Source organism: Arthrobacter sp. RAF14 (assembly GCF_052114185.1).
In the GTDB taxonomy this organism is placed as follows: domain Bacteria; phylum Actinomycetota; class Actinomycetes; order Actinomycetales; family Micrococcaceae; genus Arthrobacter_E.
On the sequence record NZ_JBFREG010000001.1, the window covers coordinates 447,001 to 504,671 of the forward strand.

The window sequence follows — 57,671 nt, forward strand, 5'->3', positions numbered from 1 at the left end:
ATCACCATCAAGGAGACCGCGGTGGGCGACCGCTACGTCCTGGAGGGCATGCGCGAGGGTGACTTCAACCTCGGAGGCGAGCAGTCCGGGCACGTGATCTTCGCGGATTACGCCACCACCGGTGACGGCCTCCTCACCGGGCTCCAGCTGGCTGCACAGGTGGCCCGCACCGGTAAGAGCCTCAAGGAGCTGGCAGGGGCCATGAAGAAGCTCCCGCAGCTCATGATCAACGTCAAGGGCGTGGACAAGGCCCGGGCGACGCAGGATCCCCAGGTGGCTGCAGCTGTGGCGCGCGCCGAGCAGGAACTGGGGGAGACCGGCCGCGTGCTCCTGCGCCCTTCCGGCACCGAGCCCGTGGTCCGGGTCATGGTGGAGGCCGCCGACATGGAGACCGCCACCCGCGTCTGCGAGGAACTCGCCGCCATCGTCAAGGACAACCTGGCGCTCGAGCCGACGTCCTGAGTCCCCGCTCGACGACGACGAAGGCCGCCACCCGTTCGGGTGGCGGCCTTCGTCGTTCCGGGGAGAAGTGTCAGGGGGAGAAGCTCAGACGGTCAGCGATTCTTGAGGGAGTCGCGGATCTCGGTGAGGAGGGCGATCTGCGGATCGACCGCTTCTTCCTCCTCCTTGATGCCGAGCTTGGCGTTGCGCCGGGCGATCATGTGGTTCATCGGCAGGACGACGACGAAGTAGATGGCGGCGGCGATGAGTAGGAAGTTGATGAGTGCCGTGAGGAACACGCCGATCTTCACTTGGCCGAAGACGAGGAAACTGTCAAAGTTGGGAGAGCCGACCAACTGGGAGATGAGCGGCATGAGGATGTTCTCGACGAGGGCGGTGATGACCGCACCGAAGGCGGCGCCCATAACGACGGCAACGGCCAGATCGACGACGTTGCCCTTCATGATGAATTCTTTGAAACCCTTGAGCATAAGCCCCAAACTAGCGCATCCAGCGCCCGATCAGGTGGCTTAAAGCTTACTTTTCTCCGAACGGCGTGTCCGCGAGTGACAAAATTGCACACTCCTCGCAACCGTCGCGGCTGGCGTTTGACAGTTTTTCGCGGGCTACCGGTAGCCCGGCGCGGAGGGCAGACCGAAGTACTGCTCCAGCGTCTTGATGCCCCGGGAATGCATGTCCTGAGCGGCCTCGACGCCGATGTACCGGAGGTGCCATGACTCCGCCAGGTACCCCGTCACCGCCTCCATGTCCATCTGATATCTGACGATGAACCCGAATTCGTGCGCCCTCCTGGCCGCCCAGACGGCGGCGGGCTGTGATGCGAAACACGGGACGAAGGCGCACGCTCCGCCGCTGTCCCCGATGTCGAACGCCCATCCCGTCTGGTGCTCCGAGTACCCCGGACGGGCCGAAGCGGTGTCTGCACTGGCGGTGCCGCGGGCGTCGGCATACGACTGATACAGCCCCACCTGAGTGGTGTAGGAACGGTATCCGCTGGCCAGGACCAGCCCCACGCCGTCCTGAGACGCCGCAGCGAACATCTTCTCCGCGGCCGTCGCCGTGGTCGCGTTGACCAGGGCCAGCTCGCCCTGGGCCGTGGAGGCGACCGCGGGGGCACGGAGATCCGGCGGGATGAAATCCACCGGGCGCAGCGGCCGGTGTTTGTTGACGACCACCCACGGACTCCGTGGGTCATCGAAGGAGTGCCGGGCGCCGGGCGACGAGAGGTAGGGGGCTTTCGGGACGGGCTTCACGGAAGGCGACGGCGAGACGGATGGCGACGGCGGACGGGAACCGGAGGCGGAGACGCCGCCCGCAGCGGTGCCTGAGGCCGTCGCGGACCCCTGGGGCGGCGTCGTCGGCGAACAGGCGGCGAGGCCGAGCGCCCCGGCTCCCAGCAGACCGGCCCGCAGAAGATCTCTCCGTCGTGGTTCCATCAGACCTTCCTGAGCAGCATCCGCCGGATCGAGTGATCCGGGTCCTTGGTCAGCACGAGCTGGGCCCGGCCGCGGGTGGGAAGCACATTGTGGACGAGGTTCGGTTCGTTGATGCGCTTCCAGATGTCCCGGGCGGTCTCCTCGGCTTCCGCGTCGCTGAGCGAGGCGTAGCGGTGGAAATACGACTCCGGCTGGGAGAACGCCGTGGTGCGGAGCTTGCGGAAGCGGTCCACGTACCACTCTTCGATGTACTGGGTCTTCGCATCCACGTAGATGGAGAAGTCGAAGAAGTCGGACAGGGCGAGGCCGAGCCGCCCGTCCTGACGGATCTGCGCGGGGGCGAGGACGTTCAGACCCTCCACGATCAGCACGTCCGGCCGGCGGACCACCACTTCGCGTCCCGGCACGATGTCGTACGTGACGTGGGAGTACCAGGGGGCCCGCACTTCCTCGGCGCCGCCCTTGATGGCGGCGACGAACCGCAGGAGGGCGCGCCGGTCGTAGGACTCGGGGAAACCCTTGCGGTCCAGGAGCTGACGACGGCGCAGCTCGGCCAGGGGGTACAGGAAACCGTCGGTGGTGATCAACTCGACATTGGGGGTGCCGGGCCAGCGCCGCAGCATCTCGCGGAGCACGCGGGCGATGGTGGATTTGCCCACGGCCACCGAACCTGCCACGCCGATCACGAACGGCGTGCGCTGGGTTCGCTCGCCCAGGAACGTGGTGGTGGCGGAGTGCAGCTGTCCGGCGGCCTCGACGTACAGGTGAAGCAGGCGTGACAAGGGAAGATACACATCCCGGACCTCGGCCATGTCCAAGGGGTCGCCGAGTCCGCGCAGGCGGTCCAGGTCCTCCTGGTTCAGCGGCTGCTCCATCTGAGCGGCCAACCGCGACCAGGTCTGGCGGTCGAGCTCCACGAAGGGGGACACGCCGTCGCCCTGGTTGTCCATGCGGTGCAAACTCACCTAAGAGATTCTGCCCGCAGGCGAGGCCAGAATGAAATGCACACGCCCGGGCCGGTAGGCTTGTGCGCATGTGTGGAATTGTGGGATACACCGGTCGGTCCACCACCGCCGAGGAAGCGGGGCGCTCCGCCCTCGGCGTGGTGCTGGAAGGCCTTCGTCGTCTTGAATACCGTGGATACGACTCCGCGGGTGTCGCCGTGCTCGAAGAAGGCGGTGTCGCCGCCCGGAAGAAGTCCGGCAAGCTGGCGAACCTGCTGAGCGAGCTCGAAGCGCACCCCCTGCCTGAGTCCCTGACCGGGATCGGGCACACCCGCTGGGCCACCCATGGTGGCCCCACCGATCTCAACGCGCATCCGCATCTGGCGGACGGCGGCCGGCTGGCCCTCATCCACAACGGCATCATCGAGAACTACTCGGAGATCAAGCAGGAGCTGCTCGCCCAGGGCATCGAGTTCCTCTCCCAGACGGACACCGAGGTGGCCGCCGCCCTCCTCGGCCGGCTGTACCGCAAGCTCGCGGACGGCGCCATGTCCGGCGACTCCGGCACCGCGATCCTCACCGAGGCGATGCGCCAGGCCTGCCAGCGTTTCGAAGGCGCCTTCACCCTGCTCGCCATTCACGCCGATGCGCCGGAGGCCGTGGTGGCCGCCCGCCGCAACTCTCCGCTGGTGGTGGGCCTCGGCGACGGCGAGAACTTCCTCGGCTCGGACGTCTCCGGCTTCATCGACTACACCCGTCGCGCCGTCGAGCTGGGCCAGGACCAGATCGTGACGATCACCCCGGACACCGTGGAGATCACCGACTTCCAGGGGAACCCGGCCGAGGGCCGCGAGTACCACGTGGACTGGGATCCGGCATCCGCCGAGAAGGACGGCTACCCGTCCTTCATGGAGAAGGAGATCCACGATCAGCCCGAGGCCGTGGCCAACACCCTCCTGGGCCGTTCCGACTCCCACGGCAATCTGACGCTCGACGAGGTCCGCATCGACCCCGAGCTGCTGAAGTCCGTCAACAAGATCATCGTGCTGGCCTGTGGCACGTCCGCATACGCCGGCCAGGTGGCCAAGTACGCGATCGAGCACTGGTGCCGCATCCCCACCGAGGTGGAGCTGAGCCACGAGTTCCGGTACCGCGACCCGATCGTGGACGAGAACACCCTGATCGTCTCCATCTCCCAGTCCGGCGAGACCATGGACACCCTCATGGCCGTGCGCTACGCCCGTGAGCAGGGCGCCAAGACCGTGGCGATCTGCAACACCAACGGCTCCACGATCCCGCGTGAATCCGATGCCGTGCTCTACACGCACGCCGGACCCGAGATCGCCGTGGCGTCCACCAAGGCGTTCCTGGCCCAGATCACCGCCGCCTACCTGCTGGGGCTTTATCTGGCACAGCTGCGCGGTAACAAGTTCAAGGGCGAGATCAAGGACATCCTGTCCGACCTCGGCAAGATCCCGGCCAAGATCTCCGCCATCCTGGAGCGTGAAGAGGACATCAAGTCCCTGGGCCGCGACATGGCCGAGGCCAAGTCGGTGCTGTTCCTGGGCCGTCACGTGGGCTTCCCGGTCGCCATGGAAGGCGCGCTCAAGCTCAAGGAGCTCGCGTACATCCATGCCGAGGGCTTCGCCGCCGGCGAGCTCAAGCACGGCCCGATCGCGCTGATCGAGGAAGGCCAGCCGGTCTTCGTGGTGGTGCCGTCCCCGCGCGGCCGCGACTCGCTCCACTCCAAGGTGGTGTCCAACATCCAGGAAGTCCGCGCCCGTGGCGCCCGGACGATCGTGATCGCCGAGGAAGGCGACACGGACGTGGTGGACTACGCCGAGCACGTCTTCTACGTCCCGGAGACCCCGCCGCTGCTGGCTCCGCTCCTGACCACGGTGCCGCTGCAGCTCTTCGCCGCGGCTCTCGCCGAGGCCAAGGGTTACGACGTGGATCAGCCGCGTAACCTCGCCAAGAGCGTGACCGTAGAATAAGCGCCATGATCGTTGGAATCGGCGTTGACGTGGTGGACATCGAGCGTTTCAAGCGGCAGCTGGAGGGTACTCCGGCGTTGCGGGAGCGGCTCTTCGTCCCGGCCGAGCGCGACTTGAATGACCGCTCCCTGGCGGCCCGGTTCGCCGCCAAGGAGGCCGTGGCCAAGGTTCTCGGCGCCCCGGCCGGCATGAACTGGCAGGACTGCTGGATCGGGCTCTCCGCGGAAGGCCCCAGCATTCAGGTCAAGGGCACCGTCAAGGCCGTGGCCGATTCCAAGGGCATCAAGCACTGGCATCTGTCGATGAGCCATGACGGCGGCATCGCCACCGCCATGGTCGTGGCGGAACGCTAGACGAAGAGCAGGACATGATCGGCGCCTATTCCGCGGATCAGGTGCGGGCCGCCGAGCGGCCCGCCCTGGACGCCGGGATGGGCGCCGAACTCATGCGCCGGGCCGCATTCGGTCTGGCCATGACGATCCTCCGTGAAGCGCGGACCCACTGTGGCCGGGTCTCCGGCGCGCGGGTGGCGGCTCTGGTGGGCAAGGGCAACAACGGGGGAGACGGCCTCTGGGCCCTCGCTTTCCTGGCCCACCGCGGAGTCGCGGTCACGGCCGTGCTGGTGGACTCCTCGGCACATGGCGAGGGTCTCGCCGCGCTGCTGAGCGCGGGAGGCCGAGGGCTGCAGCTGGTGTCCGGAGCCGTCTCCGGCGATACGGCCCAGGACGATGAGCCGCGGGACGGCACAGCGGACGACGGCACAGCGCAGGGCGACAGAGTGCACGACGGCACAGCCGAGGGCGACACAGCGCACGACGGCGCCGCCCGGGTGGCCCTGATCAGCCCGGCCGAGGCGCGGGATGAGTGCGTCCGTGCGGACGTCCTGATCGACGCGATCCTGGGCACGGGCGCACGCGGCGGATTGCGAGGAACTGCGGCGGAGCTCGTGGGTTTGCTGGAGCGTGAGCGGACCGTGGCCCCCGATTTCCCGTTCGTCGTGGCCTGCGACGTCCCGAGCGGAGTCGACCCGGACACCGGCGAAGTGGCCGGGCCCGTGCTGCGTGCCGGAGCCACGGTCACGTTCGCGGCCGCCAAAGCAGGATTGCTGCTGCCTCCGGGAGCCGGAGCCGCCGGCCGGGTGAATGTGGTCCGCATCGGCGTGGAGGACCGCCTCGGGGAGCCCGTGGTGCGGCGGCTCGGCGCCGAGGACGTGTCGCGCGCCCTGCCCCGGCCCGCAGCCGAGGGACACAAGTACACCCGCGGAGTGCTCGGCGTCGTGGCCGGCTCGGAGGAGTATCCGGGAGCGGCCGTTCTGGCCTGCTCGGGCGCACTGTCCGCCGGGGCCGGCATGATCCGGTACTTCGGCCCTCCGTCCGTGGCGGCGGTGGTCACTGCGGCGCTGCCGGAAGTGGTGTGTCACAGCGGACCCGAGCTGCGCGGCAGGGTTCAGGCGTGGGTCCTCGGATCCGGGGTGTCCGGTGAGGGACAGCTGGACCGGTGCCGGCAGGCCCTGAGCCTGGGGCAGCCTGCCGTGGTGGATGCCGGGGCGCTGGATCTCGTGAGTGAAGGCGACGAAGACCGGCCGGAGGTCATCCTGACCCCGCACGCGGGGGAACTCGCGCGCCTGCTGAGCCGTCTGGGCGTCGATCGTGAACGTTCCGCGGTCGAGGCCACCGCGCTGGACTCGCTGCGGGAGGCCGTCCGTCTGACCCGCGCCACCATCCTCCTGAAAGGCCCGCACACCGTGTGCTGCGAGCCCGGCGGGATCCTCTACTCCCAGGCCGACGGCACACCGTGGCTCGCGACGGCGGGCAGCGGGGACGTCCTGGCGGGCATCCTCGGCGCCCTGCTCGCGCAAGGGGGCGCTGCGCCGTCGTCGTCGGGGGGAGAGGCCGGACAGGGGCACTGGGCCGCCACCGCCGCCCTGGCCGCCGCAGTGCACGGCCGCGCCGGGCGCATCGCCTCCGGCGAGGCCGGCGGAGGACGGGGCCACCCGATCACCGCGCGCGACGTCGCGCGGGCCGCGCGCCTGGTCTGGGACGGGCCCTGACGACCGTGTAGCGGAATCGACATCTGAGTGCACTAAGGTGAGCCCGCAGGGGCACCGGGACTACCGCCTGAGGAGGCACACCGCGTGGAGAATGTGAATCAGCAAGTCTGGCCGGGCAAGGCGTACCCGCTCGGGGCGACGTACGACGGGGCGGGCACCAATTTCGCGCTCTTCAGCGAACGGGCCGAGGCCGTGGAGCTGTGCCTGGTGGACGACGACGGGAATGAGCAGCGCATCCCCCTCACCGAGGTGGACGGATATGTGTGGCATTGTTACCTGCCCGCCGTGCGCCCCGGGCAGAAGTACGGCTACCGCGTGTCCGGGCCGTACGAACCCGAGCACGGCAACCGGTTCAACCCCAACAAGCTCCTCCTGGACCCCTACGCCAAGGCCGTGGCGGGGCAGGTGGACTGGGATCCGGCCGTGTTCAGCTACGACCATGAGGACCCCACGCAGCGCAACGATGAGGACTCGGCGCCGCACGTGATGCTCGGCGTCGTCATCAACCCGTTCTTCGACTGGGCCGGCGACCAGCAGCCCGGCATCCCGTACCACCAGAGTGTCATCTACGAAGCGCACGTCAAGGGCCTCACCAAGCTCCATCCGGACGTGCCCGAGGACCAGCGGGGGAGCTACGCGGGCCTGGCGCACCCCTCGGTGATCAAGCACCTGCAGGACCTCGGCATCACGGCCATCGAACTCATGCCCGTGCACCAGTTCGTCAACGACTCGGTGCTGCAGGACAAGGGCCTCTCCAACTACTGGGGCTACAACACCATCGGCTTCTTCGCCCCGCACAACGGCTACTCCTCCACGGGGGAGCAGGGTGAGCAGGTCCAGGAGTTCAAGACCATGGTGCGGGACCTGCACCGTGCCGGCATCGAGGTCATCCTGGACGTGGTGTACAACCACACCGCGGAAGGCAATCACCTGGGCCCCACCCTGTCCTTCCGGGGCATCGACAACGCGGCCTACTACCGATTGATGGATGACGACCCGCAGTACTACATGGACCACACGGGCACGGGCAACTCCCTCAATGCCCGGAACCCGCATTCGCTGCAGTTGCTCATGGATTCGCTGCGGTACTGGGTCACGGAGATGCACGTGGACGGGTTCCGCTTCGACCTGGCCGCCACCCTGGCCCGTGAGTTCTACGAGGTGGACAAGCTGTCCTCCTTCTTCGAACTCGTGCAGCAGGACCCGGTGGTGTCCCAGGTGAAGCTCATCGCGGAGCCGTGGGATGTGGGACCGGGTGGTTACCAGGTGGGCAACTTCCCGCCGCAATGGACCGAATGGAACGGCAAGTACCGCGACACGGTCCGGGACTTCTGGCGCGGGGAACCGGCGGCGCTGGGCGAATTCGCGTCCCGGCTGACGGGATCGGCCGACCTGTACGAGCACTCCGGCCGCCGGCCGGTGGCCTCCATCAACTTCGTCACCGCCCACGATGGCTTCACGCTGCGGGACCTGGTGTCCTACAACGAGAAACACAATGACGCCAACGGCGAGGACAACCGGGACGGCGAGTCCCACAACCGGTCCTGGAACTGCGGGGTCGAAGGCCCCACGGACGACCCCGAGGTTCAGGCGCTGCGCTCGCGGCAGCAGCGGAACCTGCTGGCCTCGCTGCTGCTCTCCCAGGGCGTCCCGATGATCCTGCACGGCGATGAACTCGGCCGGACTCAGGATGGCAACAACAACGCGTACTGCCAGGACACCCCGCTCACGTGGGTGCACTGGGACGCGGTGGACGAGGATCTGGTGGACTTCACCGGTCGGCTGAGCAAACTGCGGCACGAGCACCCGGTGTTCCGCCGCCGTCGCTTCTTCGACGGGCGCCCGGCCGAGACGTCCGAGGGCGAATGGCTGCCGGATGTCGTGTGGCTGGATTCGGACGGCTCCCCCATGACGGATGAGGACTGGAACAACGGCTTCGCCCGGACCCTGGCGATGTTCCTCAACGGCGGGGCGATCCAGGCGCCGGGGGAGCGCGGCGAGGAGATCCTGGACGACGACTTCATCCTCTGCTTCAACGCGCACGACGACGAGGTGGAGTTCACCCTTCCCGCCGAGAACTTCTCCGCCGGATGGACGCCCGTGCTGGACACGTCGGGCCGGGAATGCAAGGGCGCGCTCGCGGCTCGCTCGAAGGTCGCGGTGCCTGCCAAGTCCATGCTGGTCCTGCAGGGGTGGCGGGGGTAAGACACTCCCTCCCTGCCGCGAGACGCCAGTTGAGCACAGTGTTCCTCACCGGGACTGTGCTCACCTGGCGTCTCGCGAGCTGTGAGAGCTCCCTGTGCACCCGGTTTCACTCTGTGAGCAGGTCCTCGCCCGCCGGTTACTCGAGTGGCAGGATGGGCCTGTGACTTATCTAGCTTCCCCTCAGCGCTACGACACCATGCCCTACCGCCGCGTCGGACGCAGCGGTCTGAAGCTGCCGGCCATCTCCCTCGGTCTGTGGCACAACTTCGGTGACGACAAGCCGTTCGAAACCCAGCGGGCCATCCTCCGCCGCGCCTTCGATCTGGGCGTCACCCACTTCGACCTCGCCAACAACTACGGCCCGCCCGCAGGCAGCGCGGAGACGAACTTCGGCCGCCACCTGGCCGAGGACTTCCGCCCGTACCGGGACGAGCTCGTCATCTCCACCAAGGCCGGCTATCACATGTGGGACGGCCCGTACGGGGAGTGGGGGTCCCGCAAATACCTCCTCTCCAGCCTGGACGCCTCCCTCCAGCGCATGGGGCTCGACTACGTCGACATCTTCTACAGCCACCGCCCGGACCCGTCCACTCCGCTGGAGGAGACCATGGGCGCCCTGGACACCGCGGTCCGTTCCGGCCGCGCGCTGTACGCAGGCATCTCCTCCTACACCCCGGAGCAGACGCTGGAGGCGGCTCGCATCCTGAAGGAACTCGGGACCCCGCTCCTCATCCACCAGCCCAGCTACTCGATGCTGAACCGCTGGACCGAGGACGGCACCCCCAACTTGTACGAAGCGCTGGAGCAGGTGGGCGCCGGATCCATCGCGTTCTCGCCACTGGCCCAGGGCATGCTCACCGACCGTTACCTGAACGGCATCCCCGCCGATTCCCGGGCCGCTCAGGAGCGCTTCCTCCGGGCGGACTCCCTCACGGAGGAGAAGATGAACCGGGTCCGCGGCCTCCACGAGATCGCCGCAGGCCGGGGCCAGAGCCTCGCTCAGATGGCGATCGCCTGGATCCTGCGTGACCAGCCGAAGGGGACGCCCGTGACGTCGGCCCTGGTGGGCGCGTCGAGCGTGGGTCAGCTGGAGGACACCCTGGGGGCGCTGGACCGCCTCGACTTCAGCGACGATGAGCTGACCGCGATCGATGAGTTCGCGGTCGAATCCGACATCAACCGCTGGGCCCCCGCGACGCACCGCAACGGCTGAACCACCCGCGGAGTGGAGCGACGACGGCGGCCCGTCGGCCGCCGTCGTCGCGCTCCCTCACCGCGCCGGGACTAAAAACGGAGCGTCGTGCGTTGGATCTGTTGCCGAGGGTTTTCGGGCCACTTCGGCGTGTTCGATAGACTGCTTGAGCGCCTGAGGCATCGCCGCCGGGCGCTCGCTGCCGCTCCCCGGTTCCGGGTGGAGCCCGCAGTTCACGTTTTTGACTAAGGAGTTCCGTGCCGTCACACCCCATTCGCGTTGCCATTGTTGGCGTAGGCAACTGTGCCGCTTCCCTGGTGCAGGGCGTCGAGTACTACAAGGATGCTGATCCGAACAGCACGATTCCCGGCCTCATGCACGTGGAATTCGGTCCGTACCATGTGCGGGACGTGCAGTTCGTGGCCGCCTTCGACGTCGATTCGAAGAAGGTGGGCCTGGATTTGGCCGACGCCATCGGCGCCAGCGAGAACAACACGATCAAGATCGCCGATGTGCCGAGCACCGGCGTGACGGTTCAGCGCGGTCACACCCTGGACGGCCTGGGCCGCTACTACCGCGAGACCATCGTGGAAGCGCCGGAGGAGCCGGTGGACGTGGTCGCTGCCCTGAAGGCCGCCGAGGTGGACGTCATGGTCTGCTACCTGCCCGTGGGCAGTGAGGAAGCGGCCAAGTTCTACGCGCAGTGCGCCATCGACGCCGGCGTGGCCTTCGTCAACGCCCTGCCCGTCTTCATCGCCGGCACCCCGGAGTGGGCCGCGAAGTTCGAAGCGGCCAAGCTGCCGATCGTGGGTGACGACATCAAGAGCCAGATCGGCGCCACCATCACGCACCGCGTCATGGCCAAGCTGTTCGAGGACCGCGGCGTCACCCTGGACCGCACGTACCAGTTGAACGTCGGCGGCAACATGGACTTCAAGAACATGCTGGAGCGCGATCGCCTGGAGTCCAAGAAGATCTCCAAGACCCAGGCCGTGACCTCCAACGTCGAGGCCGAGCTGCATGCCGACGACGTGCACATCGGTCCGTCCGACTACGTGGCGTGGCTGGATGACCGCAAGTGGGCCTTCGTCCGCCTGGAAGGCCGCAACTTCGGCGACGCCCCGGTGTCCCTGGAGTACAAGCTGGAGGTGTGGGACTCCCCGAACTCGGCCGGTGTGATCATCGACGCGATCCGCGCCGCCAAGATCGGCCTGGACCGTGGCATCGGCGGCCCGCTGCTGTCCGCCTCCAGCTACTTCATGAAGTCCCCGCCGGAGCAGGTCAACGACTCCACGGCTCGGGACAACGTCGAGGCGTTCATCCGGGGCGATCTGGAGCGCTGAGCCTCCCAGCTCAGCTGAGGTCGGCACAGGTCAGAAGGGCATCCGTCGCAGGACGGGTGCCCTTCCGGCGTTTAAGGGCGGGTTTAAGGGCGGGGACAGTCACATTGACTTTTGGGATCCCAACTATTGACTGTGACACGCATCATATCTACTGTGGTTTTTGGGATCCCAACGCGGGATCCCAAAATTGACCTCCGGCAGGCCGACGGCGCACCGGCAGCCCTCCCGAAGAAGCGAAGGAGGACCTCGTGTCCCTTCCCCAGAAAGCCACCGCGATCCCAGCGGTGGAGACGGACTCTCCCCAGAGCCGGCAGACCAAGCCCACCAAGGTCCGCTGGAAGCTTTTCCTGCTGTTGCTGGTGCTGGTCGCCGTCAACTACATCGACCGTGGCTCGATCTCGGTGGCCCTTCCCATCATCCAGAAGGAATTCAACATGGGACCGGAACTGGTGGGGCTGCTCCTCTCCGCCTTCTTCTGGACCTACGCTCTCATGCAGGTGCCTGTCGGCTGGCTGATCGACCGCTTCGGTCCCCGCAAGGTGGTCACGGCATCCTGCCTCGGCTGGGGCGCGGCGACCGCCGCCTCCGGTCTGGCCGGCGGATTCCTCAGCATGTTCATCGCCCGCATGGGCATCGGCGTCACCGAGGCGGGCGTCATGCCGGCCGGCGGCAAGCTGAACGCCCTCTGGATGCACTCCAAGGAGCGCGGCCGTGGCGCCACGATCCTGGACGCGGGAGCGCCCCTGGGCGCCGGCGTCGGCGGCATCCTCATCACCTGGCTGATCTCGACCGCCGGCGGCTGGCGTCCGGCCTTCATCATCGCGGGCATCCTGACCGTCGTTCTGGGCCTGGTCATCTGGTGGTATGTCCGGGACAACCCCCGCGAGCACCGCGCGGTCAACGACGCCGAGGCCGAGTACATCGAGGCGTCCCACCGGGCGGAGGACGAGGCGGCGCAGGCGGCCGGCGCGAACACCGGCCGTCGCGGACTCCTGCCCTACCTCAAGCACCGGTCCTTCTGGGCCATGTGCTTCGGCTGGTTCGGTTTCAACGGCGTCTTCTACGGGCTGCTGACCTGGGGTCCGCTGTTCCTGTCCCAGGCCAAGCACTTCGACCTCAAGACCATCGGATGGTCCACGTTCGTCATCTTCGGCGCGGGTTTCATCGGTGAGATCATCGGCGGATCACTCGCGGACACGCTCCGTGAGCGCGGCTTCGACACCAACAAGGTGATGCGTTCGCTGCTCGGGCTCTCCGCCCTGGTGGTCACGCTCGGCCTGGTGGGCGTCACGGTGGTGGGCGATCCGGTCACCGCGGTGGTCCTGCTCTCCGTGGTGCTGTTCTTCCTGCGCTGGGTCGGTCTGTTCTGGGCCGTTCCCGCCACGCTCGGTGGCCGGGCCAACGCCGGTGTGCTGGGCGGGGCCATGAACCTCAGTGGCAACATCGCCGGCATGATCACCCCCATCGTGGTCGGGTTCATCGTCGGCGCGACCGGTGGCTACACCTGGGCGCTGCTCTACTTCGTGGCATCCGCCGTCATCATGGGGATCTCCGTGCTGACGCTGGACTACAGCAAGCGGCTGGTGGTCTGATCGGCTCGTCCGCCGGCCCGGGCGAGGCCGGCGGACGGTCGCACCGGACGCGTCACAGAGCGGCGGCCAGGGCTCATCGGCCCACTCCGCTCGGCAGCGGACCTCACGCGTACTAGGCTGGGATCCCATAATCGTTGAGCGGAGGGGACCACATGGCACGGGCTGCTGAGGAGACCCAGCGGGAACTCCCGCTGCGTGAGGTGATCCGGGACGCGATCAGGAACCGCATCTTCGAGGGCCACTACGCCCCGGGCGCCCGGATGGTGGAGCGGGACCTCGCGGCGGAGTTCAAGGTGTCACGGCTTCCCGTCCGGGAAGCGCTGAGGATGCTCCAGCAGGAGGGTCTGGTCACGGAGCGCGCCACCCGTGGATCCGTGGTGACCGCCCTGGAAGAGAAGGACGTGGACGACCTCTTCGACGTCAGGATCTCGCTGGAGGTCCTGGCCTGCCGGCTCGCTGCGGAACGGGCCACCCCGGACGACCTCGCCACGCTGGGACGACTGGTGGATCAGGCGGACGACGCCCTCGCCCGGGGCAGCCTGGTGGACGCACACCGGCTCAACAGCGAGTTCCACGACGAACTGACCCGGATCGCGGACAACACCTTCCTCAAGTCGGCTCTGGAACCCCTTCAGAGTCGGATGCACTGGCTCTTCCGGCACGTCCGCGATCTGCCCGAGCTGATCAAGGAACACCGCGAACTGCTGGAGGCGATCTCCAGTGGGGACCCCGAACGGGCCGCCGAACAGTCCGCCCACCACATCCAGAAATACCGCGAACAATACCCAGACACCGTGTGATGCCGTCCGGCAGCGGGGGTCTGCCGACGAAAGACCGAGATGAAACTTCTTGTGATCAACCCCAACATCAGTGAGGACGTCACCGCCCTCATCCGGGCCGAGGCGGAACGCTCCGCCGGGCCTGCCACGGAACTCATCGTGGAGACCGCGCCACACGGCGTGGAATACATCGAGACCCGGCTCGAGTCGCTGATCGCCGCCGGCGCCGTCGCCGAGGTCATGGCGGATCACGCCGGAACCGTCGACGGCGCCGTGGTCGCCGCGTTCGGCGACCCGGGGATGCCCGCGCTCAAGGAACTCCTGGATGTCCCGGTCATCGGGATCACGGAGGCCGCACTCTGCGCCGCCGCGCTGCAGGGCCATCGCTTCTCCATCATCGCCATCTCGGACCGCATCACCGCCTGGTACCGCGAATGCGTCGAGGGGTTCGGCCTGGCCGGTCGTCTGGCGTCCATCCGGTCCATCAAGGAGGCCCTGGGTGGCATCGGCTCCGTCCAGGAAGACTTCGGCCCCACCCTCGTCGCCCTGGCCAAGCAGGCCGTGGACGAGGACAGGGCGGATGTCATCATCCTGGCCGGCGCCCCGCTGGCAGGCCTGGCACGCGAGGTGAGCCACCAGATCCCCGTCCCCGTGGTGGACGGCATCGGCGCGGGCATCCGGCTGGCGGAGGCCGTCGTCGGCCTCGCTTCCGGGAGCCACCGCGCCGGCGCTTTCGCGGCGCCGCCGGTCAAGCGCCGTGCCGGTCTCTCGCCCGCCCTCGACCGTGCACTCACCCTCACTCAGAATCCCGACTCAGCAACCCCGGAAGGGGGCAAGTGACATGACCGAGCTCATCATCGCCAACGCCCGCATCGTCAACGCCGACGGCACGGAAACCGGCCACATCCTCATCAGCGGCGGCCGCGTCGAAGCCATTATGGACGCCACGGAGGCCGTCCCGGCCGCGGACCGCGTCATCGACGCCCAGGGCCGCGCCGTGATCCCCGGTGGAATCGACGGACACTGTCACGTCGCGCAGATCACCGGCCGGTTCCGGACCCTGGACGACTACGCAGTCACCAGCTCCGCCGCGCTCTGGGGCGGCACCACCACCATCATGGACTTCGGCATCCCGCGGGACGCATCCGAAACCCCCCTTGAAGCCGCCCGCAACAAGAGCGAGCTGGCCCGCGAGGCCCGCTGCGACGTCGCGCTGCACGGCTCCGTGATCAGCTGGGACGAGACGGTTCCCGCCCAGCTGGACGCCCTGGCGGAGATGGGCGTCCGCTCCGTGAAGATGTACATGACCAACCGCGGCGGCACCATGAGCGACAACGACACGGTCCTGAAGGTCATGAAGGAGATGAAGCGCCTCGACGGCCTGACCTACATCCACGCCGAGCATGACGCCATGATCGTGGACTGCACCGAGGAACATGCCGCCACCGGCGAGATCGGCATCGAGCACCTCCACGAAACCCGCCCGGAGCTCGCGGAGGAGGCCTCCGTGCGGGAGGTCCTGGCCATGGCCGAGTATGTCGGCACGCCGGTGTACTTCGTCCATCAGTCCACACCCGGCGCCGTCGACCTCGTCGCGGACGCCCGCGGCCGCGGCGTGGAGGCCTATTCCGAGACGTGCCCGCATTACCTGCTGCTCGACGACGGCGTGTACGCCTCGCGCTTCCCCGAATGGTTCGCCTGCTGCCCACCGATGAGGTCGGCGGAGACCGTGGCCGCGCTCCGGGAGCGCTTCGCCTCCGGCGCCGTCCACACGGCGTCCAGTGACCACTCCTGTTACGACCTCACCCAGAAGCGTGAGCGCACCGATGACATCCGTCAGATGCCCCACGGTCTGCCCGGTGTGGAGACCCGGATGCCGGCGGCGTTCACGGCGCTCGTGGAGACCGTGGGGGAGGGCCTGGCCGTCAGCGATGAGCTTCTGCAGCGCTTCGTGGACGTGTTCTCAGCCGGCCCGGCGCGGATCAACGCCCTGCCCGGCAAGGGAGCCATCCGGGCCGGCTTCGATGCCGACCTCGTCATGTTCGACCCGGCCGAGTCCCGGCTGGTGGACGGCGCGGCCCTGCACATGGGCACCGACTTCTCCCCGTTCGACGGCAAGCAGCTGCGCGGCTGGCCTGAGGTCGTGGTGTCGGGTGGCCGCGTGGTCCTGGACGCGGACGGCTTCCACGATCCGGGGGCGGTGGGCCGGCTGGTGGCCCGTGCCGCCCAGGAGGAAGCACGTGGGGGCCTCGTGGCGCCGGCCTCTCTCGCGGGAAAGGCCGTCTGAACATGACGCAGGAACAGAACACCCTCAGCGCCCGGCGTCCTGTGCGCATCGGCATGATCGTCCCGTCCTCCAACACCTGCCTGGAGCCCATGAGCTACCGGATCCTGGGGGAGCGGGAGGATGTGACGATCCACTCCGCCCGCATCCCGGTCACCCGGATCGCGCTGGACTCCGGCTCGGACCGACAGTTCGACGCGGCCGGCATGCGCGCGGCCGCCGAGCTGCTGGCCACCGCGGACGTGGACGTGATCGCCTGGAACGGGACCTCAGGCTCCTGGCTGGGCGCCGGGCATGATCGCGCCATCGTCGAGGAGATCACCGCGGCCACGGGCATTCCGGCGACCACCTCCACCCTGGCGTACCTCGACGCGTTCGAGCGCTTCGCCGCCAAGTCCATCGGGCTGCTGACGCCCTACACCCCGGACGTGAACGAGCAGGTCATCCTCCGTTACCAGGCGGAGGGGATCGAGGTGAGCGGGCACCGCGCCCTCGGCCTGAGCGACAACGAGTCCTTCGCGCGGGTCCGTCCTGAGGCCCTCGTGGACCCGTCCGTGGACCTGGCCTCGGATCGTCCGGACGCGCTCGTGTATCTGTGCACCAATCTGTATGGTGCGCCGGTGACCGAGGAGGTCGAACAGCGCACCGGGGTCGCCGTCCTGGATTCCGTGGCCGTGACCCTGTGGCGCTGCCTGGATCTGGCGGGCGCCCCGCTGCTCGATGCCCGCTGGGGGCGACTGCTCGCCTGAGCCGCACGACGTCGTCGGTTCCCCCGGGGGCTGCTCAGTCGTGGTGACCTCGCGCGCCTCGCGGTCACCACGACCGAGCACCTGACGGAAGAGGCCCCCTCCACGTGGAGGGGGCCTCTTCCGTCAGGCGCTGCGTCAGCGGCGGCCGGCCTGGAGCCCGGCGCGTGCCATGGCGTCCGCGTAGGAGCGGCCCATGTCGATCAGCCATTCGGTCTGCCGTTCCTTGGACCCGGCGAACGAGCGGCCGTGCAGGGACCGGGCCTTGTAGACCTTGAGGCCGCGGCGCCAGATCAGCGGGTTGTCCGTCTTGAGGAGCATCTGGGCGAGGCGGTTGGCCTCGGTGCCGTGGGCCACGATCGCCGACACGCGCGGCAGGACCCGCAGCAAGGCGATCAGGGGCTTCAGACCGGCGCTGACCTGCTCGGGTGTCAGCTTGGCGTTGGCCTCTCCCGGGGTGAACCACGGGTGGGTGTTCCACGGCATCATCCACTCCGGACGCAGGCCGAGCTGGAACTGCAGACCGAGCAGGCGCGTGGCCGCGGCGTCGTCGCCGGCCCAGACCACGCCCTGTGGCGAAGGGGCGCTGTTGTTGGAGAACAGGCTCAGGATCCGGCACTCATCGACCGAGTGCATCGGGTCGACGTAGGGCACCTCGAAGCCGGGACGGAGCTTGCGGAGGAATTCGACGTGCTCGTTCACGGCCGCGATGTGCGGCGCGAAGAACGGGCTCGCAGGGACGGCGGGCTCTTCCTCGGCGGGGGCCTCGTCCGGCTCGGCTTCCAGTTCGGCTTCCGGGGCGACGTGCGGCTCGACGACGGCGGCGTCGGGCCCGGTCTCGACGAGCGCCTCGGCAGGGGCGCCGCTGTCGGTGCTGGTGGGCTCCGCGGGCAGCTCCGCGTCCGGCTCCGCGACGACCTCCGCGACGACCGGTTCGATCCGGCGGGTGATGACCTCACTCGCCTTCGGCGGCGTCCTGACGGTCTTCTTCGCGGCGGCCGTGGCCTGCCGGTCCGTGGTCAGGGTCTTGACGGCGGCCTTGCGGCCGGGCTTCTTCGCGACAGGCGTGGGGGCCTCCGCGTCATCGTCGTCGACGAGGATGCCGTCCAGCAGTTTGTCCAGCTCGTCGAAGCCGTTGTCGTACTCGTCGTCGGGCTCGTGGGTGTGGCCGAAGCCCTCGTCGTAGCGGGAACTACGGTCGTCGTAGTCCTCGTCCTCGAAATAATCCGTGTCGGCCAGGGCGGTCATGAGGGCAGGGCTCTCCTCGGGTCATGCGGGCCGGTTTCAGGGCGCAAGGCAGTGCGCCCGGTCCAGGCCGGGAAGTGGGGTGAGGGGTGCCCACCGGAAAGCCGGTGAGAGTGTCAATGTTAGCAAGCCGCGGGACTCTTTTGGAGCGCTCGTGGCACAGGTCTCTTCTCTGAGGATTCGTGACAGCCGGTGCGGCCTGACCCACCCGTTTACGGATCACCCACGGACATTTCCGTGGGTGATCGGCAAAAGGGTGGGTGGGGCGACCGGCCAGGGACTCGGCCAGGGCGGAGGAGCGTCGCGTGGGCGAGGAAACCGGCCGTGGGGAATGTTCCGGCAACCTCGTTGACACGCATTGGTAACGCGCGTAACCTAAATCACATCGCGTAGGTAACGCGCGTTACTAAAAGACTTCATCACGGCCTCGCGCCGCCTCCGGGCGGAGCGGGCGAGGACAGGCACCGGAGCATTCAATGGCGAACATCACCCCCGCGAAGAAGCGGCGACAAGGCGTCACCATGACCGACGTCGCGCGTCGCGCAGGGGTGTCCCGCACCACCGTCTCCTTCGTCCTCAGCAACCGGGAAGACGCGAACATCTCCGAGGACACCCGCCAGCGTATCGCCGAGGCGGTCCAGGAACTCGGCTACCGTCCGAACGCCGGGGCCCGGGCACTGGCCGCGCGCCGCAGCGACTGGTACGGGATCGTCACCGAGATCGTGACGGCGCCCTTCGCCGTGGACATCATCAAGGGCGCTCAGGACCAGGCCTGGAAGGCCCGCCGGTTCCTGCTGGTCGCGCCTTCCGACCAGGCGGACTCCACGGGCCCGAACCGCGGTCTCGAGGACGCAGCGGTGGAGAAGCTGCTTGAACAGCGGGTCGAGGGCCTGCTGTATGCGGCCACCTATCACCGCGGCCTCCACGTCCCGGCCGCGGCCGGCGAGGTGCCGACCGTCCTGATCAATTGCTACGACGCCGACGGCCGCTTCCCCTCGATCGTCCCCGATGAGCGGGGCGGCGGACGCGTGGCCACCGAACGTCTGCTGCGCGCCGGCCATACCCGGATCGGCGTCATCGATCTGGACCCGGGGATCCCGGCGTCCGTCGGGCGGCTGGAAGGGTGCCGCGAAGCCCTCGCCGCCGCCGGTCTGGAGCTCGACGACGAGCTCGTGGTCTCCGGACACGCCACGGCCGACGGCGGCTACGAAGCGGCCGCAACGATTCTTGACCGGTTCCCGGCAGGAGGGGGCAGACCCACCGCCCTGTTCTGCCTCAACGACCGGATGGCGATGGGCGCCTACGACGCCATCAAGGAACGGGGACTGACCATCCCCGGGGACATCGCCGTGATCGGGTTCGACAACCAGGAGCTCATCGCCGCCTACCTCAGGCCGAAGCTCACCACGGTTGCCCTGCCCTTCGAAGACATGGGCGCGCTCGGCGTGAAAACGCTGGCCGCGCTCACAGCAGGACAGCCGATCGCCGCCGACCGGCAACTGGTCGGCTGTCCGCTGCTTGAACGTTCTTCAGTCTGACCGCGAAATCACCGCTGAAGAACAATCCCACCCCACCTTTGCTGTAAGACAGGAATGAGACCACCATCATGACACACCCTCGTTTTCTGAGGGCTGCGCGGGTCACCGCCGCAGGCCTCGCCCTGGGGACCCTGCTCCTCACCGGCTGTTCCGCCAACCCCGGAGGGGCCGGCAAAGCCCCCGCGGCCGATGTGAGCGCCCTGCTCACCATCCCGCGGGAGGACATGGCGACCTTCGACAACAACTTCAACCCGTTCGCACCCACCGTGAACCCCCTGGTGCAGCAGGCCATCTACGAACCGCTGCTCGTCTTCAACCCCGCCAAGGGCGACACCACCCCGTGGCTCGCGACCGCCTGGGACGTGGCCAAGGACGGCCGGTCCATCACCTTCACCTTGAGGGACGGGGTCAAGTGGTCCGATGGTCAGGCCTTCACCGCCGCGGACGTCGCGTACACCTTCCAGCTCCAGAAGAAGCTCAAGGGCGGCTTCGACTACCTGAAGTCCGTCACCGCGGACGGCAAGAACAAGGTGGTCTTCACCTTCACCAAGCCGTGGTCCCCGGCCCTCTACGACGTGGGCCAGCTGCCGATCATCCCCCAGCACGTGTGGTCCAAGATCGCCGACCCGGCCAAGGACCCCAACACCAAGCCCGTGGGCACCGGTCCGTATACCGAGGTGGACGGCTTCCAGTCACAGTCCTACGTGCTGAAGAAGAACCCGCAGTACTGGCAGCCGGAGAAGCAGAAGATCGCCGGCATCAAGATGCTGGCCATGTCCGGCAACGACGCGGCCAACCTCGCGGCGGTCAACGGGGACGTCGACTGGGCCCCGCAGTACATGCCGAACATCGAGAAGACCTACGTCTCCAAGGACAAGGAGCACCGTCACTACTGGTTCCCGCCCACGGGCGCCATGATCAACTGGCAGCTCAACACCACCAAGGCGCCCTTCAACGACCCGCAGGTGCGCAAGGCCCTCAGCATGGCCGTGGACCGCGAGCAGGTGGCCAAGATCGGCATGAGCGGCTACGCCCAGCCGGCCGACTGCACGGGTCTCTCGGGGAACTACAGCACCTGGAAGGACCAGGACCTCGCGGCGAGCTGCACCTGGACCAAGCTGAACGTGGACGAGGCCAATAAGGCGCTCGACGCCGCCGGCTACCCGAAGGGCGCGGACGGCAAGCGGACGCTCAAGAACGGCAAGCCGTTCGAGTTCAAGATCTCCGTGGGCGCCACGTCCTCCGACTGGCTCTCCGTGGCCAATGTGATCTCCCAGAATCTCCAGGCGGTCGGCGTGACCGCCAAGGTCGACTCCCCGGACTGGGCCTCCGTCGTCTCCGGCTACGAGCAGGGGACCTTCGACTCCGGCATCGTCTGGAGCGCCAACGATCCGAGCCCGTACAAGTACTTCGACACCATCATGGGCACCGACACCGTCAAGCCTGTCGGCACCAAGACCACGGACAACTACCACCGCTTCGGTGACCCCAAGGCCGACACCCTGCTGAGCCAGTTCGCCGCCGCCGGTGACGACGCCGCGCAGAAGAGCCTGGCGAAGAAGCTGCAGGCCGAGTACAACGACGCCGCGCCGGTGGTGCCGCTGTTCTCCGGCCCGGAGTGGGGCGCCTACACCGACGCTCGCTTCACGGGCTGGCCCACCGAGGCGAATCCGTACGCGACCCTCTCGGTCCGCTCCGCCACGACCGTCCTGGTGCTCACGAACCTCGAACCCCGGAAGTGACCCGGCGTTCCTGACCGGCCGGGTGCGGCTGAAGCTCCCGCCCGGCCGGTCAGGACACCCGGCGCGAAGCGTCGCTCCGTGCCGGCGGCGCCACTGCGGGCCGGTCCTCCGCGCTCCGGCGGTGCCACTCCGACACCCCGACGGCGTGGCCGCTCCGGCCGCCCGCACACGACCGCCCCGCACGTCACCGCACCTCACTGCCCTGCGGCGCCCACGCGCCGTCGGGCCCCACCCTCCCTCCGCGCACCCGGCGGGAGCCCCATCAGCCATCCCGAACGGAGGGATCCCGTGCGCTTCATCCTGCGCCGCCTGGGTTTCTACCTGATCGCCTTCTGGGCATCCATCACCCTGAACTTCCTGCTCCCGCGCTTCATGCCGGGGGACCCCGTCTCCCGCATGTTCGCCAAGTCGCAAGGCAAGATGCAGCCTGAGCAGCTCGAGGCGCTCCGCACCATGCTCGGTGTGGACGACCGGCCGCTCTGGCAGCAGTACGCCGACTACCTGCACAACATCCTGACCGGCAACATGGGCATCTCCATCACCCGTTTCCCCACACCGGTCACCGAGGTCATCGCGTCCCAGGTGGGCTGGACCCTTCTGCTGGGGGCGACCGCCCTGGTGATCGCCGCCGTCGTCGGCAATCTGCTGGGGATCCTCGCCGCCTGGCGACGCGGCGGCTGGGTGGACTCGGCGCTCCCGCCGGTCCTGATCTTCATCGGGTCGTTCCCGTACTTCTGGCTCGCGATGGGCGCGCTGTACCTCTTCGGGGTGACGCTCGGCTGGGCCCCGCTGCGGCACGCCTACAGTGACGGGCTGGAACCGGCGTTCACGTCGGAGTTCCTCTCCGACGCCGGGGCGCACCTGGTGCTGCCGGCGCTGACGATCGTGCTCGTCTCGATCGGCGGCTGGATGCTCGGGATGCGCAACACCATGATCGCCACGAACGCCGAGGACTACATCACCATGGCCGAGGCGAAGGGCCTGCGCCCGGGCCGCATCATGTTCCGCTACGCCGCCCGCAACGCGATGCTGCCGTCCGTGACCAGTTTCGGCATGAGCCTCGGCTTCGTGGTGGGCGGCGCCCTGCTCACCGAGGTGGTGTTCGCCTACCCCGGCGTCGGGTACCAGCTGCTCAACGCCGTGCAGGGCCTCGACTACCCGCTCATGCAGGGCCTCTTCCTGACCATCACCGCGGCGGTCCTGCTGGCCAACTTCCTGGTGGACGTCCTCTACGTCCGCCTCGACCCGCGCGTGCGCAGCAACTAGGAGCCGACCATGAGCATCTTCACCGACCCCTCCGTGGACGCCACGGCTGAGCACGAGCCGGCCCCGAACCCCGGCACGACGACGGCGCCCGTCGCCGGCGCGGCCCCGACCGCACCGCGGGGCGCGCGGAAGCCGCGGCTGGGATTCCTGCGCGGACTCCTGCGCAACACCAAGGCCCTGGTGGGCGTCACCATCCTCCTGGTCTTCATTCTGCTGGCCCTCCTGGCCCCGGTCCTCTTCCCGGGGGACCCCTCCCGCATCACGGACCTGGCCAGTCTGGAACCCTCGCCCGAACACTGGCTCGGCACCACCGCCAAGGGCCAGGACGTCCTGGCCCTCACCGTCCACGGCGCCCGCAGCTCGCTGCTCGTGGGATTCACCGTGGGGCTCGCCTCGACCCTCGTGGGCATCCTGGTCGGCCTGGCCTCGGCCTATTTCGGCAAGGCGATCGACGAGACCCTCTCCCTCGTCACCAACGTCTTCCTGCTCCTGCCCGGTCTGCCGCTCCTGGTGATCCTGGCCGCGTTCCTCCCACCCGGGCTCGGGACCGTGATCTTGGTCCTCATCGTCACGGGCTGGGCGGGATCCGCGCGCGTGCTGCGCTCGCAGGCCCTGTCCATCCGGTCCAAGGACTTCGTGGCGGCGTCGATCGTCTCCGGCGAAGGGACCCTGCGGATCATGTTCGCGGAGATCCTGCCCAACATGGCTTCGATCGTGATGGGCACCCTGCTCGGATGCGTCATCTACGGCATCGGCGCCCAGGCGGGCCTCGAATTCCTGGGCCTCGGGGACATCAGCACGGTCTCCTGGGGCAACAACCTCTTCTGGGCCGGCAATGAAGGTGCGCTGCTGACCGGCAGCTGGTGGGTGTTCGTGCCCTCCGGGCTCTGCATCGCCCTCGTCGCCTTCGCCCTCGCCCTCATCAACTACGCCGTGGACGAGGTCACCAACCCTCGCCTGCGCACGATCAAGGCCGCGCGGCCGGCCGCCGTCGCGCGTCGTTCTGGAAGGAGCGCGTCATGACCGTCTCCCAGGTGTCCTTCGGATCTCACGAGTCCGTCCTGGAAGTCACCGACCTCACGGTCCAGTACGTGGGCGAGGCCCGCTCCACCACGGCCGTGGACCGCGTGTCCTTCAGCATCGGAGCGGGGGAGGTGTTCGGGCTGGCCGGAGAATCCGGCTGCGGCAAGTCGACCATCGCCAACACGCTCATGCGGCTGCTCAAGGGCCCGGCCCGGATCGCGGGCGGCTCCATCCGGTTCGGCGGCCGCGATGTCCTGGCCATGAATCCGGAGGAGCTCCGCCGGTTCCGCTGGCAGGACGTGGCGATGGTGTTCCAGTCGGCCATGAACTCTCTCAACCCGGTGCTCACCATCGGGGAGCAGATCGTGGACATCTACACCACCCACGCCGGCTACTCCCGCAAGGAATCCCTGCGCCGGGCGGCCCAGCTCCTGGAACTGGTCCGCATCGATCCGGTCCGTCTGAAGTCGTACCCGCACCAGCTCTCCGGCGGCATGCGGCAGCGCGTGGTCATCGCGATGGCGGTGGCGCTCAAACCGTCCCTGCTGATCCTGGACGAACCGACCACCGCCCTGGACGTGGTGGTGCAGCAGGAGATCATGGCGCAGATCAAAGAGCTCCAGCACGAGCTCGGGTTCTCGGTCCTGTTCATCACGCACGACATGTCCCTCATGGTGGAGCTCTCGCACCGGATGGCCGTCATGTACGGCGGGCGGATCGTGGAGACCGCACGGGCCGCGGACATCCACCAGCAGCCGCGGCACGTCTACACCCAGGCGCTCATGGGCGCCTTCCCACCCCTGAGCGGCCCGCGCGTGCCGCTCACCGGCCTCGCCGACGGAGTGAAATTCCGGGACATCCCGGACCTGGAGGAAGTCTCCCCGGGCCACTTCGTGGCACCCGTCCTGGAAGGAGCGCTCCGATGAGCATCACCGACGTGTCCTCACTGGCCCCCGTCACCCCCACGGAGACGGTCCTGGAACTGCAAGGACTCAGCAAGACGTTCCCCCTGGGCGGGCTGTTCTCCCGGAAGTCCACGCGGGCCCTCCACGAGGTGGACCTGACTCTGGGGCGAGGTGAGATCGTCGCCCTGGTGGGGGAGTCGGGCTCCGGCAAGAGCACCCTGGCCCGCTGCGTCGCCCGGCTGGAGACGCCCAGTTCGGGCCGGATCCTCCTCGAGGGCACGGACGTGCTGGCCAGGAACCGCTTCCAGGCCACGCGGGCCTACCGCTCCCAGGTCCAGATGGTGTTCCAGGACCCCTTCGGCTCCCTCAACCCCGTCCACCGGATCGAACACTTCCTCCGTCGCTCCCTGGCCCTGCACGGCCGGACGGGCTCGGAGAAGGAGACCCGCGAGCGCCTCGAAGAGCTCATGGCCGTGGTGGGGCTCGAGGCGGCCATGCTGCAGTCGTATCCGCACGAGCTGTCCGGAGGGCAGCGGCAGCGCGTGGCGATCGCCCGGGCGCTCGCCGTGGAGCCGGAGGTGATCCTCGCCGACGAGCCCACCTCGATGCTGGACGTCTCGGTGCGGATCGGGATCCTGAACCTCATGCGATCGCTGCGTGACGAGCGCGGCATCTCGATGCTCTACATCACCCATGACCTCGCCTCCGCCCGCTACCTGGCGGACCGGATAGCCGTGATGTTCGCGGGGGAGCTGGTGGAGGAGGGGGAGTCGCTGGATCTCCTGGCGGACCCCCGGCATCCCTACACCCGGCTGCTCGTCTCGGCCGTGCCGGACCCGGCGCGAGCGGGCTCCTACGATCCCGCGCTGAGGGCGGAGCTGCGGGCGGCCGTGATGCACGCGGCGTCGTGCCCGTTCGACGGCGACCCCGAGCAGGCCTGTTCCGCCGAGCGTCCGGTGCGTCACCGCGTGGGCGACCCCGCACAGCGGCACTGGGTCCGCTGCCATCTCTACCGCCCGGCCGCATCCTCGGCCGGCCACGCACTCGCAGAAACCAAGGGGCACTGATGACCGAAACCCTGCACCCGCTCGCCCTCGTCCCGGAGGACGAGCTGGTGGCCCGCGCGGAGTCTGATCCGCTCCGGCCGCGCTTCCACTTCGCTTCGCCGGCCGGCTGGCTCAACGATCCCAACGGCGTCAGCCAGTGGAACGGGGAGTACCACCTCTTCTACCAGTACAACCCGGAGGGGGCCTTCCACCACCGGATCCAGTGGGGCCACGCCACCTCGACCGACCTGGTCCACTGGACCGACCGCCCCGTGGCCCTGGTCCCCGGGGACGGACCTGACGATCCGGACCGGGACGGCTGCTGGTCGGGGGTGCTGGTAGACGACGGCGGCACGCCCACCCTGGTCTACTCCGGCCGGCACGGCGAGCGCGAGCTCCCCTGTGTGGCGGTCGGGAGCCCGGACCTCCTCAGCTGGACGAAGGACTCGCGCAATCCCGTGATCGCCGCCCCGCCCGCGGGGGTGGACGTGACCGCGTTCCGGGACCACTGCGTCTGGAAGGAGAACGGACGCTGGCGTCAGCTCGTCGGTTCCGGGATCCGTGGCCAGGGCGGGACGGCGTTCCTGTACGAGTCCGCGGATCTGCGGCACTGGGAGCTTCTCGGCCCGCTGCTGGTGGGGTCCGCGGCGGACGGCGCGTCCGGCGACGCCGACTGGACCGGCACGATGTGGGAGTGCGTGGACCTGTTCAGTGCGGGGAGCGGGGCCGCCGGTGACCCGGAGGCCCGGGACGTCCTGGTGTTCTCCGCCTGGGACGAAGGCGTCACGCACCACCCGCTGTACTGGACCGGACGGTATGAGGACGACTCGTTCCTCCCGGAGGCGCTCCACCGGCTCGACTACGGCGGGCGCCACTTCTACGCCCCGCAGTCCTTCCGGGACGACGCCGGCCGCCGGATCATGTTCGGCTGGCTCCAGGAAGCACGGAGCGAGCCGGCCGCGGCGGAGGCGGGCTGGGCGGGTGTCCTGAGCGTGCCCCGCTTGGTCCTGCCCGCTGCCGACGGGTCCCTTGACTTCGCGCCGGTCCCGGAGCTGGAGGTGCTGCGCCGGGACCACCGCACCGTGGAGCCGCGGGTCCTGGTGGGGCCGGAGCGTCCCGGGGATCTCGCCACCGTCGTGCTGCCCGTGGAGGGGGTCCAGCTGGACCTGGAACTCGACGCCGAACTGTCCCCCGGCTCCGAGCTGCGACTCGGGGTGCTGGCGGTCCGCGCTGCGGGCCGGGCCGTGGAGGAGACGGCCGTCTCGGTGTCCCGGGACTCCGACGGCAAGGGCACCCTCTCCCTGGACCGGAGCCTGAGCAGCATGGACACAGCCTCCGGGCTGGACCGTTCCGGGCTCGCCGGGCCCGTCCCGCTCCCGTCCGGCCGGGTCCGGCTGCGCGTCCTGGTCGACCGTTCCGCCATCGAGGTGTTCGCCAACGGCAAGCCCCTGACGGCTCGCGTCCACCCGACGCTCGGCGGGGGCCAGGTCACCCTCGGCGCCATGAGCGGGACCGTCCGTCTCCTGTCCTTCGACGCCTGGGCCATGGCGGACAGCACCCCGGACGGCCGCACGCTCCGTCCGTGACCTCCACCCGGGTGCTCCGCCGGGCCGCCTCCTCACGGGAGGCCCGGCGGAGCCCCGGACCTCCGAGCACGTCCACCGAGAACATCCACCGAGAACGTCCCGATCAAAGGTGATCCCATGCGCAAGATTCTCGCCGCCGGACTTCCGGCCATCCTGCTGAGCACGGCCCTTCTGGCGATCTCGCCGGCCGCGCCCGCCACCGCACTGGGCTCCGGAGCTCCGCTCACCGCGGGCAGCACCACGAGCACGATGCCCGATCTGACGGGCCTGGCCGGAACCTGGACCCGGACGGCCCAGGGCGGCTACACCGCCGTCGCGGCCGCGAACCAGAACGCCCCCGCGGTCGGTGAGCAGGAGGTGGCCGGTACCGCCCGGTACACCGCCACCGTGACGGTCGATCCGGCGTCGCCCTACGGGGTGGGCGCGCTGCTGTTCCGGGCCGCCGCTGACGCCTCCTCGGGCTATGCGATCACTGTGGATCCGAACCTGGACCGTCTGCGGCTGTTCGACCTGGCGACCGGCCAGGACGTCGCCGCCCCCGTGTCGGTCCCGCTCGTCACCGGACAGGCGTACACCGTGGATGTCCACCTCGACGGGCCACGCCTGCACATCGAACTGGACGGGGTGCAGCGGTTCGACGTCACCGACCAGCGCTACACGCGCGGCCGCGTCGGACTGCACGCGTACAACGGGACCGTGCGGTTCGGACCGCCGGGGGTCCGGACCGTGGAGACGGATCTGGACAGCTGGTCGGCGGATGCCGGCTGGCAGGCGACTTCGGCCGGGCTGCGGGGTGCCGCCCCGTCCGGCGCCAACATCAGGGCGGTCGCGACGGGGGAGTCTCCGGCGGACGTCGACTTCAGCACCTCGGTCCAGCTCACGTCGCCGTACGGAGTGGCCGCGGTGCTCTTCCGGACCGACGACGGCGCCACCACCGGTTACGCGGCAGAGGTGGACCCCAACGCGGGCCGGCTCCGCCTCTACCGGGTGGCGGACAACGTCACCCTGGGCGCCTACGCCACCACCATCACCCTGAACAAGATCTACCGCCTCCGCGTCACCGCCACCGGCAGCCGCCTGGCCGTGCACTGGCAGACCGACTTCCTGACCCCGAACGGCGCCCTGCCCGTCATCACCGCCACCGACTCCACCGTGGGATCGGGCCACCTCGGAATCCTGTCCTACAACGGCACCGCGGTGTTCCAGGCCCTCCACCTGCAGGGTCTGCAGACGTCCCTGCAGGGCTGGCGGACCGCCTCCGGCAGCTGGGAGCCGGACCCGGCCGGGGTGCGCGCGACGGCGGCGGCCACCCCCGCGGTGCGGTACGTTCCGGCGGTCGCTTCCGACGTCGTCGTGTCCCTCGACCTGAGCGCCGCCTCGCCGGCCACCGCCTCCGTCGTGGCCCGGAGCAACACCGACGGCACGGGCGGCACCGAACTGAGGATCACCCCGGCCTCGGGCCTCGCAGCCCTCTACGACCGGTCCACGGGCACGGTCATCCGCTCCGGCACGCTCCCGGCCGGCAGTTTCGCCTCCGCGGCACAGCCGTACCGGGTCCAGTTCACCCTCCAGGGCGGCTCGGCCACGGTGCTGGTCGACGGCGTGAGTGTCCTCTCCGGGACGGTGCCCGCAGCGGCCGGGAGTGGCGTCGCGCTGCTGACGACAGGGGGAAGCGCGGTCTTCCAGAACGTCAGCGCGGACGCCGCGGGCGACTACATGAACGGGCTCTACCAGCCCGGCTATCACTACTCGCAGAATGCGGGCAACGCCTCGGACCCGAACGGCCTGGTGTACTTCGGCGGCGAATACCACCTCTTCCACCAGGACCGGGGCCGCTGGGCGCACGCCGTCAGCACGGACCTGCTCCACTGGAAGCCGTTGCCGATCGCCCTCCCCGTCATGGACGGCCTGGAGTCCTGGTCTGGTTCGGCCGTGGTCGACTCCTCCAATGCGAGCGGCCTGTTCGCGGGCGTCCCCGGCGGCGGGCTGGTCGCCTTCTACACCTCGTTCAATCACGATCTGCCCAATGGCAACCAGTCGATCCGCGCCGCCTACAGCACGGACAAGGGCCGGAGCTGGCGGCAGGTCCAGCAGTCGCCCGTGGTCCAGAATCCGGGCGGGGCCACGGGTGGCTGGGACTTCCGGGACCCCAAGGTCACCTGGGATCCGGCCACGGCCCGGTGGGTCATGACGGTGTCGGGCGGGGACCATCTTCGGTTCTACACCTCGACCGACCTGAAGACCTGGTCGTTCGCGAGCACCTTCGGGTACGGGGCCTGGGTGCGGGGCGGCGTCTGGGAATGCCCGGATCTGTTCCAGATGCCGGTGGAAGGACAGCCCGGGGTCACACGCTGGGTCCTGTACTGGAGCACCGGTGCCGTGCGGGCCACCAACGGGTCCTCCGCGCAGTACGTCACGGGGACCTGGGACGGCGCCACGTTCACGCCGGACACCACGGCCGCCCAGGTCCTGCAGGCCGACCACGGCCGCGACTACTACGCCGCCATGAGCTTCTTCGGCGCCCCGGACGGCCGACGGATCCAGCTCGGCTGGATGAGCAACTGGGACTACGCGTTCAGCCCTCCCATGGGCCGCTGGAACGGGCAGCTCAGCATCCCGCGGGAGCTGAAACTGGTCAGCGTCCCCGGGGTGGGGCTGCGGCTCTCGCAGGCGCCGGTCGCCGAGGAACAGGCACTGCGGTCCTTGACCTGGCAGACCACCGACGTCCAGGTGACGCCCACCTCGGCCAATCCGCTCGCCGCGGTGTCGGGACGGGCTGTGGAGGTCGAGGCGGAGGTGGGGCTCCCGGCGGCGGGGGCGGCGTCGTCGTTCACCTTCGGCCTGCGGCAGGACGGCTCGCAGAGCACCGCGGTGCGCTACGACGCCCCGGCGAACACGGTGACCGTGGGCCGCACGGCCTCCGGCCGGGCCGACTTCTCCCGCTATTTCGCCTCCTCCGCGGCCGATGACAGCACGGCACCCTGGAGCACGACGACGGTCGGCGGGGAGAAGCGCGTGACGTTGCGGATCCTGGTGGACGCCTCGTCCGTGGAGGTGTTCGGCGGCGACGGCACCGCGGCGATCACGTCGCTCGTGTTCCCCGACCCGTCCTCCACCGGCCTGTCCTTCTCCACGAGCGGCGGCACGGCACGCCTGGTGTCCGTCAAGGTCCATCAGCTGGCCGACACGTTCCGGCTGGGCGGCGTCCCGCAGAGCACGGTGCCACCGCAGTCCCCGCTCGCGCCGTTCACGGGCACGGCCCGGCAGAACCTCGGCCCGTACACGGTGGTCCCCGGCGGCCGCTGGGAGAGCACGGGCGCCGGCCTGTCCGGGACCTTCGATCAGGACTCGACCGCGCTGGGACAGACCACGCTGTCCGATGTGCGGGTGCAGGCCACGGCACGCTTCGGCACGGTGCCGTACACGGGCGCGCTGCTAGGGCAGGACCCGGCGCCCGAGCGGGGCTACGGCGGAGCCGGCTCGATCCTGCTGCGCTCTTCGGCCGACGGTTCCACGGCCTATTACGTCAACGTCGACCCCAATCTGGGGCTGGTCCGGGTGTTCGCCGTGATCAACGGGTCCCTGGATCCCGCCACCGGGACGCTCGCGTCGGTGCCGCTCCCGCTCGCCGTGAACACCTCGTACCGGGTGGACGCCTCGATCGTGGGGAACCGGATCACCGTCTCCCTCGACGGGTCGCCGCTGATCGACGTGACGGACTCCCGCCTGACGTCCGGGCGGGTGGGCCTGAACTCATTCGGGGGCAGGGCCGCCTACCAGGACGTGGTGGTCACGCCGCTTTGAGCGCCGTGACCACGAGCAGCAGCACCATCCCCAGCGCAGCGTCACCCGAGAGCAGCATCATCCCGAGAAAGGACCAGGAGACATGAGGAGATCCATCAGCAAGGACCGCAGCCCGGCCGCCGGCACGGGCGAGGGACCAGGGATGACCAGGCGATCCCTCGTCACGGGAGCCGGGGCGGCCGCCGTCGCGGCACTGGCGGTTCCTCTCACCGGCTCGCCCGCGGAGGCGGCGCCGGCAACGAACGGAGGACGAATGCGTCAGCGGCCCGAATTCCATCTCAGCGTCCCGGACAACTGGAAGAACGACCCCCAGCGGCCGGTCTACGTCAACGGTGAGTATCTGTACTACTACCTCTACAACGGGGACTACCTCGCAGGCGGTGGCGGCACCTCCTGGCGGCTCGCCACCACGCGGGACCACGTGTCCTTCCGGGACCGGGGCGTCGCCATCCCGAAGTTCACCAACGCCAACGGGGACTGCTGGTCGGGGAGTCTCGTGGTGGATGAGGGGAACACCGCGGGCTACGGCAGGGGCGCGGTGATCGCCGTCGTCACCCAGGCCCCAGAGGGCCAGCAGGCCCAGTACCTCTGGCACTCCACCGACGGCGGGCGCACTTTCCTCCCGGGTGGGACGGAGCCGGTGCTGCCGAACCCCGGCGTCCCCGACTTCCGGGACCCGAAGGTGGTCTCGGACGCCGAGCGGCGGCGCTGGATCCTCGTCAACGCCGAAGGCCACAAGCTGGGCTTCTACGCCTCGTCCGATCTGCGGTCCTGGGCGAGGGTGGGGGAGTTCGTCCGGACCGACATCGGGCTGCTGGAATGCCCGGACCTCTTCCGGATGACCGCGGACGACGGGAGCGCTCACTGGGTTCTCGGCACCAGCGCGAACGGCAAGGGACGCGGGCTGCCGGCCACCTACGCGTACTGGACCGGGACGTTCGACGGAGCGTCCTTCACCACGGATCACGACGAACCCCACTGGCTGGACTGGGGTTTCGACTTCTACGGCGCCGTCACCTATCCGGATCACCTGGCCTCCGGCGCGGAGAATCCCGCGCTCCGGCGTGTCATCGGCTGGGCCAACTTCTGGGACTACCCGCACAACACCCCCACGCTCGCCACGGACGGGTACAACGGGGACGACATGATCGTCCGGGAACTCCGCCTGGTCCGCACCGGGAGCGGCTACCAGCTCGCGTCGAGTCCGCCCGCCGCGCTCGCCTCGTACATGACGCGCACGCACTGGCTCGGCGACGTCCGGGTCCGGGGCACCCGGGACCTCACGATCCGCTCCGGCGCCTACGACCTGAGCTGCGAACTGGTGTGGGATCCGTCGGCGCCGCCGTCCAATATCGGGCTCGAGCTGTGCCGTGCTCCCGGCGGTGGGCGGCACGTGGCCGTGGGCGCCTACCTCCGTGGCCCGTTCAGCTACGTCAACCGCCGGCCCACGATCAATCCGACGGGCGGTGAGTCCCAGACCCCCATCGACCCGTCGACGGGACGGCTGGCGATCCGCGTCCTGGTGGACCGGACGAGCGTCGAGCTGTTCGTCGGGGACGGGACGGTCGTCCATTCGCACCGGGTCTTCCCGTTGGAGGGCGACGACGGCATCCGGCTCTATGCGAACGACGGCGAAGCCACCTTCCGCGGGCTCACGATCCGGGAGCTCCGGGTCAGGTAGGCGGGGCACCCGGATCGACCCCCGGCTTTGTGGAATACCCACGGAAATTTCCGTGGGTGTTCCACGCAAGGGTGGGTCGGAGGGGAGATCGGAGATTCGAGGCCCGCGTGGGACGACGGCGGGGCCGGACCACCCGTCATCCGGCGTCCAGTGCCTTGCGATAGGAGGCCAGGGTGGCGCGGGCGGCGCTGTCCCAGCCGAAAGCGGAGGCGTGGCGGCGGGCGCCGAGGCTGAGCGCGGTGCGGAGGGCGACGTCGTCGTACAGGCGTTCCAGGGCGGAGGCCCAGGCGGTGATCCGGTGACCGTCCACCAGGATGCCGCTGACGCCGTCGTCCACGGCATCGGCGAGCCCGCCCACCCGGGTTGCCAGCACGGGTGTGCCACAGGCCTGCGCCTCGAGTGCCACCAGCCCGAACGACTCGCTGTAGGACGGCATGGCCACCACGTCCGCGGCGCGGAACCACGCGGCGAGCTCCTCGCGGGGAACCGCGTTCAGGCGGGTGACCACGTCGGACATGCCGCTCGTGGCGATGAGGGAGCCGAGGTCGTACTGACGGCTGCCGCTCTGCTCGCCCAGCAGCGTCAGTCGGAGGGGGATGTCAGGTCGCCTGGCCCGCAGCATGGCCGCGGCCTGCACCAGGATGTGCGGGCCTTTGAGCCGTTGCATGCGCCCGGCGAAGACCACGTGGAAGCCCCCGGAAACTCCGGCCACGGGGACTTCGGGGGAGAACACGTCGAGATCCACCCCGGGCGCCACCACGTCGATGGCTGCGGGGGAGGCGTCGTAATGGGAGTGCAGCTCCTCCGCCTCGGCCCGGGTGTTGGCGATGAGCCGTGCGGCGCCGTCCACCACGCACTGCTCGCCCTGTTCCCGGTTCTCCGGCTCGGCATGTTCGCCGGAGTGCAGATGCTGATTCTTGACCCGCGCCATGGTGTGCATGGTGTGGACCAGCGGCACCTGCCACGCCCGCGCGAGATGGAGCCCGGCGACCCCGGAGAGCCAGTAGTGGGAGTGGATGAGCTGGTAATGCCCCTGGGCCTGCCGGGCCCGGATGGCATCCACCTCGTCCGCCATGTGGTGGATGAGCGACGGCAGCTGTTCCTTGGGGATCCGTTTCCGCGGGCCGGCCTGGATGTTGTGGACGCAGATGCCCGGTTCGGGATGCTCCACCTCGGGCTGCCCGGGGTCCACGGCCCGGGTGAAGATCTCCACGTCCACGCCGGACTTCGCCAGCGCGGACGCCAGCGAGCGCACGTAGACGTTCATCCCACCGGCGTCACCGGAACCCGGCTGTTCCAGCGGCGAGGTGTGCAGGGAGAGGAAAGCGACGCGGCTGATCGGCGGCATGGTCCCTCCCTGGTTCGCAGGTCTGTTTCGGCGGGGACGGTGGAAGCTGACGTCCCTCAGAGACTTTACCGCTCCGTGGTGTCACGCCCGCGACGCCGGAGCGGTGACGCCGGCCCCGTGACGAGTGCTACGCGGTGGCACCGGGAAAGCGCCCGCCCGCGCACCTAGACTTAACGGGTGACTTCCGAGACCCCGACTTCCCCGACCGTGCCGCACAGCCACCCGGTGACAGCGCAGGACGGCACCGCCATCCCGGAACGGGCGGCCATCGTCGACCTGGCCGCCATCCGGCACAACGTCCGCCGCCTGGCGGAGATCGCGGCGCCGGCGAAGGTCATGGCCGTGGTCAAGGCGGACGGTTACGGGCACGGTGCGCTGCGCACCGCACAGGCTGCGCTCGACGGCGGAGCGAGCTGGCTGGGCACCGCTCACGTCAGCGAGGCGCTGGCCCTGCGGGAGGCCGGCATCGACGCACAGCTGCTCGCCTGGCTGCACACCCCGGAGACGGACTTCACCGCGGCCATCGAAGCGGGCATCGATCTCGGCTGCTCCGGCTGGGAACTGGAACACATCGTGGCCGCCGCCCGCTCCGTGGAGCGCCCGGCCCGCGTCCACCTCAAGGTCGACACGGGCCTCGGCCGGAATGGGTCCACGGTCGAGTCCTGGGACCAGCTCATCGGTGAGGCCATCGACTACCAGGACCAGGGTCTGCTGCGCGTGGTGGGCATCTTCTCCCACCTCGCCGTGGCCGATGAGCCGCACCGCCCGGAGACGGACCGCCAGCTGGACGTGTTCCGTGAGGCGCTCGCGCTCGCCGAGGACGCCGGCATCGACCCGGAGGTCCGCCACCTCGCCAACACCCCCGCGACGTTCACCCGCCCGGACGCGCACTTCGACCTGGTCCGGGTGGGCATCGGCGTGTACGGGCTCTCGCCGTTCGCCGACCAGCGCAGCGACGATCTCGGCCTCATCCCCGCCATGACCCTCCAGACCCGGGTGGCGAACTGCAAGGCCGTCCCGGAGGGGCAGGGCGTCTCCTACGGGCTGAACTACCGGACCAAGGCGCCCAGCACCCTGGCGCTGATCCCGCTGGGCTACGCCGACGGCGTGCCGCGGATCGCGACCGGGGGTCCCGTCCGCCTCGCCGGCCGCACGTACCCCGTGGTGGGCCGGATCGCGATGGACCAGATGGTGGTGGACCTGGACGTCGAACTCGACGGCGCGGAACGGCTCGCCCTCGTGGGGACGCCGGCGGTGCTCTTCGGCTCCGGGCGCGACGGCGGCCCGCTCGCCGACGACTGGGCCGCGGCGGCCGGCACCATCAACTACGAGATCGTGACCCGGATCAGCGGTCGCGTCCCGCGGGTCTATGTGGACAGCGAGGCCGCGCCCGACGCGGCACCCGCAGGCAGCACGGACACCGGGCAGGAGACGGGCGCATGAGCGAGGCCCTCTGGACCGCGACCTTTCACGTGGCCGATGTGGAGGAGACGCAGGCGCTCGCCGAGACGATCGGCGCCACGCTGGACGCCGGTGATCTCCTCATCCTCAGCGGCGGACTCGGCGCCGGGAAGACCACGTTCACCCAGGGCCTCGGCAGGGGCCTCGGTGTCCGTGAAGGCATCATCTCGCCCACGTTCGTTCTGGCCCGCCGTCACCCGAACCTCCCGGAAGGGCCCCGCCCCGGCGGCCCCGACCTGGTGCACGTGGACGCCTACCGGCTGGGCAGCGCCGAAGAGCTCGAGGACATCGATCTGGAGGAGACCCTGGACACCTCGGTCACCGTGGTGGAGTGGGGCCGGGACCGCGCCGAGCAGCTGTCCGCCAGCCGCCTGGAGATCGACCTGGAGCGCGCCACGGGCCAGGACACCGGGGAACGGATCATCCTCGACTTCGAGGACGAGGACGAACCCCGTGCTCTCACCGTGACCGCGTTCGGGGACCGCTGGGCCGAACGCCCGGCCTGGGCCCGGGACGCCGACGAATCAGAAACCCTGCAGGAGGACACCCCGTGACGACAGTCCTGTCCATCGACACTTCCGCCATCGCCGGCGCCGCCATCCTCCGGACCGCGGCCGACGGGGTCGAGGTCCTGGCCCGCTTCGCCACCGAGGACACCCGCAGCCACGCCGAGGTCACCGCCCCGGCGGTCGCCGCGCTCCTCGCGGAGACCGGTCTGACTGGCCGTGATCTGGACGCGATCATCGTGGGTGTCGGCCCGGGCCCGTTCACCGGGCTGCGTGCCGGCCTCACGGTGGCGCGGACGCTCGGTTTCGCCTGGGGCATCCCCGTGCACGGCGTCATGAGCCTGGATGCGATCGCCGCGGAGGCGGTGGCCGCCGGGGCGCCGGAACGCTTCCTGGTCGCCACGGACGCGCGCCGCAAAGAGGTCTACTGGGCGCTCTATGCCGACGACGCCGGAACCCCGGTCCTGCTCGACGGCCCCCACGTGCAGGTCCCGGCCGAAGTCCCGCTCGGCGAGCTGGTGGGCGGCACCGAGGCGAGTGACGCGGTGGTCTACGGCGCGGGCGCGGGCCTGTACCCGGAAGCCCTGCCCCCGGCGCCGGGCTTCGCGCACACCCAGCCCGGCGCCGTCGCGCTCGGAACGCTGGCCCTGCGGAGGATGGCCCGCGGCGAAGAGCTCCTGGACACCGAACCGCTGTATCTGCGGGAGTCGGATGCGCAGGTGCCCGGCCCGAGGAAGCGGGCTCTGTGAGCGGGAACGACGAGTCGCCCAGGAGCTACACGGTGGATGAACGCGATCCCGGTTTCAGCCTGCGGGGGATGACCCCGGACGATCTCCCCGTGGTGCACGGTCTGGAGCTGCGGCTGTTCCCCGAGGACGCCTGGCCCCTGGACATGTTCGAGGCCGAGCTGATGCAGCGGGACACCCGCGAGTACTTCGTGGCCACCATCGGCGGCACCGTGGTGGGCTACGCGGGGCTCATGTGCATCCCGCCGATCGCCGATGTGCAGACCATCGCCGTGATCCCGGAGTTCGAGGGCCGGGGGATCGGCTCCGCGCTCCTGCGGACGCTCCTGCAGCGGGCCTCCCACGGGAAGGCGGACGACATGCTGCTGGAGGTCCGCGAGGACAACCCTCGGGCGCAGGAGCTCTACCGGCGCTTCGGCTTCGAACAGATCGCGGTGCGGAAGAACTACTACAAGGGCGGGGTCAACGCGCTCATCATGCGGCGTGTGCTGGACCCCGAAGCGGGACGGAACGCCGGGCAGGACGACGGAGGCAAGCCATGAACCGAACCGAACCGCTGATCCTCGGCATCGAATCCTCCTGCGATGAGACCGGCGTGGGGATCGTGCGCGGCAGCACGCTCCTCAGCAACACGGTCTCGTCCTCCATGGACGAGCACGTGCGCTTCGGCGGCGTGATCCCGGAGATCGCGTCCCGGGCGCACCTCGAAGCGATCGTCCCCGCCCTGGACGCTGCGCTCAAGGAAGCCGGGGTCACGCTGGACGAACTGGACGGCATCGCCGTGACGGCCGGACCCGGCCTGGCGGGCGCGCTCATGGTCGGCGTCAGTGCCGCGAAGGCGCTTGCCGTGGCCACCGGCAAGCCGCTTTTCGCGATCAACCACCTGGTGGCGCATGTGGCGGTCGGGCTGCTCGACCAGCAGGTCTTCGCGCCCGGTCCGGAGGGCTCCGCCACCCTGCCCGAGAACCTCGGCGCACTGCTCGTCTCCGGTGGGCACACGGAGGTCCTGCGGGTGCGGAGCATCCACGACGTCGAACTGCTGGGCAGCACGATCGACGACGCCGCGGGCGAGGCGTACGACAAGGTCGCCCGCTTGCTGGGGCTGGGTTACCCCGGCGGCCCGGTGATCGACCGGCTCGCCCGGGACGGGGACCCGAAGGCCATCCGCTTCCCGCGCGGCCTGACCCAGCCCAAGTACATGGGCACCGCCGACGAGCCCGGCCCCCATCGCTACGACTGGTCGTTCAGCGGGCTGAAGACCGCCGTCGCGCGGTGCGTGGAGCAGTTCGAGGCCCGCGGCGAGGAGCCGCCGGTGGAGGACATCGCGGCGAGCTTCCAGGAGGCCGTGGTGGACGTGGTCACCGCGAAGGCGATGCTCGCGTGCAAGGAGCACGGCATCACGGAGCTGCTGCTGGGCGGCGGCGTGGCGGCGAATGCGCGGTTGCGTGAACTGACGGCCAAGCGCTGCGCGTCGAACGGGATCACCCTGCACGTGCCGCCGATCAGCCTCTGCACGGACAACGGCGCCATGGTGGCGGCGCTGGCGTCGCGGCTCGTGATGGACGGGGCCGAGCCGTCGAGCCTGGGCTTCGCGCCGGATTCCTCTCTCCCGGTGTCCACGGTCCTGCTGCCGTAACCGGCTTCGTTGCCCGCGAACCGCCAGTAGGTGCCCGAATCCCGGTCGGATAAGGGCACCTACTGGCGGTTCGCGGGGGAGGCGGCGGCGTCAGGACGTCAGGACGTCAGACGGCCAGGACGTCGATCAGAGCGTTGGCCGTGACCGCGCTGGACTGCGGGTTCTGACCGGTGATCAGGTTTCCGTCGATCACGAGGTGGGATGACCACGGGGCATCGGTCACCACGGTGGCGCCGTTCTCCCGGAGGCGGGATTCCAGGAAGAACGGGGAGAGGTCCCCGAGGCCGCCCTGCTGCTCTTCCAGGTCGCTGAACGAGGTGAGACGCCGGCCGGCGAAGACGAAGCCGCCGCTGTTCCGTGCGGACAGCAGTCCGGCCAGGCCGTGGCACAGCGCCGTGACGGGCATCCCGTCGCGATCGGCGGCGTCGAGCAGGGCGCCCAGCGCCGGGTGGTCCACCAGGTCCGCCATGGGGGCATGCCCGCCCGGCAGGAAGAGCGCGTCGAACTGGTCCGGCGTCACGTCCTCCAGAACCAGGGGGCTCGCCAGTGAGGAGGCGATCCCGTCCAGATACGCTCGGTGATCCGCCGCGGCTTCCGGCTCCACACCGCCCTGTTCGTTGAGGCTGATGGGGTCGACCGTCGGGGCGGTTCCTCCCGGGGTGACGAAGGTGACGCTCAGCCCGGCGTCGCTGAACAGCCGGTGCGGCACCACGACCTCCTCGGCCCAGTAACCGGTGGGGTGGAGGGTGCCGTCGGAGAGGCGGAGTTCCGAGGCGGCGCTGAGGACCATGAGGATGCGTTTCATGAGGGGCTCCAATCGAGGGGGAGACGACGATCAGTCGGTATGGAGTGAAGCCATCGCTCATCGAGATTCTTCCCATTAACTTTCCGCTCTCATAAGATTTCTTATGATGGAGGACTTGCGGAATGAATCTTGACGTGGTGCAGAGTTTCCTGGAGATCTACCGGCGCGGGTCGCTGACGGCGGCCGCCGCGGCACGGGGACTCAGTCAGCCGGCGATCAGCGGCCACTTGCGCCGGCTGGAGCAGCAACTGGGGGAGGACCTGTTTCTCCGGACGGGCCACGGGGTGGTTCCGACCGGCCGGGCCGACCGGCTGGCGCAGCGGCTGGGCACACACCTGGATGAAGTCACCGCCGCGCTCCGGGAGGATGAGGCGGAGGGATCGTCGGGCACGGTGCGGATCGGCGCCGCCGCGGAGATCACGGCGGCGCGCCTGGTCCCGGGGCTCTCCGGACTGGCGGGGCCCGGGTTCCAGCTCCGCTTCCTGCCGGGGCATCCGGAGACGCTGCTGCCGGAACTCGCGGCGGGACGGCTGGATCTGGTGCTGTCCTCGGTCCGGCCCCGGACGGACGGCGTCGACGCCGTGCCGCTCATCGACGAAGAGTTCGTGCTGATCGCGGCGCCGGGAGTGGCGCGGCGTGTGGACCGGGAGCTGCTGGCGTCCTCGCCTCTGAAGGCGCTCGCGTCCGTGCCGCTGGTGGCCTACTCGGAAGAACTGCCCATCATCCGCCGGTACTGGCGCAGTGAATTCGGCCAGCGGCCCCGGAATCCGGTGGCGCTGTTGGTTCCGGACCTGCGGGCGGTGCTCGCCGCCGTCGTCGCGGGCGCCGGGGCGACGGTCCTTCCGCGGTATCTTGCCGCGCCCGCTGTCAGCAGCGGGCAGGCCGAACTGCTCCATGAGCCGGTGGTGGCCCCGCTGAACACGATCTACCTGGCGCGGCAGGCCGGTGTCCCGCCCACGCCGGCGGCGGCGCGCGTCTCCCGTCGTCTGGTGGAGCTGGCCGCGTCCTGGGGCGATCTCTGAGTGTGGATCACTTGGGCGGGAGTGAGGACGCGTAGTCGACGCCGACGCCCACCCAGCGGGCCAGCGCGTCGTCGTCGTGGGTCACGTCGTCCGCCACGCGGAGCCAGCCGTCCATCGCCCGGCCGCGCATGACCGCGCGCTCGACGCCGGGATGGGAGCAGAGTTCGTCGCTGGCACCAGGATCCGCGCGCAGCATCAGGCCGCCCTGGCCGCTCGCGCTCACGGCCATGTTGCCGCCCACCAGGAAGGCGAGCCCGCCGAACATCTTCTTCTCGGTGAAGTCCACCGTGCCGTTCAGGACGGACCGGATCCGTGCCGCGAGTTCCTGGTCGTATGCCACGCCCTCATCGTCGCACCGGGACGGTGGAGCGGCAATGGCCTGCGCTTCCCCGCGAAGGAACAGTTCGTGCCCTGAAAACCTCGCGGAAAGGGCGTGATGTGTTCCTTCGCGTGGGGGATCAGGCGTCGGGGCCCTTGCGCATCTGCTGGATGAGGTCGAGCACGACGGCGTGCAGGTCGCCGTCGCTAGCTGCCGCCACCTTGCGCTGCCGCTGGTAGCCGGCGCCGCGCTCGATGATCCTGTCCACATGGGCGAGTTCGTCGGAGCAGCCGAGCTTCGCGGCGATGGGCTCCAGCCGGTTCAAAACGTTGTTGCGCAGGTGGTCGGTGACGAGGAGCTCGTCGCCCGCCCGGTTCAGGATGATGATGGCGTCCAGGCCGTACCGGGCCGCGCGCCACTTGTTCTCCTTGAGGAACCAGCGGGGCATGGTGGGGATGGCCCAGCCGGCGTCGAGCTGCTGGGAGGCCTCCTCGACGAGGCACTGGGTCAGCGCGGCGATGGCGCCGACCTCTTCAAGCGTGGCGAGCCCGTCGCAGACGCGCATCTCGATGGTTCCCAGGGCGGGCACGGGGCGGATGTCCCAGCGGATCTCGCTGCCCGTGTCGATCACCCCGGTGGTGAACATGTCGTAGACGTAGTCCTCGTACTGGCCCCAGGACTGGAAGGTGAACGGCAGGCCCGCAGTGGGAAGCTGCTGGAACATGAGGGCGCGCTGCGAGGCGTAGCCGGTGTCCTCGGCGCCCCAGTAAGGGCTGGAGGCGGAGAGCGCCTGGAAGTGCGGCATGTAATTCAGCAGCGCGTCCATGACGGGGAGGGCCTTGTTGCGGTGGTCCAGGCCGACGTGGACGTGGACGCCGTAGATGACCATCTGACGGCCCCACCACTGGGTGCGGTCGATCAGCTTGGCGTAGCGCTCCTTGTCCGTGACGGGCTGCAGCTGCGGAGGGCTGAAGGGGTGGCTGCCGGCACAGAAGACCTCGACGTCCATGGGGTCCGTCACTTCGCGGACGGCGTCCAGGGAGCGCTGCAGGTCCGCCTTGGCTTCCGCGACCGTGTGGTGCACGCCGGTGACGAGCTCCACGGTGTTGAGAAGCAGCTCCTGCTTGATGTGCGGGTGTTCTTCGCCGTCCTGGAGCCCCGGGTGATTGGCGGTGACCTGATCCAGGACCTCCTGGGCCACGGACGCGAGTTCGCCGGTCTGGCCGTCGACCAGGGCGAGTTCCCATTCAATGCCGAGTGTGGACTGCTCCGAGTCTGCGAAGTCGATCTGCACCTGGTCCCCTCCTTCTTGCCCGGCTTCCTCTGAATGGCGGTCAGGAGACCATGCCGATGCTTGCGTAAGTCTAATATGCGGGAGGCCTTCGCCGAGCTGGTGAATCCTGCGTGACGGCGGGAGATGCGTCACGCGCTGACACATGACGCCGGGTGTCGCCCCGGGGACATCACAGGCCCCGAATTGCTAATGAGAATCATTCTCACATAAGCTCGTTCCATGCATCTCACTCTGGTCAGTTCCCTGGACAGCCACTGCCGCGCGGAGGCCGTGAGGCTCGTGGGCCGAGGTCACCGTGATTCGGTGCTCGTGCTCCACGACCTGCTTCCCGACTCCCGCGTGCTGCGCCGGGTGCACTTCCGTGACCGGATCGTCGACCGTCAGGAACGCCTCCTGGAACACGGCTGCCTGGCGTGCACCGTCCGTCTGGACGTGGTGCCGGCCGTGCGTGAGTTCGCCCGGGCGGGCTGCCCGCACCTGGTGCTCGGCCTTCCGCCCGGCGTGGCCGCGGGGCTGGTCCTGGAGGAGCTGCGGATCAACGGCCCCGAGGATCTGGTGGTGGACAACGTCCTGGTGGCCGTGGATCCTTCCGAGCTGGAGGATCAGATCTGGGATCCGAGGACTCTTCATGACGCCGGATTCACCCCCATGCCATCGGATGACCGGGTGAGTGGTGAGTTCCTGGTGGGCGAGTTCGCGCTGGGGGACACCGTGCTGACCGTTTCCGGGCTGTCGACCTCCCTCAGCGCGGACCTGGATTCCGAGGTTCCCCCGGCACTGACCGCCGAGGGCTCGTCGTGGTTGCAGGGACGGCATCTGCTCGGGCACCTCGTCCCGCACGCCGCCGTCCTCGGATCCGGGGACGAGTTCCAGCCCGGCTGTCACGACCGGGCGGAAGCGCTGTCGCGCTCGCAGCCCGGGGCGGTCCGGGCGCCGCGGGCGCAGGATCACCCCCTGAACCCGGGTGACTTCCGCACCGTGGTGCACCGCCTCGAGCGGCCGCTGCATCCGCTCCGGCTGCATCAGCGGCTTCCCGAGCTGGCTCAGGGGGCGCACTGGCTGCGCGGCACGCTCAGGCTGGCCTCGCCCGGCTACCGGAGCGTGGCCCTCCAGGGGGTCGGGCCGCGCGTGTGGATGGAGCCGGCCGAGCGTCCCCGGCCTGGCGGCCTCGCGGGACTCTTCCCCGCGCCGGGGGAGGCGACGCGCCTTGCCGGGGACGCCGCCGTCGTCGCCGTGACGGGACGGGCCGAGGATGTCGACCCGGGCGCCGTCGCGCGGCTGCTGGATTCATGCCAGCTCAGTGACGCCGAACTCGCCCTCAACCCGGCCCGCTTCCCGGACCCCTTCGGATTGCCCGAGCGCGATCCGGGCACTTGGCCCGGCCTCTGACCCCCACTGGAACAAGCAAAGGAACCGTCATGAAAGTACGCAATTCGCTCCGAGCCCTCAAGAAGATCCCGGGCGCCCAGGTGGTCCGGCGCCGGGGGAGGACGTTCGTCATCAACAAGAAGAACCCCCGCTTCAAGGCCCGTCAGGGCTGAGATGTGAGACCGGCCCGGTGTCTTCCCGGCGCCGGGCCGGTCTCCGGGGCCGGTGGTGCAGTTTAATGAGCGCATGGCCATCTTGAACAAGGACATGACCCTCTGCATCTCCCTGGCGGCGCGCCCCAGCAACATCGGGACGCGCTTCCACAACTACCTCTACGAGAGGCTCGGCCTGAATTTCGTCTACAAGGCCTTCGCGCCCGCCGATCTGGCGGCGGCGGTGCAGGGCATCCGCGGGCTGCCGATCCGCGGGGCGGCCGTGTCCATGCCGTACAAGGAAGCTGTGATCCCGCTCGTCGACCGCCTGGCCCCCTCGGCTGCCGCGATCGACTCGGTCAACACGATCGTGAACGACGACGGCGTCCTGACCGCGTACAACACCGACTACCAGGCCGTGGAGCGACTGCTCGCCGAGAACCGGGTGCCGAGCGACCTGTCCGTCATGCTGCGCGGATCGGGCGGCATGGCCAAGGCCGTGGTCGCCGCGTTCCGGGACGCGGGCTTCCGCAACGTCACCGTCGTCGCACGCAATGAGGAGAAAGGGCGCGCCCTCGCGGGGCTCTACGGCTTCGCCTGGCAGGCCGACGACGACGGCGGCCGCCTCGCCGATGGCACGCAGGCCCAGCTGCTGGTCAACGTCACTCCGCTCGGGATGCGCGGCGCCGATGAGGACGCACTGTCCTTCCCGCTGCCGGCGATCGAGGCGGCGGAGCTCGTGTTCGACGTCGTGGCCATGCCGGCCGAGACCCCGCTCCTGAAGGCCGCCCGGGCCGCGGGCAAGCGGGTGATCACTGGCGCCGAGGTGGCGTCGATCCAGGCCGAGGAGCAGTTCGTGCTCTACACGGGTGTCCGGCCCGACGCGGACCTGGTCCGCGAGGCGAGCGAGTTCTCGCGCCAGGAGGCGTGACGCCTCAGACCGGCTCCGCGGCTCCCGTCCCGTACCCTCCGCAGGCCTCGTAGCACTCTGTGCGCTCCTGTCCGGAACCCTTGGCACCTCATTGCTAAACCGTTATAGTTCCTGGCAGCGGCGCAGCGTTGCGCCGCCAGCGACCTGAAGGGCGGTATCTGAATGTCCAGTTCCAGCATGACTAGCAGGCGAACCTTCCTCACCGTGGGCGGAGCGGGCCTGGCCGGAGTGCTCGGCCTCGCCACGGCACCCGCGGCCTCCGCGGCCGGCGGCACACCGTCGGGCGTGCACCCCGCCATGACGCCACCCGGGACTCCGGTTCCGGGCAGCGGCGGCATTCCCGCGGGACCGTCCACCTTCGGATGGAATCCCCGTGACCTGCTCGACTTCGACCCGGCGACCACTCCCTGGGGGCGGCATCTGCGGTGCCTCATCCCTCGCGCCGAACGGATCGCCCCGTTCGCGCCGACCCAGGCCCGTCCCGACCTGGACCCCGCCGTCCAGCTGTCCACTCTCACGATCGACGACGCGGGTTCGGTCTACGAGGGACGGAATCAGGCGATCGGCCAGGAGCCGTACGTCTACACCCAGCGGTACTGGCCGTACATCGACATCTGGGGAACGTGGCACGGCCAGGTCCTCGCGTCGGTGCCGGACGAGGTGGTGAAGGACCCCTCCGCACCGAACCGCGACTACGGCGTCATCGACATCCCGAATCCCGGGTGGACCGAAGCCGCGCACAAGAACGGCGCCCGCGCCATCGGCGGCTGGTTCTGGCCGCGCAGCACCACGGCGTTCGACGAGTTCCTGGTGCAACGCCCGGACGGCACCTTCCCGGTGGGGGACAAGATCGTGGAGCTGAAGAAGTACTTCGGCTTCGACGGGCTCTTCATCAACCAGGAGGCCTCGATCACCAAGGCCCAGGTGGGGAAGCTGTTCGAGCTGTTCCGGTACATCAAGTCGGTCGATCCCGGCTTCTACCTCCAGTACTACGACGCCGTGCTCCCGGACAGCGGTGAGCTGGATTACCAGAACGAACTCAACGCCCGGAACCTGCCCTCGCTCGGCACTCCGCAGGACCGCGCCGTGGACTCCATCTTCATCAACTACGACTGGCCCCGGGTCGATCCGGGGCTGAAGAACAGCGTCGCCGCGACCAAGGCCGCCGGGTTCGATCCCCGGCAGGTCGGCTTTGCCGGCGTGGAGCATCAGAAGGGCGGCTTCCGGCCGATGGAGTGCTTCGGTGACCTGGCCGCGCCGGGCAAGCCGGGGCCGATGTCCGTGGCCCTCTTCGTGGACAGCGAGTTCTGGCTGGACGCCGCACACCGCGGTGAGGTGCACGATCCTCAGGGGCGTGCGCGGTACCGGGATCTGGAGCAGAAGTTCTGGTCGGGTCCCACCGGGAATCCCGCGGAGTCGGGCCGTCTCGATGCGAGGAAGCCTCCGTACCGCAGCGATGTGCTGAATTACCGCCAATGGGATGGCATCGCCCACTCGGTGGTCGAACGCTCGCCATACGGTTCGCTGCCGATCGTGAATTCCTTCAACGTGGGCGTCGGGTCGTCCTTCAGCATCGGTGGACGTACGGTCAGCGCGCGGGGCTGGGACAACCAGGGCATCGCCGACCCCTCACTGAGCTGGCAGTACTGGACCGAGGGGCGGCTCGCCGTCGCGCTCGACGAGACGGCCTCCTACGACAGCGGGCACAGCCTCTCCGTGTCCGGCTCCGGGGTGCTGCACCTGTTCAAGACCGAGCTGCGGCAGAGCCGCGCGGTGCAGGTGGAGGTCATCGCAGGGCCCGGCCTGACTCTCGAAGTGGGCGTCACCCGGCGCTCCCGGCCCGGACGCATCGAATGGCGTCCTCTGGAGCGCGACGGCGGGGCGTCCGCTCCCTGGGCGCCGTACCGCGGCGCCATCCCGGCCGAGCGGGACGCCGTCGTGCGGCTGTCGCTGCGGATCAGCGGCACGGGCCGGCTCGGACGCCTGTCCTTCCGGGAGGCGGGCGCCACACCGGCTCCGGTCCCGGTGAAGGGCCTGGCCGTGCGGACGGTCGGAGGCGGGACGGACGTGGAGTTCACCTGGACCCTCAGCAGCGGCGCCTCCGCCTACGACGTGTTCCAGGGCGGACAGTGGCTCGGGAGGACGCACCGGGACGCCTTCTTCTCCCCGGGCGTCGATCTCGGGGAGGGACGGACGTTCTCCGTGGTGCCGATCTCCGCGGCAGGTGTGCGCGGTCCGGCGACGGCGGTCCGGCTGGGCTGAGTCCGGGCCCTGATGCATGTGGTGCGGGTCAAGACCAGCGCACCAGGTGACTCAGCCGCGCTCGACCGGTTCCACCACGATCACCACGCGGTCCTGGCCGATCCGGGTCAGGACCAGCGTGGCGTGGTTGCCGCCCTTGCGCGGCTTGCCCGGCAGGAGGAGCTTCCGCAGTTCCTCCGGGGTGACGGCCGTGCCACGCTTCTTGATGTCCACACTGCTCACGTCGTGGGTCTTCACCCAGGTCCGGAGCGCCTTGACGTTGTACGGCATGGTCTCCAGGATGCGGTAACTCCGGGCGAACGGCGTCTCCAGAGCCGTCCCGCTGGCGAGGTACGCGATCTGGGGATCCAGGAAATGCGCGCCGACCTCCTCGGCCAGGTCCGAGACGAGCCCGGCGCGGATGACGGCGCCGTCAGGCTCATGCAGGAAGCCCTCCACCGGCCCGGTCTCCGGTTCCGGGCTCTCGCCGAAAGCGGCCCCGGAGGTGAGCTCCACCCGGCCCGCGGGTGTCAGGAGCAGGGCCGAGCGCCGGACACCCTCCCGTGCCAGGGCATTGAACCAGAGGGTGACCTCCGTGACGTCGCCGTCCACGGAGACCCACTGAGCCTCGCAATCCGCCGGAATCGACTCGTGCGGCATGCCCGGGCCGAACTTCACGCCCACCGCCTTGCCGTCCGCGGCGAGCCGTTCCACGAAGGACAGGGGAGGGGAGAACGCCTCCGGGTCCCACAGCCTGGCCGAGCCGGACGTCGACACTTCGCGGCGCGCCGGATCCAGCCACACGCCGTCGTACTCCGCGAGATCCAGCGCCGTGGCGTCGGTGTGCAGGACGCGCGCTTCCGGGAACGGGTGCAGGTTCACGGCGGCGCAGGCGGCGGTCTCCTCGTCGCGCTCCACGGCGGTGACTTCGAGACCGAGGGACGCCAGGGCGAGCGAGTCTGCTCCCAGGCCGCAGCCCAGGTCCACGACGCGCTGCACCCCGGCCTGCCGATACCTTTCGGCGTGCAGTGCTGCGACCTTCAGGCGGGTGGCCTGTTCCAGGCCCGCCTGGGTGAACAGCATGTCCTGGGCGAACGGCCCGAACTTCGCCTCGGCCTTGGCGCGCAGCCGGCTCTGCGTCAGCAGGGCAGCGACGAGTGCGGGATCGTGCCCGTCCTTGCGGAGCCGGAGGTTCTGCGCCAGGGCGTCCTTCTCGGAGTAGGGGTCCAGCGAATTCAGCAGGGCGAAGGCCTCGGCCGTGAGCAGCGGAGCGATCTGACCGTCGGGGGTGGGCATGGTTCCAGCCTAGTGCGGCCCAGTGTCCGGGTGGACCGGGTGCGGAGCGTGCGCTCAGCCGCGCCCGGTAGGGTGAAAGCATGAGCGCCCACCAGCCCAAGTCATCCGCCTCAAGCTCCCGGAAGGTGCTGGTGGCTCTGCTCGGCGAGTATTCCCGCGCCCTGCTGATCGTGGGTGTCATCGTTCTGCTGGTGGCGTTCGCCGTCCTGGGCGTGCTCTGGGTCCTCGACACCTTCAACGCGGCCGTGTACTCCGTGGACGGCAAGAACATCGCCGATGCCACGGAGGAGGCCAAGGGGCTGCGGGAGATCTACACGCCCGTGCGTGCCGGGGCCTGGGTGGTCCTGATTCTCGCGGCCGTGTTCGCGGCTCTCGGCTCCGTGGGCCTGTACCTGAACCGGGACAGCCGCCCGAAGGATCAGGGTCCGGACCAGGGTGAAGTGGGCGTCGAAGACATTCTCGACTGACGCCGGTCCTTCGGCGGCCCCGGACGGCACGTCTCCGATGACGAATCGTTGGCACTCGCCTTGACCGAGTGCTAACGCATCCCTACAGTTGCTATTAGCACTCGTACCCTTCGGGTGCTAAGCCCAAGGTTGCTGCCGGCACCGCGACGACGGTTGGCACCGCGGCTGAAGACGTAAGAAATCTCATGCAAAGGAGAGATCGTGTCGGTCTCCATCAAGCCTCTTGAGGATCGTATTGTCATCCGCCAGCTCGCCGCTGAAGTGACCACTGCTTCCGGCCTGGTCATCCCGGACTCCGCTCAGGAGAAGCCGCAGGAAGGCGAAGTCGTGGCCGTTGGCCCCGGCCGCGTGGATGACAATGGCAACCGTGTTCCGATCGACGTTGCCGTGGGCGACGTCGTGCTGTACTCCAAGTACGGCGGCACCGAGGTCAAGGCCGGCGGTGAGGAGTACCTGGTGCTGTCCTCCCGCGATGTCCTGGCGATCATCGTCAAGTAACGCCCCTACAGCTCATGTAGCGCAGATCCCCGCACCATGACCGGGTGCCCGGCCAGGCCGGGCACCCCGATGGTGGCGGGGATCTGCCTTTGAAAGGACACTCATGGCAAAGCAACTGGCGTTCGACGACGCCGCACGCCGCGCACTCGAGGCCGGCATCGACAAGCTCGCCAACACGGTCAAGGTCACCCTCGGCCCGCGCGGCCGCAACGTCGTGCTGGACAAGAAGTGGGGCGCCCCCACCATCACGAATGATGGCGTGACCATCGCCCGTGAAATCGAGCTGGATGACCCGTACGAGAACCTGGGCGCTCAGCTCGCCAAGGAAGTCGCCACCAAGACCAACGACGTGGCCGGCGACGGCACCACCACCGCCACCGTGCTGGCCCAGGCGCTCGTCAAGGAAGGCCTCCGCAACGTGGCCGCCGGTGCGGCTCCGAGCGAGATCAAGCGTGGCATCGAGACCGCGGTGGAAGCCGTGGCCGCCCGCCTGCTGGAGAACGCCCGCGAAGTGGAGGGCAACCACGTGGCGAACGTGGCCGCCATCTCCGCGCAGTCCGAGGAGATCGGCGAGCTGCTCGCCGAGGCCTTCGGCAAGGTCGGCAAGGATGGTGTCATCACCATCGAAGAGTCCTCCACCACCCAGACCGAGCTGGTCCTCACCGAGGGCATGCAGTTCGACAAGGGCTTCCTGTCCCCGTACTTCATCACGGACCAGGATCGCCAGGAGGCCGTCCTGGAGGACGCCTTCATCCTGATCAACCAGGGCAAGATCTCCAACCTTCAGGAACTGCTGCCTCTGCTGGAGAAGACCCTCCAGGCGAGCAAGCCGCTCTTCGTGATCGCTGAGGACGTCGACGGCGAGGCCCTGTCCACGCTGATCGTCAACCGTCTGCGCGGCACCCTGAACGTCGTGGCCGTCAAGGCCCCGGGCTTCGGCGACCGCCGCAAGGCCATGCTCCAGGACATCGCGATCCTCACCGGCGCACAGGTCATCTCCCCGGAGCTGGGCCTCAGCCTGGACCAGGTCGGCCTTGAGGTGCTCGGCACCGCCCGCCGCATCACGGTCACCAAAGACTCCACCACGATCGTGGATGGCGCCGGAACGGCCGAGGATGTCGCGTCCCGCGTGGCTCAGCTGCGTGCCGAGCTGGAGCGCACCGATTCCGAGTGGGATCGCGAGAAGCTGCAGGAGCGCCTGGCGAAGCTCGCCGGCGGCATCGGCGTCATCAAGGTCGGCGCCGCCACCGAGGTGGAGCTCAAGGAGAAGAAGCACCGCATCGAGGACGCCGTGTCCTCCACGCGTGCCGCTCTCGAAGAGGGCATCGTCTCCGGCGGTGGTTCCGCTCTGATCCACGCCCTCAAGGCGCTGGATGAGAGCCCGGAGGTGGCAGCGCTTCAGGGCGACGCCGCCGCGGCCGTGGGCATCGTCCGCCGCGCTCTGGCCCAGCCGCTGCGCTGGATCGCCCAGAACGCCGGCTTCGACGGCTTCGTGGTGGTCTCCAAGGTCTCCGAGCTGGAGAACAACCACGGTTTCAACGCCAAGACCGGCGAGTACCAGAACCTCATCGAGGCCGGCGTCATCGACCCGGTCAAGGTGACCCGTTCGGCTCTGCGCAACGCGGCCTCCATCGCCGCGCTGGTGCTGACCACGGAGACCCTGGTCGCCGAGAAGCCCTCCGATGAGGACGAGCACGCAGGTCACCAGCACTGATAGACCAGCACTGACCGTCTTCTGACGCGGAAAGGCCCGGATCCCCCCAATGGATCCGGGCCTTTCGTGTTTTCGAGGCAGGCTCAGCGGCCGGGCTCAGCCGCCGCGTGTGGCGCTCGGCTTCGGTGCCGGGGTGACCGCCGACGACGGCGCGGGGGAGCGCGGTGCTGTCGTCCCGGCCGGGCCGGGCAGCGTGGCCGCCGGCCCGGTGGCGCTCGGAGCGGGCGTCGCCGCTGAGTCCGGGGAACCGGGCGTGCTGCGCGGCGCGGTGACCCAGGGGCCGGGGTCCTCGGCCGGGGCCAGATCGACCGGAACCGTGGAGCCGTCGTAACTGAAGAACCGGACGTTCTCCAGTCTCGATCCATCCGGTCCGTAAACGAACAGCGGTCCGACCACCGAGCCGTTGTGGCACACCCCGTCGTAGACGGTGCACGGTCCGTTGGGCGTCGTGTACCCGGTGTACTCCTGCGTGCTGTTCGCGACTGCGATGGCCATGGGCACCATCACGAGCGAGGCGAGGACCGCACCCACGTTGACGATCGTGCGCAGGCGGGCCGGCCAGTGCCCCGGGCGGAGGACCTTGGTGCTCCAACTGACGCTCAGTACCACGCAGAGGATGAAGAACGCCCAGGTCAGCGGGCCGTGCGGGAAGACGAAGCGGGGGACGCCCGATCCCCAGGCCGTGGCGAAGATCTGGTAGACGGTCCAGGCGCGGACCACCCACCAGAGAGGACGCAGCAGGACCAGGAAGTCCCACGTGGCCCGGAGCGCCGGGTGGCGGTCGGCGGCGTCGCGGAGCCGGGTGAGCGCTTCCCGGTAGGAGGCCGAGAGGCTGAGGGCCGTGTGGGAGCGGCCCTCCGGTCGGGGCGGGAGACCGGCGGACGTCCGCAGCTCCGCCGCATACGCTGCCGGCGACTCGTGCGGCACCGTTCCGGACTCCCGGAACTGTTCCAGGAGGTCGGCGTCGAGGCCTTCGGTGAGTTCGTCGACGTCGTGCTTCGGCAGATCGCTGAGCTCGCGGCGCACGGCCGCGGCGTAGTCGCTGATGGCGACGGGGATGTCCGTGGTTCCTGTGGTGCTCATTCCGTCTCCTGGGTGGTTTCGGTGGTGCGAGGTCCGGGGAGCGGCGCTCCGGAGATGAGCAGGTCCATGCTGCGGGAGAAGTCCTGCCAGCCCTTGGCCTGGATGTCCAGGAGGGCCTTGCCCTGCGCATTGATGCCGTAATACTTACGGTGCGGTCCGCCGTCGGACGGCACCACGTAGCTGCTGAGCGCGCCCCCGTTGTAGAGGCGCCGCAATGTGCCGTAGACCGAGGCGTCCCCGACCTCTTCCAGGCCCGCGGCCCGGAGCCGTCGGACGACGTCGTAGCCGTAGCCGTCCTCGCGGTCCAGCACGGCCAGGACCGCGAGATCCAGCACGCCCTTGAGCAGCTGTGTCGATTCCACGGGTCCTCCTCTCCTGCTTGTCTCTTCCGCACACGACACTACTACGCAATACGCACTAGTCAAGAGTGCGGGGTAGTTCAGCAGCTCGCGAGGAGGCGCATAGCCGGCGCACAGGCTAGAATGTAACGATGAGATAACGCTCCCGACGGCTGGATAGGTATGCTCACCGCGACGATGAAGAACGCCCTGACAAGGCTCTCCGGAGGCTCGGCCCGCACGGCCGGCGCCTCGAGCCCTGGCTCGACCCCGGAATCGGGAGCGGCGCGGTCCTTCCGTCCGGAGATTCAGGGGCTCCGTGCTCTGGCGGTCCTCATGGTGGTCACGTACCACGTCTGGTTCGGCCGCGTGTCCGGCGGCGTCGACGCGTTCCTCCTGATCTCCGCGTTCCTGATGACGCTCCAGTTCACCCGGCGCTTCGAGCAGGGGCGCCGGGTCAGCCTGCCGAAGCACTACCTCCACGTCTTCCAGAGGCTTCTCCCGGCGGCCGTCCTGGTGATCGTGGTGGTTCTTCTGGCCGTCCGTTTCCTGGTCCCCGCCACCCGCTGGGCCGACATCATCGGGCAGGGTCTGGCCTCGCTCTTCTATGTCGAGAACTGGGCTCTTCAGGCGCAATCGGTGGACTATTACGCCGTGGACCATTCCCTGGCCAGCCCCTTCCAGCACTTCTGGTCGTTGTCCATCCAGGGCCAGATCTTCATCCTCTGGCCGCTGATCTTCGTGCTCTGCGCGGTGCTGGCACGCAGGTTCCGCTGGAACTACCGGGCCGTGCTCATCCCGGTCTTCTCCCTGGTGTTCATCGCGTCCTTCATCTTCTCGGTGCAGTACACCGCGAGCCACCAGACGCTCGCGTATTTCGACACCTTCGCCAGGATGTGGGAATTCGCGCTCGGCACCTTGCTGGCACTGGTCCTGCCGTACCTGAACTTTCCCCGGACGGTGAGGATCGTGCTGGGCTGGCTGGGTGTGGTGGCCATGCTGAGCTGCGGATTCATCCTCGACGTGCAGGGCGCCTTCCCGGGCTACGTCGCCCTGTGGCCGACGCTGGCCGTGTCCGCCGTTCTGGTCGCGGGCGCCACCGAGTCCCGCGTGGGGGTGGACCGGATTCTCAGTTCCAAGGCCCTGGCCCGGCTGGGCGGGAACTCCTACGCGCTGTACCTTTGGCACTGGCCGGTGCTGACGCTGGCCCTGGTGGTCGCGGACCGCGAGTCGGCGGGTTTCCTGCTGGGCCTGGGCATCATCGTGTTCTCGCTCGCGGCCGCGGTGCTCACCACGCGTTTCGTGGAGAAGCCGCTGCGCAGCTGGAGCTGGGTGGAGCGCCGGACCAGTAATGCGGTGGTCGCCACGGTGACGCTCGTGATGTGCGCGGCCGTGCCCCTGAGCGCGTGGCGGGTGGATTACAAGTCGAAGGCCATGACGCCCGTGAGCGTCTCCACCGTCACCAACCCGGGCGCCACGAGCCTGGAACCGGGCTACGTCCCCACGGAACAGGCCGCCACGGCTCTGGTTCCGCAGCCGGAGCGGGTGGGCAATGACTGGTCCACGCTGGACGGCAGCTGCGAGGGTGCCTTCCGTCCGAGCCAGGGCGACGAGGTCATCCGGAACTGCGCCATGCAGCCGGCCGAGGGCAAGGGCTCCAAAACCGTCCTGGTGGTGGGTCACTCCCACGCCCAGCAGATGCTCGCGGCCATCAAACCCCTCGCCACCCAGCAGAACTGGAACCTCATCGCCGACGTGAAGGGCGGATGCCCCTACTCGGCCGTAGAGCCCACGGGCAATGAGGAATGTGACTCCTTCAACGGGGATCTCCGGAAATACATCGCGGAGCTCAAGCCGGACCTGGTCATCACCATGGCCACGCAGTCCACGCCGGACTCGACGGACGAGCAGCTGAGCGTCGGCTTCGAGAGCACGGCCCGCGAACTCGGCGACCAGGGCATCAAGGTGCTCGGGCTGCGGGACAACCCCCGGTCCTCCAAGAACCTGGCGGAGTGCGCGCTGGTCAAGGGCGTGAACAGCCCCGGCTGCGTGATGCAGCGGGACCAGGTGCTCCCCGCGGTGCCTGCCTACGCCCCGCTGGAACCGGTCCTGAAGAACACCACGTTCATGGACCTGAGTGACTACATCTGCCTGCCCACCACGTGCCCGCCGGTGGTGGGGAACGTCCGCGTCTTCCTGGATTCGAACCATCTGACCGAGACGTTCCTGGACACGCTCGCGGCCCCCTTCGCCTCGGAGTTCACCCGGCTCATGAAGTGGTGAATGTCACGGCAGGCCGGAGGAACAGCGGCCCCGTGCTCCGCGTTTAGAATTAATCAACTACGCACGGACCAGACCCGTAATGACTGGCTGGTCATCTGTTGCACACCCACCCGGTATCCCCGAAAGAGGCGCACTCATGACCACCCCTGAACACGATCCGTTCGGCTTCGTAGGACTCACCTACGACGACGTCCTGCTCCTGCCCGGCCACACCGACGTCATCCCGTCGGACGCCGACACCTCCTCCCGCATCTCCAAGCGCATCACCGTGCAGACCCCGCTGCTCTCCGCCGCGATGGACACCGTGACCGAGTCCCGCATGGCCATCGCCATGGCGCGCCAGGGCGGCCTCGGCGTCATCCACCGCAACCTGTCCATCGCCGATCAGGCCGATCACGTGGACCGCGTGAAGCGCAGCGAATCCGGCATGATCACGAACCCGCTCGTGATCGGTCCGGACGCCACGCTCCTCGAGCTGGATCAGCTCTGTGCGCGCTACCGCGTCTCCGGCCTCCCCGTGGTCGACGCCGACAACCGCCTGCTCGGCATCATCACCAACCGCGACACCCGCTTCGTCCCGGAGAGTGAATACCCCAACCGCCTGGTGCGCGACGTCATGACCAAGATGCCGCTCATCACGGGCCGCGTGGGCATCAGCCGTGACGAGGCCTCCGACCTCCTGGCGAAGAACAAGATCGAGAAGCTCCCCCTCGTGGACGCCGACGGCCGTCTCCAGGGCCTCATCACCACCAAGGACTTCACCAAGGCCGAGCAGTACCCGCTGGCCACCAAGGACGAGGAGGGCCGCCTCCGCGTGGGCGCCGCCATCGGGTTCTTCGGTGACGGCTGGGAGCGCGCCATGACGCTGGTCGAGGCCGGGGTCGACGCGCTGTTCGTTGACACCGCGAACGGCCACTCCCAGGGTGTGCTGGACATGATCTCCCGCCTCAAGGCCGAGAAGTCCGCCGCGCACGTGGACATCATCGGCGGTCAGGCCGCCACCCGTGAGGGCGCCCAGGCTCTGATCGACGCCGGCGCCGACGGCATCAAGGTGGGCGTGGGCCCGGGCTCCATCTGCACCACCCGCGTGGTGGCCGGTGTGGGCGTTCCGCAGATCACCGCCATCTACGAATCCGCCAAGGCCGCCATCCCGGCCGGCGTCCCGCTGATCGCCGACGGCGGTCTGCAGTACTCGGGCGACATCGGCAAGGCGCTGGTCGCCGGCGCCGACACGGTCATGCTGGGATCGCTCCTGGCCGGCTGCGCCGAGTCCCCGGGCGACCTGATCTTCGTCAACGGCAAGCAGTACAAGAGCTATCGCGGCATGGGCTCCCTGGGCGCCATGCAGAGCCGTGGCAAGAACACCTCGTACTCCAAGGACCGTTACTTCCAGGCCGACGTCTCCGGCGATGACAAGCTGATCCCCGAGGGCATCGAAGGCCGCGTCGCGTACCGCGGTCCGCTGTCGTCTGTGGCCTACCAGCTCGTGGGCGGCCTCCGCCAGACCATGTTCTACGTGGGTTCCCCGAACATCGCGGAGCTCAAGGCCCGCGGCAAGTTCGTCCGCATCACCCCGGCGGGCCTCAAGGAGAGCCACCCGCACGACATCCAGATGACGGTCGAGGCTCCGAACTACACCTCGCGCTGAGTTCCCGTGCCGCGCTCAGCGGCACCTCTCGCTGAACGACGACGGCGGCGGGCCACCTGTGACGGTGACCCGCCGCCGTCGTCGTTCCCCTGCGAGGGCTGGCGGGCTACTTCTTCGCGGGCAGCTGCGGGTCCACGCCGAAGGTCTCCGCGAGCTTGGTGAGCACACCGTGGGCACCCTGCAGGCTCACGGAGGTGGCGAAGACGCGGTCGTCGGCCTTCAGGACCTGGCCCTTGAGCGACTTCCACAGGGGGTTGCTCAGGAACTTGTCCATCTGAGCGCGGGACTTGGCGCCTTCCGCGGTGTCCTGACCGAAGGCGGAGGTGATGATGAGTCCGGCGTCAGCCTGGGTGATCTTCTCCTGGCCGAGCTCCACCATGATCTTGTCCTGGGAGTCCGGCTGCCCGGCGGGGCGGGGAATGCCCGCATCCTTCATGATCTCGCCCAGGAAGGACGTGCTGGAGTACAGGCGGGCCGTGTCCTCACCGGCGAAACGGACGTAGGAGTACGTCAGCCCCGGCTTCTTGGCCAGGATGGCCGCGCCGACCTTCTTGGCCCGGTCCTGGTACTCCTTGATGAGCTGCTCCGCGAGGTCCTTCTTGCCGAGCGCGTCGCCGAGCATCACGATGTTCTGCTTCCACGTGGGGCCGGTGGACTTGGAGAAGATGGTCGGCGCGATCTTGGACAGCTGACCGTAGAGGGCCTCGTGGCGGACCTTGGCGGAGACGATGAGATCGGGCTGGGCCTCCAGGATCTTGTCCAGGCTCGGCTCGGCCAGGGCTCCGACGTTGACGGCGTTCTTGGTCAGCGCGGAGACGTCGCCCAGGTAGGACGGGAAGCTCTCGTCGCCCTTGCGGTACGTCGTGTAGGCGGCCACTTCGGCCCCGAGAGCGAGCGCGGCATCCGTGTAGCTCGCGTCGAGGGTGGCGACCCGCAGCGGCTTGCCCTCCAGGGTGGTCTTGCCCATGGCGTGCTCGATGGTCTTGGGGAACTGCCCGTCGCCGGCGGAGGACGGGGAGGGGGCCGCGCTCGTGGAGCCGCCGCAGGCGGTGAGGGCCAGGAGGGCCGTGGCAGCGGCGGCGCCGAAGGCCGCGCGGGTGAATCGGGTGCGGATCATGAGTGCTTTCACTTACTGAGGTGGGGGACGGGCGGCCGGAGCGCGCACGCCCGGACTAAGGCAAGGCTTGCTTTAGCCATGTTGCTAGACTGTAGCGGCACGCATCGATTACGTGCAATTTTCCTTGCGTATTACCCTTGGGGGTCTGCTGTGACTGCTGTGCTTCCCCGCGTGCCACTCGCGGAGGGACGACGACGGCGCGCGCCCGCCCGGGGCCTGGGCGCCGCGGTCGTGCTGCTGCTCGCCGCGCTGCTGGGCAGTGTGCTGATCGGCGGGCTCGAATCGAGCCTCGCGGACGTCTGGCACGCGCTGGCGACCCCCGACGGCTCCGTGGCGGATGTGGCCATCAGAGAGCTGCGCTGGCCCCGAACCCTCAACGGTCTGGTGGTCGGCGCGTGCCTGGGCATCGCGGGCTGCCTGACTCAAGCCCACACCCGGAACCCCATCGCAGACCCCGGACTCCTCGGAATCTACTCCGGCGCCGCGCTCGCCATCGTCGCCGGCTCCCTGCTCGGCGGCGACGCGCTGGAAGCCT

At 69.1% G+C, this 57,671-nt stretch carries 49 protein-coding genes (2 of these 49 only partly in view); 37 read left to right on the forward strand and 12 right to left on the reverse strand.

Annotation, left to right across the window (positions count from 1 at the left end; translation table 11 throughout):
* A protein-coding gene (glmM, locus tag AB4Y75_RS02185) for a phosphoglucosamine mutase (protein WP_441434255.1) crosses the window boundary here: on the forward strand, positions 1–462 show its 3' end. It extends 897 nt beyond the left edge of the window; only the last 462 of its 1,359 coding nucleotides appear in the window; its start codon lies beyond the left edge, outside the window; the stop codon is at positions 460–462.
* A gap of 92 nt (positions 463–554) precedes the next feature.
* Here the strand turns inward: glmM and mscL are convergent, their stop codons facing one another.
* From mscL to coaA, 3 genes are all read right to left on the reverse strand, one after another.
* Positions 555–932, reverse strand: a complete 378-nt coding sequence (gene mscL, locus AB4Y75_RS02190; RefSeq protein WP_441434256.1) for a large conductance mechanosensitive channel protein MscL — start codon at positions 930–932, stop codon at positions 555–557.
* Between the two features lie 135 nt (positions 933–1,067).
* The gene (locus tag AB4Y75_RS02195; protein WP_441434257.1) at positions 1,068–1,898 is read right to left on the reverse strand and encodes a M15 family metallopeptidase; all 831 of its coding nucleotides are present in this window, start codon (positions 1,896–1,898) and stop codon (positions 1,068–1,070) included.
* Positions 1,898–2,848, reverse strand: a complete 951-nt coding sequence (coaA, locus tag AB4Y75_RS02200) for a type I pantothenate kinase (protein ID WP_441435239.1) — start codon at positions 2,846–2,848, stop codon at positions 1,898–1,900. Before coaA ends, AB4Y75_RS02195 begins: the two co-directional genes overlap by 1 nt.
* Positions 2,849–2,931: 83 nt before the next feature.
* On the opposite strand from coaA, the gene glmS reads away from it, so the two are divergent.
* From glmS to AB4Y75_RS02255, 11 genes are all read left to right on the forward strand, one after another.
* Positions 2,932–4,836 (forward strand): glutamine--fructose-6-phosphate transaminase (isomerizing), encoded by a 1,905-nt coding sequence (gene glmS, locus AB4Y75_RS02205; protein WP_441434258.1) that lies wholly within the window; start codon positions 2,932–2,934, stop codon positions 4,834–4,836.
* A 5-nt stretch (positions 4,837–4,841) separates the two neighbouring features.
* Positions 4,842–5,189 carry a holo-ACP synthase gene (locus tag AB4Y75_RS02210; RefSeq protein WP_441434259.1) on the forward strand — a complete coding sequence of 116 codons (348 nt, stop codon included), beginning with the start codon at positions 4,842–4,844 and terminating at the stop codon, positions 5,187–5,189.
* Positions 5,190–5,203: 14 nt separating this feature from the next.
* Positions 5,204–6,886, forward strand: a complete 1,683-nt coding sequence (locus tag AB4Y75_RS02215; RefSeq protein ID WP_441434260.1) for an NAD(P)H-hydrate dehydratase — start codon at positions 5,204–5,206, stop codon at positions 6,884–6,886.
* Between the two features lie 84 nt (positions 6,887–6,970).
* On the forward strand, positions 6,971–9,091 hold the full coding sequence (gene glgX / locus AB4Y75_RS02220; protein ID WP_441434261.1) for a glycogen debranching protein GlgX: 2,121 nt from the start codon (positions 6,971–6,973) through the stop codon (positions 9,089–9,091).
* Positions 9,092–9,251: 160 nt separating this feature from the next.
* Positions 9,252–10,304: an L-glyceraldehyde 3-phosphate reductase gene (gene mgrA, locus AB4Y75_RS02225; protein WP_441434262.1), complete on the forward strand. Its 1,053-nt coding sequence runs from the start codon at positions 9,252–9,254 to the stop codon at positions 10,302–10,304.
* 236 nt (positions 10,305–10,540) lie between these two features.
* Positions 10,541–11,626 carry an inositol-3-phosphate synthase gene (locus AB4Y75_RS02230; protein ID WP_441434263.1) on the forward strand — a complete coding sequence of 362 codons (1,086 nt, stop codon included), beginning with the start codon at positions 10,541–10,543 and terminating at the stop codon, positions 11,624–11,626.
* A 248-nt stretch (positions 11,627–11,874) separates the two neighbouring features.
* A complete protein-coding gene (locus tag AB4Y75_RS02235) occupies positions 11,875–13,218 on the forward strand; it encodes an MFS transporter (protein WP_441434264.1) in 1,344 nt (447 codons plus the stop codon).
* A 152-nt stretch (positions 13,219–13,370) separates the two neighbouring features.
* A complete protein-coding gene (locus AB4Y75_RS02240; protein ID WP_441434265.1) occupies positions 13,371–14,018 on the forward strand; it encodes a GntR family transcriptional regulator in 648 nt (215 codons plus the stop codon).
* Positions 14,019–14,057: 39 nt separating this feature from the next.
* The gene (locus tag AB4Y75_RS02245) at positions 14,058–14,837 is read left to right on the forward strand and encodes an aspartate/glutamate racemase family protein (protein WP_441434266.1); all 780 of its coding nucleotides are present in this window, start codon (positions 14,058–14,060) and stop codon (positions 14,835–14,837) included.
* Position 14,838: 1 nt separating this feature from the next.
* Positions 14,839–16,284, forward strand: a complete 1,446-nt coding sequence (locus AB4Y75_RS02250; RefSeq protein WP_441434267.1) for an amidohydrolase family protein — start codon at positions 14,839–14,841, stop codon at positions 16,282–16,284.
* 2 nt (positions 16,285–16,286) lie between these two features.
* Positions 16,287–17,030: a maleate cis-trans isomerase family protein gene (locus tag AB4Y75_RS02255; protein WP_441434268.1), complete on the forward strand. Its 744-nt coding sequence runs from the start codon at positions 16,287–16,289 to the stop codon at positions 17,028–17,030.
* A 135-nt stretch (positions 17,031–17,165) separates the two neighbouring features.
* Here AB4Y75_RS02255 and AB4Y75_RS02260 read toward each other — a convergent pair whose 3' ends face one another.
* A complete protein-coding gene (locus AB4Y75_RS02260) occupies positions 17,166–17,663 on the reverse strand; it encodes a uracil-DNA glycosylase (protein WP_441435240.1) in 498 nt (165 codons plus the stop codon).
* Between the two features lie 1,085 nt (positions 17,664–18,748).
* On the opposite strand from AB4Y75_RS02260, the gene AB4Y75_RS02265 reads away from it, so the two are divergent.
* The 9 genes from AB4Y75_RS02265 to AB4Y75_RS02305 all read left to right on the forward strand — a co-directional run bounded on the left by AB4Y75_RS02265 (position 18,749) and on the right by AB4Y75_RS02305 (position 32,863).
* The gene (locus tag AB4Y75_RS02265) at positions 18,749–19,810 is read left to right on the forward strand and encodes a LacI family DNA-binding transcriptional regulator (RefSeq protein ID WP_441434269.1); all 1,062 of its coding nucleotides are present in this window, start codon (positions 18,749–18,751) and stop codon (positions 19,808–19,810) included.
* 68 nt (positions 19,811–19,878) lie between these two features.
* Positions 19,879–21,552 carry an ABC transporter substrate-binding protein gene (locus AB4Y75_RS02270; RefSeq protein ID WP_441434270.1) on the forward strand — a complete coding sequence of 558 codons (1,674 nt, stop codon included), beginning with the start codon at positions 19,879–19,881 and terminating at the stop codon, positions 21,550–21,552.
* 288 nt (positions 21,553–21,840) lie between these two features.
* The gene (locus AB4Y75_RS02275) at positions 21,841–22,818 is read left to right on the forward strand and encodes an ABC transporter permease (RefSeq protein WP_441434271.1); all 978 of its coding nucleotides are present in this window, start codon (positions 21,841–21,843) and stop codon (positions 22,816–22,818) included.
* Positions 22,819–22,827: 9 nt separating this feature from the next.
* Positions 22,828–23,841, forward strand: a complete 1,014-nt coding sequence (locus AB4Y75_RS02280; protein ID WP_441434272.1) for an ABC transporter permease — start codon at positions 22,828–22,830, stop codon at positions 23,839–23,841.
* Positions 23,838–24,767, forward strand: coding sequence for an ABC transporter ATP-binding protein (locus AB4Y75_RS02285; protein ID WP_441434273.1), 930 nt, complete (start codon positions 23,838–23,840; stop codon positions 24,765–24,767). Before AB4Y75_RS02280 ends, AB4Y75_RS02285 begins: the two co-directional genes overlap by 4 nt.
* On the forward strand, positions 24,764–25,813 hold the full coding sequence (locus AB4Y75_RS02290; RefSeq protein ID WP_441434274.1) for an ABC transporter ATP-binding protein: 1,050 nt from the start codon (positions 24,764–24,766) through the stop codon (positions 25,811–25,813). The genes AB4Y75_RS02285 and AB4Y75_RS02290 overlap by 4 nt, the downstream gene beginning before the upstream one ends.
* Positions 25,813–27,378: a glycoside hydrolase family 32 protein gene (locus AB4Y75_RS02295; protein ID WP_441434275.1), complete on the forward strand. Its 1,566-nt coding sequence runs from the start codon at positions 25,813–25,815 to the stop codon at positions 27,376–27,378. The genes AB4Y75_RS02290 and AB4Y75_RS02295 overlap by 1 nt, the downstream gene beginning before the upstream one ends.
* 117 nt (positions 27,379–27,495) lie before the next feature.
* Positions 27,496–31,182 carry a glycoside hydrolase family 32 protein gene (locus AB4Y75_RS02300; protein WP_441434276.1) on the forward strand — a complete coding sequence of 1,229 codons (3,687 nt, stop codon included), beginning with the start codon at positions 27,496–27,498 and terminating at the stop codon, positions 31,180–31,182.
* Positions 31,183–31,264: 82 nt separating this feature from the next.
* Positions 31,265–32,863, forward strand: coding sequence for a glycoside hydrolase family 32 protein (locus AB4Y75_RS02305; RefSeq protein WP_441434277.1), 1,599 nt, complete (start codon positions 31,265–31,267; stop codon positions 32,861–32,863).
* A 136-nt stretch (positions 32,864–32,999) separates the two neighbouring features.
* Here the strand turns inward: AB4Y75_RS02305 and mshA are convergent, their stop codons facing one another.
* Positions 33,000–34,211, reverse strand: coding sequence for a D-inositol-3-phosphate glycosyltransferase (mshA, locus tag AB4Y75_RS02310; RefSeq protein ID WP_441434278.1), 1,212 nt, complete (start codon positions 34,209–34,211; stop codon positions 33,000–33,002).
* A gap of 207 nt (positions 34,212–34,418) precedes the next feature.
* On the opposite strand from mshA, the gene alr reads away from it, so the two are divergent.
* The 5 genes from alr to tsaD all read left to right on the forward strand — a co-directional run bounded on the left by alr (position 34,419) and on the right by tsaD (position 38,560).
* Positions 34,419–35,654 carry an alanine racemase gene (alr, locus tag AB4Y75_RS02315; RefSeq protein WP_441435241.1) on the forward strand — a complete coding sequence of 412 codons (1,236 nt, stop codon included), beginning with the start codon at positions 34,419–34,421 and terminating at the stop codon, positions 35,652–35,654.
* Positions 35,651–36,226 carry a tRNA (adenosine(37)-N6)-threonylcarbamoyltransferase complex ATPase subunit type 1 TsaE gene (gene tsaE / locus AB4Y75_RS02320; protein ID WP_441434279.1) on the forward strand — a complete coding sequence of 192 codons (576 nt, stop codon included), beginning with the start codon at positions 35,651–35,653 and terminating at the stop codon, positions 36,224–36,226. The genes alr and tsaE overlap by 4 nt, the downstream gene beginning before the upstream one ends.
* Entirely contained in the window at positions 36,223–36,927 is a 705-nt protein-coding gene (tsaB, locus tag AB4Y75_RS02325; protein WP_441434280.1) for a tRNA (adenosine(37)-N6)-threonylcarbamoyltransferase complex dimerization subunit type 1 TsaB, read from the forward strand. The genes tsaE and tsaB overlap by 4 nt, the downstream gene beginning before the upstream one ends.
* Before the next feature lie 68 nt (positions 36,928–36,995).
* A complete protein-coding gene (rimI, locus tag AB4Y75_RS02330; protein WP_441435242.1) occupies positions 36,996–37,466 on the forward strand; it encodes a ribosomal protein S18-alanine N-acetyltransferase in 471 nt (156 codons plus the stop codon).
* Positions 37,463–38,560: a tRNA (adenosine(37)-N6)-threonylcarbamoyltransferase complex transferase subunit TsaD gene (tsaD, locus tag AB4Y75_RS02335; RefSeq protein WP_441434281.1), complete on the forward strand. Its 1,098-nt coding sequence runs from the start codon at positions 37,463–37,465 to the stop codon at positions 38,558–38,560. The genes rimI and tsaD overlap by 4 nt, the downstream gene beginning before the upstream one ends.
* 106 nt (positions 38,561–38,666) lie before the next feature.
* Here tsaD and AB4Y75_RS02340 read toward each other — a convergent pair whose 3' ends face one another.
* On the reverse strand, positions 38,667–39,365 hold the full coding sequence (locus AB4Y75_RS02340; RefSeq protein WP_441434282.1) for a type 1 glutamine amidotransferase domain-containing protein: 699 nt from the start codon (positions 39,363–39,365) through the stop codon (positions 38,667–38,669).
* Between the two features lie 122 nt (positions 39,366–39,487).
* Here AB4Y75_RS02340 and AB4Y75_RS02345 point away from each other — a divergent pair, with 122 nt between their 5' ends.
* The gene (locus AB4Y75_RS02345; RefSeq protein WP_441434283.1) at positions 39,488–40,387 is read left to right on the forward strand and encodes a LysR family transcriptional regulator; all 900 of its coding nucleotides are present in this window, start codon (positions 39,488–39,490) and stop codon (positions 40,385–40,387) included.
* A 7-nt stretch (positions 40,388–40,394) separates the two neighbouring features.
* Here the strand turns inward: AB4Y75_RS02345 and AB4Y75_RS02350 are convergent, their stop codons facing one another.
* Positions 40,395–40,727, reverse strand: coding sequence for a TfoX/Sxy family protein (locus AB4Y75_RS02350; protein WP_441434284.1), 333 nt, complete (start codon positions 40,725–40,727; stop codon positions 40,395–40,397).
* A 118-nt stretch (positions 40,728–40,845) separates the two neighbouring features.
* Positions 40,846–42,000 carry a glutamate--cysteine ligase gene (locus AB4Y75_RS02355; RefSeq protein ID WP_441434285.1) on the reverse strand — a complete coding sequence of 385 codons (1,155 nt, stop codon included), beginning with the start codon at positions 41,998–42,000 and terminating at the stop codon, positions 40,846–40,848.
* A gap of 219 nt (positions 42,001–42,219) precedes the next feature.
* Between AB4Y75_RS02355 and AB4Y75_RS02360 the strand changes: the two genes are divergently transcribed.
* The 4 genes from AB4Y75_RS02360 (at position 42,220) to AB4Y75_RS02375 (ending at position 46,713) form a co-directional block, all read left to right on the forward strand.
* Positions 42,220–43,389 carry a GTP-binding protein gene (locus AB4Y75_RS02360; RefSeq protein WP_441434286.1) on the forward strand — a complete coding sequence of 390 codons (1,170 nt, stop codon included), beginning with the start codon at positions 42,220–42,222 and terminating at the stop codon, positions 43,387–43,389.
* 29 nt (positions 43,390–43,418) lie between these two features.
* On the forward strand, positions 43,419–43,541 hold the full coding sequence (gene ykgO / locus AB4Y75_RS02365; RefSeq protein ID WP_287902055.1) for a type B 50S ribosomal protein L36: 123 nt from the start codon (positions 43,419–43,421) through the stop codon (positions 43,539–43,541).
* Between the two features lie 73 nt (positions 43,542–43,614).
* Positions 43,615–44,451: a shikimate 5-dehydrogenase gene (locus AB4Y75_RS02370; protein WP_441434287.1), complete on the forward strand. Its 837-nt coding sequence runs from the start codon at positions 43,615–43,617 to the stop codon at positions 44,449–44,451.
* A gap of 177 nt (positions 44,452–44,628) precedes the next feature.
* Positions 44,629–46,713, forward strand: a complete 2,085-nt coding sequence (locus AB4Y75_RS02375; RefSeq protein WP_441434288.1) for an endo-beta-N-acetylglucosaminidase — start codon at positions 44,629–44,631, stop codon at positions 46,711–46,713.
* Positions 46,714–46,764: 51 nt separating this feature from the next.
* Here the strand turns inward: AB4Y75_RS02375 and AB4Y75_RS02380 are convergent, their stop codons facing one another.
* A complete protein-coding gene (locus AB4Y75_RS02380) occupies positions 46,765–47,988 on the reverse strand; it encodes a class I SAM-dependent methyltransferase (RefSeq protein WP_441434289.1) in 1,224 nt (407 codons plus the stop codon).
* Positions 47,989–48,068: 80 nt separating this feature from the next.
* Between AB4Y75_RS02380 and AB4Y75_RS02385 the strand changes: the two genes are divergently transcribed.
* The 3 genes from AB4Y75_RS02385 to groL all read left to right on the forward strand — a co-directional run bounded on the left by AB4Y75_RS02385 (position 48,069) and on the right by groL (position 50,667).
* Positions 48,069–48,455, forward strand: coding sequence for a hypothetical protein (locus AB4Y75_RS02385; RefSeq protein ID WP_441434290.1), 387 nt, complete (start codon positions 48,069–48,071; stop codon positions 48,453–48,455).
* Between the two features lie 201 nt (positions 48,456–48,656).
* Positions 48,657–48,953, forward strand: coding sequence for a co-chaperone GroES (gene groES, locus AB4Y75_RS02390; RefSeq protein WP_066211406.1), 297 nt, complete (start codon positions 48,657–48,659; stop codon positions 48,951–48,953).
* A 103-nt stretch (positions 48,954–49,056) separates the two neighbouring features.
* Entirely contained in the window at positions 49,057–50,667 is a 1,611-nt protein-coding gene (gene groL / locus AB4Y75_RS02395) for a chaperonin GroEL (protein ID WP_441434291.1), read from the forward strand.
* 96 nt (positions 50,668–50,763) lie between these two features.
* Here the strand turns inward: groL and AB4Y75_RS02400 are convergent, their stop codons facing one another.
* Together AB4Y75_RS02400 and AB4Y75_RS02405 are read right to left on the reverse strand one after the other, a co-directional pair.
* Positions 50,764–51,750, reverse strand: a complete 987-nt coding sequence (locus AB4Y75_RS02400) for a hypothetical protein (RefSeq protein ID WP_441434292.1) — start codon at positions 51,748–51,750, stop codon at positions 50,764–50,766.
* Positions 51,747–52,112 (reverse strand): PadR family transcriptional regulator, encoded by a 366-nt coding sequence (locus AB4Y75_RS02405; protein WP_441434293.1) that lies wholly within the window; start codon positions 52,110–52,112, stop codon positions 51,747–51,749. Before AB4Y75_RS02405 ends, AB4Y75_RS02400 begins: the two co-directional genes overlap by 4 nt.
* 159 nt (positions 52,113–52,271) lie before the next feature.
* On the opposite strand from AB4Y75_RS02405, the gene AB4Y75_RS02410 reads away from it, so the two are divergent.
* A complete protein-coding gene (locus tag AB4Y75_RS02410) occupies positions 52,272–54,371 on the forward strand; it encodes an acyltransferase family protein (RefSeq protein WP_441434294.1) in 2,100 nt (699 codons plus the stop codon).
* 136 nt (positions 54,372–54,507) lie between these two features.
* Positions 54,508–56,019 (forward strand): IMP dehydrogenase, encoded by a 1,512-nt coding sequence (gene guaB / locus AB4Y75_RS02415; RefSeq protein ID WP_307497721.1) that lies wholly within the window; start codon positions 54,508–54,510, stop codon positions 56,017–56,019.
* Between the two features lie 106 nt (positions 56,020–56,125).
* Here the strand turns inward: guaB and AB4Y75_RS02420 are convergent, their stop codons facing one another.
* Positions 56,126–57,136 carry an ABC transporter substrate-binding protein gene (locus AB4Y75_RS02420; RefSeq protein ID WP_441434295.1) on the reverse strand — a complete coding sequence of 337 codons (1,011 nt, stop codon included), beginning with the start codon at positions 57,134–57,136 and terminating at the stop codon, positions 56,126–56,128.
* Positions 57,137–57,286: 150 nt separating this feature from the next.
* Between AB4Y75_RS02420 and AB4Y75_RS02425 the strand changes: the two genes are divergently transcribed.
* Positions 57,287–57,671 carry the beginning of a FecCD family ABC transporter permease gene (locus AB4Y75_RS02425; protein WP_441434296.1) on the forward strand. Its footprint extends 656 nt past the window's final position, so 385 of the gene's 1,041 nt are visible here — the first part of the coding sequence; it begins with the start codon at positions 57,287–57,289; its stop codon lies off the right edge, out of view.

Bases quoted from the DNA above. Each gene is read 5' to 3' on its own strand.
- mscL (WP_441434256.1), bottom strand. From the start codon at position 932: ATGCTCAAGGGTTTCAAAGAATTCATCATGAAGGGCAACGTCGTCGAT.
- AB4Y75_RS02195 (WP_441434257.1), bottom strand. From the start codon at position 1,898: ATGGAACCACGACGGAGAGATCTTCTGCGGGCCGGTCTGCTGGGAGCC.
- coaA (WP_441435239.1), bottom strand. From the start codon at position 2,848: ATGGACAACCAGGGCGACGGCGTGTCCCCCTTCGTGGAGCTCGACCGC.
- glmS (WP_441434258.1), top strand. From the start codon at position 2,932: ATGTGTGGAATTGTGGGATACACCGGTCGGTCCACCACCGCCGAGGAA.
- AB4Y75_RS02210 (WP_441434259.1), top strand. From the start codon at position 4,842: ATGATCGTTGGAATCGGCGTTGACGTGGTGGACATCGAGCGTTTCAAG.
- AB4Y75_RS02215 (WP_441434260.1), top strand. From the start codon at position 5,204: ATGATCGGCGCCTATTCCGCGGATCAGGTGCGGGCCGCCGAGCGGCCC.
- AB4Y75_RS02240 (WP_441434265.1), top strand. From the start codon at position 13,371: ATGGCACGGGCTGCTGAGGAGACCCAGCGGGAACTCCCGCTGCGTGAG.
- AB4Y75_RS02245 (WP_441434266.1), top strand. From the start codon at position 14,058: ATGAAACTTCTTGTGATCAACCCCAACATCAGTGAGGACGTCACCGCC.
- AB4Y75_RS02250 (WP_441434267.1), top strand. From the start codon at position 14,839: ATGACCGAGCTCATCATCGCCAACGCCCGCATCGTCAACGCCGACGGC.
- AB4Y75_RS02255 (WP_441434268.1), top strand. From the start codon at position 16,287: ATGACGCAGGAACAGAACACCCTCAGCGCCCGGCGTCCTGTGCGCATC.
- AB4Y75_RS02260 (WP_441435240.1), bottom strand. From the start codon at position 17,663: ATGCACTCGGTCGATGAGTGCCGGATCCTGAGCCTGTTCTCCAACAAC.
- AB4Y75_RS02265 (WP_441434269.1), top strand. From the start codon at position 18,749: ATGGCGAACATCACCCCCGCGAAGAAGCGGCGACAAGGCGTCACCATG.
- AB4Y75_RS02270 (WP_441434270.1), top strand. From the start codon at position 19,879: ATGACACACCCTCGTTTTCTGAGGGCTGCGCGGGTCACCGCCGCAGGC.
- AB4Y75_RS02280 (WP_441434272.1), top strand. From the start codon at position 22,828: ATGAGCATCTTCACCGACCCCTCCGTGGACGCCACGGCTGAGCACGAG.
- AB4Y75_RS02285 (WP_441434273.1), top strand. From the start codon at position 23,838: ATGACCGTCTCCCAGGTGTCCTTCGGATCTCACGAGTCCGTCCTGGAA.
- AB4Y75_RS02290 (WP_441434274.1), top strand. From the start codon at position 24,764: ATGAGCATCACCGACGTGTCCTCACTGGCCCCCGTCACCCCCACGGAG.
- AB4Y75_RS02295 (WP_441434275.1), top strand. From the start codon at position 25,813: ATGACCGAAACCCTGCACCCGCTCGCCCTCGTCCCGGAGGACGAGCTG.
- AB4Y75_RS02300 (WP_441434276.1), top strand. From the start codon at position 27,496: ATGCGCAAGATTCTCGCCGCCGGACTTCCGGCCATCCTGCTGAGCACG.
- AB4Y75_RS02305 (WP_441434277.1), top strand. From the start codon at position 31,265: ATGAGGAGATCCATCAGCAAGGACCGCAGCCCGGCCGCCGGCACGGGC.
- mshA (WP_441434278.1), bottom strand. From the start codon at position 34,211: ATGCCGCCGATCAGCCGCGTCGCTTTCCTCTCCCTGCACACCTCGCCG.
- tsaE (WP_441434279.1), top strand. From the start codon at position 35,651: ATGAGCGAGGCCCTCTGGACCGCGACCTTTCACGTGGCCGATGTGGAG.
- rimI (WP_441435242.1), top strand. From the start codon at position 36,996: ATGACCCCGGACGATCTCCCCGTGGTGCACGGTCTGGAGCTGCGGCTG.
- tsaD (WP_441434281.1), top strand. From the start codon at position 37,463: ATGAACCGAACCGAACCGCTGATCCTCGGCATCGAATCCTCCTGCGAT.
- AB4Y75_RS02340 (WP_441434282.1), bottom strand. From the start codon at position 39,365: ATGAAACGCATCCTCATGGTCCTCAGCGCCGCCTCGGAACTCCGCCTC.
- AB4Y75_RS02345 (WP_441434283.1), top strand. From the start codon at position 39,488: ATGAATCTTGACGTGGTGCAGAGTTTCCTGGAGATCTACCGGCGCGGG.
- AB4Y75_RS02360 (WP_441434286.1), top strand. From the start codon at position 42,220: ATGCATCTCACTCTGGTCAGTTCCCTGGACAGCCACTGCCGCGCGGAG.
- ykgO (WP_287902055.1), top strand. From the start codon at position 43,419: ATGAAAGTACGCAATTCGCTCCGAGCCCTCAAGAAGATCCCGGGCGCC.
- AB4Y75_RS02370 (WP_441434287.1), top strand. From the start codon at position 43,615: ATGGCCATCTTGAACAAGGACATGACCCTCTGCATCTCCCTGGCGGCG.
- AB4Y75_RS02375 (WP_441434288.1), top strand. From the start codon at position 44,629: ATGACTAGCAGGCGAACCTTCCTCACCGTGGGCGGAGCGGGCCTGGCC.
- AB4Y75_RS02380 (WP_441434289.1), bottom strand. From the start codon at position 47,988: ATGCCCACCCCCGACGGTCAGATCGCTCCGCTGCTCACGGCCGAGGCC.
- AB4Y75_RS02385 (WP_441434290.1), top strand. From the start codon at position 48,069: ATGAGCGCCCACCAGCCCAAGTCATCCGCCTCAAGCTCCCGGAAGGTG.
- groL (WP_441434291.1), top strand. From the start codon at position 49,057: ATGGCAAAGCAACTGGCGTTCGACGACGCCGCACGCCGCGCACTCGAG.
- AB4Y75_RS02400 (WP_441434292.1), bottom strand. From the start codon at position 51,750: ATGAGCACCACAGGAACCACGGACATCCCCGTCGCCATCAGCGACTAC.
- AB4Y75_RS02410 (WP_441434294.1), top strand. From the start codon at position 52,272: ATGCTCACCGCGACGATGAAGAACGCCCTGACAAGGCTCTCCGGAGGC.
- guaB (WP_307497721.1), top strand. From the start codon at position 54,508: ATGACCACCCCTGAACACGATCCGTTCGGCTTCGTAGGACTCACCTAC.
- AB4Y75_RS02420 (WP_441434295.1), bottom strand. From the start codon at position 57,136: ATGATCCGCACCCGATTCACCCGCGCGGCCTTCGGCGCCGCCGCTGCC.